At 64.2% G+C, this 57671-nt stretch carries 47 protein-coding genes (1 of these 47 only partly in view); 29 read left to right on the top strand and 18 right to left on the bottom strand.

The genetic code is table 11. From position 1 onward, the window contains the following. Positions 1-54: 54 nt before the first annotated feature. On the bottom strand, positions 55-618 hold the full coding sequence (locus tag FJ527_RS08715; protein ID WP_140822709.1) for a peroxidase-related enzyme: 564 nt from the start codon (positions 616-618) through the stop codon (positions 55-57). A 138-nt stretch (positions 619-756) separates the two neighbouring features. On the opposite strand from FJ527_RS08715, the gene FJ527_RS08710 reads away from it, so the two are divergent. Together FJ527_RS08710 and FJ527_RS08705 are read left to right on the top strand one after the other, a co-directional pair. Next, positions 757-5544, top strand: a complete 4788-nt coding sequence (locus FJ527_RS08710; protein ID WP_140822707.1) for an NAD-glutamate dehydrogenase — start codon at positions 757-759, stop codon at positions 5542-5544. Positions 5545-5629: 85 nt separating this feature from the next. Further along, positions 5630-7003, top strand: a complete 1374-nt coding sequence (locus FJ527_RS08705; protein WP_140822705.1) for an MFS transporter — start codon at positions 5630-5632, stop codon at positions 7001-7003. A 40-nt stretch (positions 7004-7043) separates the two neighbouring features. Here FJ527_RS08705 and purH read toward each other — a convergent pair whose 3' ends face one another. Both purH and FJ527_RS08695 read right to left on the bottom strand, forming a co-directional pair. After that, positions 7044-8660 carry a bifunctional phosphoribosylaminoimidazolecarboxamide formyltransferase/IMP cyclohydrolase gene (gene purH / locus FJ527_RS08700; RefSeq protein WP_140822703.1) on the bottom strand — a complete coding sequence of 539 codons (1617 nt, stop codon included), beginning with the start codon at positions 8658-8660 and terminating at the stop codon, positions 7044-7046. Between the two features lie 103 nt (positions 8661-8763). After that, positions 8764-10488: a heparinase II/III family protein gene (locus FJ527_RS08695; protein ID WP_140719860.1), complete on the bottom strand. Its 1725-nt coding sequence runs from the start codon at positions 10486-10488 to the stop codon at positions 8764-8766. Positions 10489-10912: 424 nt separating this feature from the next. Here FJ527_RS08695 and FJ527_RS08690 point away from each other — a divergent pair, with 424 nt between their 5' ends. Then, positions 10913-11845 carry a phytanoyl-CoA dioxygenase family protein gene (locus tag FJ527_RS08690; RefSeq protein WP_140823073.1) on the top strand — a complete coding sequence of 311 codons (933 nt, stop codon included), beginning with the start codon at positions 10913-10915 and terminating at the stop codon, positions 11843-11845. 96 nt (positions 11846-11941) lie between these two features. On the opposite strand, the gene FJ527_RS08685 is transcribed toward FJ527_RS08690, so the two are convergent. Further along, on the bottom strand, positions 11942-13330 hold the full coding sequence (locus tag FJ527_RS08685) for an RsmB/NOP family class I SAM-dependent RNA methyltransferase (RefSeq protein ID WP_181166308.1): 1389 nt from the start codon (positions 13328-13330) through the stop codon (positions 11942-11944). After that, entirely contained in the window at positions 13327-14349 is a 1023-nt protein-coding gene (gene htpX, locus FJ527_RS08680; RefSeq protein WP_140822699.1) for a zinc metalloprotease HtpX, read from the bottom strand. Before htpX ends, FJ527_RS08685 begins: the two co-directional genes overlap by 4 nt. Before the next feature lie 105 nt (positions 14350-14454). On the opposite strand from htpX, the gene FJ527_RS08675 reads away from it, so the two are divergent. Then, positions 14455-14676, top strand: a complete 222-nt coding sequence (locus tag FJ527_RS08675; protein WP_015315148.1) for a DUF1674 domain-containing protein — start codon at positions 14455-14457, stop codon at positions 14674-14676. 9 nt (positions 14677-14685) lie between these two features. On the opposite strand, the gene FJ527_RS08670 is transcribed toward FJ527_RS08675, so the two are convergent. After that, positions 14686-15351 carry an HAD-IA family hydrolase gene (locus tag FJ527_RS08670; protein ID WP_140790079.1) on the bottom strand — a complete coding sequence of 222 codons (666 nt, stop codon included), beginning with the start codon at positions 15349-15351 and terminating at the stop codon, positions 14686-14688. Between the two features lie 194 nt (positions 15352-15545). Between FJ527_RS08670 and FJ527_RS08665 the strand changes: the two genes are divergently transcribed. The 3 genes from FJ527_RS08665 to FJ527_RS08655 all read left to right on the top strand — a co-directional run bounded on the left by FJ527_RS08665 (position 15546) and on the right by FJ527_RS08655 (position 19880). Beyond that, positions 15546-16415, top strand: coding sequence for a transglutaminase family protein (locus FJ527_RS08665; protein WP_140822697.1), 870 nt, complete (start codon positions 15546-15548; stop codon positions 16413-16415). A 384-nt stretch (positions 16416-16799) separates the two neighbouring features. Then, positions 16800-18278, top strand: coding sequence for a TadE/TadG family type IV pilus assembly protein (locus tag FJ527_RS08660; protein WP_140822695.1), 1479 nt, complete (start codon positions 16800-16802; stop codon positions 18276-18278). A 333-nt stretch (positions 18279-18611) separates the two neighbouring features. After that, on the top strand, positions 18612-19880 hold the full coding sequence (locus FJ527_RS08655) for a cyclopropane-fatty-acyl-phospholipid synthase family protein (RefSeq protein ID WP_140822693.1): 1269 nt from the start codon (positions 18612-18614) through the stop codon (positions 19878-19880). A 15-nt stretch (positions 19881-19895) separates the two neighbouring features. On the opposite strand, the gene FJ527_RS08650 is transcribed toward FJ527_RS08655, so the two are convergent. After that, entirely contained in the window at positions 19896-20642 is a 747-nt protein-coding gene (locus tag FJ527_RS08650; protein WP_140822691.1) for an MOSC domain-containing protein, read from the bottom strand. Next, positions 20642-22597, bottom strand: coding sequence for an acetate--CoA ligase (gene acs, locus FJ527_RS08645; protein ID WP_140822689.1), 1956 nt, complete (start codon positions 22595-22597; stop codon positions 20642-20644). Before acs ends, FJ527_RS08650 begins: the two co-directional genes overlap by 1 nt. A 317-nt stretch (positions 22598-22914) precedes the next feature. Between acs and FJ527_RS08640 the strand changes: the two genes are divergently transcribed. Then, on the top strand, positions 22915-23187 hold the full coding sequence (locus tag FJ527_RS08640) for an aspartate-semialdehyde dehydrogenase (protein ID WP_140822686.1): 273 nt from the start codon (positions 22915-22917) through the stop codon (positions 23185-23187). Positions 23188-23249: 62 nt separating this feature from the next. Here FJ527_RS08640 and FJ527_RS08635 read toward each other — a convergent pair whose 3' ends face one another. Both FJ527_RS08635 and FJ527_RS08630 read right to left on the bottom strand, forming a co-directional pair. Next, complete coding sequence (locus tag FJ527_RS08635) at positions 23250-24284, bottom strand: aldo/keto reductase (protein WP_015315156.1); 1035 nt, start codon at positions 24282-24284, stop codon at positions 23250-23252. Positions 24285-24340: 56 nt separating this feature from the next. Further along, complete coding sequence (locus FJ527_RS08630) at positions 24341-25522, bottom strand: MFS transporter (protein ID WP_140822684.1); 1182 nt, start codon at positions 25520-25522, stop codon at positions 24341-24343. Between the two features lie 121 nt (positions 25523-25643). Between FJ527_RS08630 and FJ527_RS08625 the strand changes: the two genes are divergently transcribed. After that, entirely contained in the window at positions 25644-26549 is a 906-nt protein-coding gene (locus FJ527_RS08625) for a LysR family transcriptional regulator (RefSeq protein ID WP_140822682.1), read from the top strand. 60 nt (positions 26550-26609) lie between these two features. Here FJ527_RS08625 and FJ527_RS08620 read toward each other — a convergent pair whose 3' ends face one another. Both FJ527_RS08620 and FJ527_RS08615 read right to left on the bottom strand, forming a co-directional pair. Beyond that, positions 26610-27659 carry an aldo/keto reductase gene (locus FJ527_RS08620; protein ID WP_140822680.1) on the bottom strand — a complete coding sequence of 350 codons (1050 nt, stop codon included), beginning with the start codon at positions 27657-27659 and terminating at the stop codon, positions 26610-26612. Between the two features lie 128 nt (positions 27660-27787). Beyond that, positions 27788-28450 carry a YggS family pyridoxal phosphate-dependent enzyme gene (locus tag FJ527_RS08615; protein WP_140822678.1) on the bottom strand — a complete coding sequence of 221 codons (663 nt, stop codon included), beginning with the start codon at positions 28448-28450 and terminating at the stop codon, positions 27788-27790. Between the two features lie 153 nt (positions 28451-28603). Between FJ527_RS08615 and leuS the strand changes: the two genes are divergently transcribed. From leuS to FJ527_RS08600, 3 genes are all read left to right on the top strand, one after another. Next, complete coding sequence (gene leuS, locus FJ527_RS08610; protein WP_140662541.1) at positions 28604-31228, top strand: leucine--tRNA ligase; 2625 nt, start codon at positions 28604-28606, stop codon at positions 31226-31228. Beyond that, entirely contained in the window at positions 31215-31793 is a 579-nt protein-coding gene (locus FJ527_RS08605; RefSeq protein ID WP_015315162.1) for an LPS assembly lipoprotein LptE, read from the top strand. The genes leuS and FJ527_RS08605 overlap by 14 nt, the downstream gene beginning before the upstream one ends. A 276-nt stretch (positions 31794-32069) precedes the next feature. Next, the gene (locus FJ527_RS08600; RefSeq protein ID WP_140822676.1) at positions 32070-34544 is read left to right on the top strand and encodes a DNA translocase FtsK; all 2475 of its coding nucleotides are present in this window, start codon (positions 32070-32072) and stop codon (positions 34542-34544) included. 60 nt (positions 34545-34604) lie between these two features. Here the strand turns inward: FJ527_RS08600 and fsa are convergent, their stop codons facing one another. After that, on the bottom strand, positions 34605-35261 hold the full coding sequence (fsa, locus tag FJ527_RS08595) for a fructose-6-phosphate aldolase (protein ID WP_015315164.1): 657 nt from the start codon (positions 35259-35261) through the stop codon (positions 34605-34607). An 89-nt stretch (positions 35262-35350) separates the two neighbouring features. On the opposite strand from fsa, the gene FJ527_RS08590 reads away from it, so the two are divergent. Next, on the top strand, positions 35351-37534 hold the full coding sequence (locus FJ527_RS08590) for a primosomal protein N' (RefSeq protein ID WP_140822674.1): 2184 nt from the start codon (positions 35351-35353) through the stop codon (positions 37532-37534). A gap of 17 nt (positions 37535-37551) precedes the next feature. On the opposite strand, the gene FJ527_RS08585 is transcribed toward FJ527_RS08590, so the two are convergent. Next, positions 37552-38004 carry a type II toxin-antitoxin system VapC family toxin gene (locus FJ527_RS08585; RefSeq protein WP_140822672.1) on the bottom strand — a complete coding sequence of 151 codons (453 nt, stop codon included), beginning with the start codon at positions 38002-38004 and terminating at the stop codon, positions 37552-37554. Then, the gene (locus FJ527_RS08580) at positions 38001-38243 is read right to left on the bottom strand and encodes a type II toxin-antitoxin system Phd/YefM family antitoxin (RefSeq protein WP_140822670.1); all 243 of its coding nucleotides are present in this window, start codon (positions 38241-38243) and stop codon (positions 38001-38003) included. The genes FJ527_RS08585 and FJ527_RS08580 overlap by 4 nt, the downstream gene beginning before the upstream one ends. Positions 38244-38309: 66 nt before the next feature. Between FJ527_RS08580 and FJ527_RS08575 the strand changes: the two genes are divergently transcribed. From FJ527_RS08575 to FJ527_RS08545, 7 genes are all read left to right on the top strand, one after another. Then, positions 38310-39005 (top strand): aspartate/glutamate racemase family protein, encoded by a 696-nt coding sequence (locus FJ527_RS08575; RefSeq protein ID WP_140822668.1) that lies wholly within the window; start codon positions 38310-38312, stop codon positions 39003-39005. Between the two features lie 96 nt (positions 39006-39101). After that, on the top strand, positions 39102-39497 hold the full coding sequence (locus tag FJ527_RS08570) for a DUF4345 family protein (protein ID WP_140822666.1): 396 nt from the start codon (positions 39102-39104) through the stop codon (positions 39495-39497). A gap of 246 nt (positions 39498-39743) precedes the next feature. Then, positions 39744-40304 (top strand): F0F1 ATP synthase subunit delta, encoded by a 561-nt coding sequence (locus FJ527_RS08565; RefSeq protein ID WP_140712423.1) that lies wholly within the window; start codon positions 39744-39746, stop codon positions 40302-40304. Further along, positions 40304-41833: a F0F1 ATP synthase subunit alpha gene (atpA, locus tag FJ527_RS08560; protein ID WP_140822664.1), complete on the top strand. Its 1530-nt coding sequence runs from the start codon at positions 40304-40306 to the stop codon at positions 41831-41833. The genes FJ527_RS08565 and atpA overlap by 1 nt, the downstream gene beginning before the upstream one ends. 46 nt (positions 41834-41879) lie before the next feature. Then, positions 41880-42764, top strand: a complete 885-nt coding sequence (locus FJ527_RS08555; protein WP_015315172.1) for a F0F1 ATP synthase subunit gamma — start codon at positions 41880-41882, stop codon at positions 42762-42764. A 70-nt stretch (positions 42765-42834) separates the two neighbouring features. Beyond that, positions 42835-44430: a F0F1 ATP synthase subunit beta gene (gene atpD, locus FJ527_RS08550; RefSeq protein ID WP_015315173.1), complete on the top strand. Its 1596-nt coding sequence runs from the start codon at positions 42835-42837 to the stop codon at positions 44428-44430. Positions 44431-44540: 110 nt separating this feature from the next. Then, on the top strand, positions 44541-44948 hold the full coding sequence (locus FJ527_RS08545) for a F0F1 ATP synthase subunit epsilon (protein WP_015315174.1): 408 nt from the start codon (positions 44541-44543) through the stop codon (positions 44946-44948). 144 nt (positions 44949-45092) lie between these two features. On the opposite strand, the gene FJ527_RS08540 is transcribed toward FJ527_RS08545, so the two are convergent. Beyond that, a complete protein-coding gene (locus tag FJ527_RS08540) occupies positions 45093-46625 on the bottom strand; it encodes a mannitol dehydrogenase family protein (RefSeq protein ID WP_181166307.1) in 1533 nt (510 codons plus the stop codon). A gap of 151 nt (positions 46626-46776) precedes the next feature. On the opposite strand from FJ527_RS08540, the gene uxaC reads away from it, so the two are divergent. From uxaC to FJ527_RS08500, 8 genes are all read left to right on the top strand, one after another. Then, entirely contained in the window at positions 46777-48189 is a 1413-nt protein-coding gene (gene uxaC / locus FJ527_RS08535; protein ID WP_181166306.1) for a glucuronate isomerase, read from the top strand. Positions 48190-48222: 33 nt separating this feature from the next. Beyond that, positions 48223-49203 (top strand): TRAP transporter substrate-binding protein, encoded by a 981-nt coding sequence (locus FJ527_RS08530; RefSeq protein WP_140616581.1) that lies wholly within the window; start codon positions 48223-48225, stop codon positions 49201-49203. A gap of 62 nt (positions 49204-49265) precedes the next feature. Then, complete coding sequence (locus FJ527_RS08525) at positions 49266-49790, top strand: TRAP transporter small permease (RefSeq protein ID WP_041163297.1); 525 nt, start codon at positions 49266-49268, stop codon at positions 49788-49790. A 3-nt stretch (positions 49791-49793) separates the two neighbouring features. Next, the gene (locus FJ527_RS08520) at positions 49794-51074 is read left to right on the top strand and encodes a TRAP transporter large permease (RefSeq protein ID WP_140822662.1); all 1281 of its coding nucleotides are present in this window, start codon (positions 49794-49796) and stop codon (positions 51072-51074) included. 114 nt (positions 51075-51188) lie between these two features. After that, positions 51189-51962, top strand: coding sequence for a FadR/GntR family transcriptional regulator (locus tag FJ527_RS08515; RefSeq protein WP_015315180.1), 774 nt, complete (start codon positions 51189-51191; stop codon positions 51960-51962). Between the two features lie 22 nt (positions 51963-51984). Continuing rightward, the gene (kduI, locus tag FJ527_RS08510; RefSeq protein ID WP_140662554.1) at positions 51985-52836 is read left to right on the top strand and encodes a 5-dehydro-4-deoxy-D-glucuronate isomerase; all 852 of its coding nucleotides are present in this window, start codon (positions 51985-51987) and stop codon (positions 52834-52836) included. Then, positions 52833-53597 (top strand): 2-dehydro-3-deoxy-D-gluconate 5-dehydrogenase KduD, encoded by a 765-nt coding sequence (kduD, locus tag FJ527_RS08505; RefSeq protein WP_140822660.1) that lies wholly within the window; start codon positions 52833-52835, stop codon positions 53595-53597. Before kduI ends, kduD begins: the two co-directional genes overlap by 4 nt. Positions 53598-53607: 10 nt before the next feature. Then, positions 53608-53946 (top strand): cupin domain-containing protein, encoded by a 339-nt coding sequence (locus FJ527_RS08500; RefSeq protein WP_140822658.1) that lies wholly within the window; start codon positions 53608-53610, stop codon positions 53944-53946. 153 nt (positions 53947-54099) lie between these two features. On the opposite strand, the gene FJ527_RS08495 is transcribed toward FJ527_RS08500, so the two are convergent. Then, the gene (locus tag FJ527_RS08495) at positions 54100-55521 is read right to left on the bottom strand and encodes a coniferyl aldehyde dehydrogenase (RefSeq protein WP_140822656.1); all 1422 of its coding nucleotides are present in this window, start codon (positions 55519-55521) and stop codon (positions 54100-54102) included. A gap of 237 nt (positions 55522-55758) precedes the next feature. Between FJ527_RS08495 and recQ the strand changes: the two genes are divergently transcribed. Next, entirely contained in the window at positions 55759-57594 is a 1836-nt protein-coding gene (gene recQ / locus FJ527_RS08490) for a DNA helicase RecQ (RefSeq protein ID WP_140662562.1), read from the top strand. A gap of 62 nt (positions 57595-57656) precedes the next feature. Here the strand turns inward: recQ and FJ527_RS08485 are convergent, their stop codons facing one another. Continuing rightward, a protein-coding gene (locus tag FJ527_RS08485) for a phospholipase D-like domain-containing protein (protein ID WP_015315186.1) crosses the window boundary here: on the bottom strand, positions 57657-57671 show its 3' end. It continues 1329 nt past the right edge of the window; only the last 15 of its 1344 coding nucleotides appear in the window; its start codon lies off the right edge, out of view; the stop codon is at positions 57657-57659.

Here is a 57671-nt window from a genome sequence, read left to right as displayed (position 1 = left end):
TTCGCCTGTCAACGCTTGATGCGAAGTAGGACCGATGGTGGAACGCGCGTGGCCCTATCGCGCCATGGCATGGTATTCGTCGTTCGGCCGCATGTCGATCGCGGCCGCGACACGGTTCGACATGTTGAAGAAGGCCGCGGTCGAGGCGATATCCCAGATGTCGCGATCGCTGAAGCCGGCCTGGCGCAGGGCCGCGCGATCGGCCTCGACGATCCTGGCCGGCTCCTCGGTCAGCTTGACGGCGAAGTCGAGCATTGCCGTTTGCTTCGGCGAAAGATCGGCGACACGGAAATTCATCACCATCATCTCACCAAGCAAAGGATCGCCCGAGAGCTGGCGCACCGCCGCGCCATGCGCGGTCAGGCAATAGTAGCAGTGGTTGACGGAGGAGACGGCGACCGCGATCATCTCGCGTTCCAGCTTCGACAGGCCGGACTCGCCCAGCATCAAATCATTGTACATGTCGGTGAAGGCGCGCAGCTTCTTGTCGTCGAAGGCATAGGCCTTGAGCACGTTGGGGACGAGGCCGAGCTTTTCCTCGCATTTGGCGAAATAGGCTTTTGTCGGCTCGCTCAGCTCTCCGGCGGCCAGGTCTAGCGCGGTGATTTTGCCGTTCATCGTGTCATTTCTCCTCGTCATGCGAAGCCTTGCCGCCGAATTCCGAGAATTCTTGGCAAGCCGTCAAACCTTTGTCGCCAAACAGCGGTCATCTGCTACCATAGTCGCAAAAGCATGCGACGGGAGGGAAGAAGCGTCATGGCCAGCGTAAAATCCGCAGCTAAGTCGAAGAAGAAGGCACCTGCGGCAAAGGCCGATGACAGACCGGCCAGGCTCGCCGATTACCTGCTCGCCCGCGCGCCGGCGGAGGATATCGCCGCCTATGACGTGGCCGACCTCGAGCGTGCCGCCGATCTCGCCGGCCAGGCGGTCGCCGCCCACAAAAAGGGTGAGTGCGTCGTCGCCGTCGACGCCGATTCGGGCGTGGTTCGCGAAGGCCGTCCGGTGACCGTCATCACGGTGGTCAACGACAACATGCCATTCCTGTTCGATTCCATCCTCGGCGAGGTTACAGAAACCGCCGGCGAACCGACCCTGGTCACCCATCCGGTGATTACGGTCCGCCATGGCAAGACGGGTGTCGACGAAATCCTCGGCGATGGCAATTTCGCCAGGGATGACGGCAGCCACGACCGGCTCAGCGTGATCCATGTCCATATTCCCCGGCTGACGCCCGAACAAGCAAATGGCCTGGCCGAGCGGCTGCGCAAGATGCTCGGCCAGGTCCATGCCGCCGTCAACGACTGGCGGCCGATGCTGGCCCGGCTCGATCAGGCCATCTCCGAATTCCGCTATTCGGCGGTGCCGCTCGACAAGAAGAGCGTCGCCGAGGCGATCGCCTTCCTGGAGTGGCTGCGCGACGACAATTTCACTTTCCTCGGCATGCGTGAATTCAAGTACACAGGCGGCGAGGAAAGCGGCAATCTGGAGCGCGCCGAAAAACCCGGCCTCGGCATCCTGACCGACCCGGACGTGCTGGTGCTGAGACGCGGCACCGAGGCGGTGACGACGACGCCGGAAATCCGCGCTTTCCTGCACGGACCGGAGCCGCTGATCGTCACCAAGGCCAATGCCAAGTCGCTGGTGCACCGGCGCATCTATCTCGATTACATCGGCGTCAAGACCTACAGCGCCAAAGGTGCGTTGGCGGGCGAACTGCGCATCGTCGGCCTGTTCACCTCGACCGCATACACGCGCTCGGTGATGAAGATCCCGTATCTCAGGTCCAAGGCCGAAACCATTATCGCCAAGTCGGGGTTCGACCGCCACGACCACTCCGGCAAGGCGCTGATCAACGTGCTGGAAAGCTATCCGCGCGACGAGCTGTTCCAGGTTCCGGTGCCGATCCTGCGCAAGCATGCCGCTGCCATTCTGGGCCTGGTCGAGCGGCCGCGCGTGCGGGCGCTGGTGCGCGTCGACCAGTTCGACCGTTTCGTCTCGATCCTCGTCTTCGTGCCGCGCGACCGCTACGACAGCGTCGTGCGCGAGAAGATCGGCACCTATCTGAAAACCGCGTTCGAGGGCCGGCTGTCGGCCTATTACCCGGCTTTCCCGGAAGGCGGGCTGGCGCGCGTGCACTTCATCATCGGCCGCTCCGGCGGCAAGACGCCGAAGGTCGAGCAGGCAACGATAGAGGCGGCGATCCGCGACATCGTGCGCACCTGGGAAGATGCGCTTGCCGATGCGGCCGAAGCCAGCGGCAGCGACCCGGCGTTGAAAGCCATCGCCGCGCGGCTGCCAGAGAGCTACCGGGATACGTTCAGCGCTGGCGTGGCGCTGGCCGATGCCGGACGAATCGCCAAGATCAGCGCCGGCAATCCGATCGCCATCGATTATTACCGCCATGCCGAGCAGAAGCCGCACCAGGCAGCGCTGAAGATCTATCACCATGGCAGCCCGGTGGCACTGTCGCGGCGCGTTCCGGTGCTGGAGAACATCGGCTTCCGCGTCATCAGCGAGCGGACTTTCGAAGTCGGCGACGACCAGTCGGGCCTAGTCTTCATCCACGACATGGAACTGGAGAACAGCTACGGCAAGCCGATCGACCTCGCCGACGGCGGTGCGCTGTTCGAGGACGCTTTCCTGTCGGTGTGGCGGGGCGACGTCGACAATGACGGCTATAACGGCCTCGCCCAGACCGCCGGCCTGTGGTCGGGCGAGATCACCATCCTGCGTGCCTATGGCCGTTACCTTCAGCAGGTCGGCATCCCGCAGAGCCAGGATTTCATCGCCGCCGCACTCAACCGCTATCCCGAGATCGCGCGCGGCCTGCACGCGCTGTTCATCGCCCGGCTCGGCCCGACGGCCGAAACCGAAGGCGTGGTGGCGGCAAAGCACCTCAAGGCCAAGATCAAGGATGCGCTGGAGGATGTGCCTAACATTGACGACGACACCATCATCCGCCGCTACCTCAATTTGATCGAAGCCTCGCTGCGCACCAATCATTTCGTTGCCGATACGAAAGAGAAAGGCCAGTCGCTGGCGATCAAGCTCGAGTCGCAGGCGGTCGAGGGATTGCCGGCGCCGCGGCCATGGCGCGAAATTTTCGTCTACGGCTCGGAGGTCGAAGGCCTGCACCTGCGCTTCGGCCCGGTTGCGCGTGGCGGCTTGCGCTGGTCCGACCGCGCCCAGGACTATCGCACCGAGGTGCTCGGCTTGGTCAAGGCGCAACAGGTCAAGAACGCCGTCATCGTGCCGGTCGGCGCCAAGGGCGGCTTCTATCCCAAGAAACTGCCGATGAGCGCCGGACGCGACGCGATCTTCGAGGCCGGCACATCGGCTTACAAGAACTTCGTTTCCAGCCTGCTCTCGATCACGGACAATATCGGCCTGGACGGCGTCATTCCACCGGCAGGTGTCGTGCGCCGCGACCAGGACGATCCTTATTTCGTCGTCGCCGCCGACAAGGGCACGGCAACCTTCTCCGACACCGCCAACGCCATCTCCGAAAAGCACGGCTTCTGGCTCGACGATGCCTTCGCCAGCGGTGGTTCGGCCGGCTATGACCACAAGAAGATGGGCATCACCGCCAAGGGCGCCTGGGAAGCGGTCAAGCGGCACTTCCGCGAGATGAACCGAGACATCCAGACCTCGCCCTTCTCTGTCGTGGGCGTCGGCGACATGTCGGGCGACGTGTTCGGCAATGGCATGCTGTTGTCGCCGAAAACGCGGCTGATCGCCGCTTTCGACCATCGCGACATCTTCATCGATCCCGATCCCGACATGGCGGCCTCGATGGCAGAGCGCGAGCGCATGTTCGCGCTGCCGCGTTCGAGCTGGCAGGACTATGACAAGACCAAGCTGTCGGATGGCGGCGTCATCGTTTCGCGCAGCCAGAAATCGATCACCTTGCCGGCTGCCGCGGCGACGGCGATCGGACTTGCCAAGACGACCGCCACGCCGGTCGAGATCATGACCGCCATCCTCAAGGCGCCGGTCGACCTCTTGTGGTTCGGCGGCATCGGCACGTATCTCAGGGCATCGACCGAGACCAATGCCGAGGTCGGCGACCGTGCCAACGATGCCATCCGCATCACGGCGCTCGAGGTGCGCGCCAAGGTGATCGGCGAGGGCGCCAACCTGGGTGTGACGCAGCGGGCGCGCATCGAGTTCGGCATGAATGGCGGCCGCTGCAACTCCGATGCGATCGACAATTCGGGCGGCGTCAACTGCTCCGACGTCGAGGTCAACATCAAGATCGCGCTGGCGTCGGCAATGCGCAAGGGATCGCTGACGCGGCCGGCGCGCAACAAGCTGCTGGCCGAGATGACCGACGAGGTCGGCGGGCTGGTGCTGTCCAACAACTACCAGCAGACGCTGGCGCTTTCGATCGCCCGCAAGCGCGGCCTCGCCGACATCGCGCATCAGAGCCGCTTCATGACGGCGCTGGAGGCACGCGGCCTGCTCGATCGTGTCGTGGAAACACTGCCGTCGCCGGCAGCGCTTGCCGAGCGCGAGGCGCGCGGCGAGCCGTTGACCCGGGCCGAGCTCGGCGTGCTGCTCGCCTATGCCAAGATCGTGCTGTTTTCCGACATCGTCGCCAGCGACGTGCCTGACGATGCGCATTTCGACCGCGACCTGATGGGCTATTTCCCGGACCGGATGGCGAAGAAATACGCTTCCGAGATCCATGGCCACCGGCTGCGCCGCGAGATCATCGCGCGCGTCGTCGCCAACGATCTGGTCAATCGCGGTGGGCCGTCCTTCGTCAACCGGCTGCAGGAGGCGACGGGGCGCACCGCAGCCGATGTGGTGCGCACCTTCGCCGTGGTGCGCGATGGCTTTGCGCTGCCCGCGCTCTATCGCGAGATCGACGCGCTCGACAACCTGGTCGACGGCCAGGTGCAACTCGATCTCTATCAGATGGTGAGCCGGCTTATCTATATGAGCAGCGGCTGGTACCTGAAGAACGATGCCGGCACGGCACCGCTCGGCCAGCGCATCGCCGAACTGCAGGATGCGCGCAAGGCGCTGGAGCCCAAGCTCGTTTCGCTGCTGCCGGCTTTTTCGCGCGAGCGGATTGAGGAGAAGCGGCACGGGCTGTTCAAGGCGGGCGCACCGGAAAAGCTGGCCGAGCAGCTGGCGATGAGCGAGGCGGCGGAGCTCATCCCGGACGTCGCGCTGACGGCCCGCACCGCCGGTGCCGATATCGTCGCGGCGGCCAAGGCGTTCTTCGCCGTCAGCGATGCCTTCCGCATCCCGCGCGTCGAGGATGCGGCGCGCTCGATCACGCCATCGGACTATTATGACCAGCTCGCTCTGTCCCGCGCCACCGACACGATCGGCGCGGCGCGGCGCGGCATCGCTATCGCCGCGCTTACCGGCCATGCCGAGGCGGCCGATCCGGTGGCGGCCTGGCTCGAAGCCGGTGGCGAGCGGGTGGCGCGCATCCGCGAACGGCTGCAGGCGTTGACGGAGGGCGGCGACATCACCGTGTCGCGGCTGTCGGTTGCGTCGGGGCTGATGAGCGATCTGACGGGCATGTGAGCCAGCGGTTGTCCGTTTGCATGATCATTCGAAACATGCAGACATGGCGCCCGAAATGGGCGGAGCGGACGCCGGGGGAATCACTATGGCGGTAGAGACAGTGCAGCGGGCATCCGGGCGCGGCATCTGGGGGTGGATGTTCTTCGACTGGGCGGCGCAGCCGTTCTTCACGGTCGTCACCACCTTCATCTTCGGCCCCTATTTCGTTTCGCGCATGGCGGGTGATCCAACCACTGGCCAGGCCGTCTGGGGTTATGGCATCGCCGCGGCCGGGCTGGTCATCGCGGTGCTATCGCCGATCCTCGGATCGATCGCCGACCAGACCGGGCCGCGCAAGCCGTGGATCGCGTTTTTCGCGGCGATCAAGATCACCAGTCTCACCTTGCTCTGGTTCGCCGCGCCGGGTTCCAACCTGTTCCTGGTCGTGGCGCTGTTCTCGCTGGCGTCGGTGGCGGCGGAGTTCTCCACTGTCTTCAACGATTCCATGATGCCGCGGCTGGTGCCAAAGAGCGAGATCGGCCGCATCTCCAACATGGCCTGGGGCCTCGGTTATCTCGGCGGCATGATCGCACTGATCTTCGTCGTCACCTGCCTGGCCGGCTCGCCGGAGACCGGCAAGACGATCATCGGCATCACCCCGCTGTTTGGGCTCGATCCGCAGCTGGGCGAGGATGCTCGCGCCACCGGGCCGCTGTCGGCCGGCTGGTATTTCCTGTTCATCCTGCCGATGTTTTTCTTTACGCCCGACGCCATCAAGGGCATCCCGATCGGGCCGGCGGTGCGCGAGGGCCTGTCGGAGCTGAAATCGACACTGGCCGAGGTGCGCAAGCGCGGCGGCATCTTCCGCTTTCTCGTCGCCCGCATGATCTACCAGGATGGCGTCAATGCCTTGCTGGCGCTGGGCGGCACCTTCGCGGCGGGCATGTTCCACTGGTCGATCACCGAGATCGGGATGTTCGGCATCATCCTCAATATCGTCGCCATCTTCGGCTGCTGGGTCGCCGCCCGCCTGGACACCGCGCTGGGCTCCAAGGCGGTGGTGATGATTTCGCTGGTCATGCTGTCCATCGCCACTATCGGCGTGGTCTCGACCGGGCCTGGATTCACGCTGCTCGGCCTGATCCAGCTTTCGACCTCCGATTCAGGCGGCCTGTTCGGTACGGCGGCCGAAAAGGCCTACATCATGTACGGCCTGCTGATCGGCCTGGCCTTCGGGCCGGTGCAGGCCTCGTCGCGCTCCTACATGGCGCGCAGCGTGACCGCAGCCGAATCCGGTCGCTATTTCGGCATCTATGCGCTGGCCGGTCGGGCGACCAGTTTCCTGGCGCCGTTCATGGTGGCGACGATTACCGCAACCAGCGGCTCGGCCCGGCTTGGCATGGCGGCGATTATTTTGTTCCTGGCCATCGGCATGGCGATCCTGGTTCGCACACCGTATCCGGCGGATCGGCCGGAGTAGATGCTTCGATAATTCACCCCACTGGCCGCCGAGCGGCAGGTTAGTGCCTGAAATGCCTAATGCCTGTGAACACCATGGCAATGCCATGTTCGTCGGCGGCGGCGATGACATCGTCGTCGCGCATCGAACCGCCCGGCTGGATCACGGCGGTGGCACCGGCTTCGATGGCCGACAGCAGGCCGTCGGCGAAGGGGAAGAAGGCATCCGAAGCGACCACCGAGCCCTTGGTCAACGGCTCGGCCATGCCTGCCGTCTCCGCTGCGTCGATCGCCTTGCGCGCGGCGATGCGCGAAGAATCGACCCGGCTCATCTGACCGGCGCCGATGCCGACCGTGGCGCCGTCCTTGGCGTAGACTACGGCGTTCGACTTGACGTGCTTGGCGACGCGGAAGGCGAATTTGAGATCGGCCATTTCAGCCGGCGTCGGCGCGCGCTTCGTTACCACCTTCAGGTCGAGGTCGTCGACCACGGCATTGTCGCGGCCTTGGACCAGCAGGCCGCCTGAAACCGACTTGACCGTCGTGCCGGCCGTGCGCGGGTCCGGCAGGCCGCTGGTGACCAGCAGGCGCAAATTCTTCTTGGCAGCTATGATTGCAGCAGCCTCGTCGGTCGCGTCGGGCGCGATGATCACCTCGGTGAAGGTTTTCACGATTTCCTCGGCCGCCTCGGCGTCAAGGGTGCGGTTCAAGGCGACGATGCCGCCGAAGGCCGAGACCGGGTCGCAGGCGAGCGCCTTTGCGTAGGCCGCTTTCAGCGATGTGCCTTCGGCCACGCCGCACGGATTGGCGTGCTTGATGATGGCGACGGCGGCCGAGCGATTGGGATCGAATTCGCCGGCCAATTCGAAAGCGGCGTCGGTATCGTTGATGTTGTTGTAGGATAGCTGCTTGCCCTGCAGCTGCCGCGCCGTGGCGACGCCCGGCCGTTTGTCGCCATTGACGTAGAAGCCGGCGCCCTGGTGCGGGTTCTCGCCGTAGCGCATCACCTCGGCCAGCCTGCCGCCAAAAGCGCGCCAGGTTGGATGCTCGATCTCCAGCGCCTCGGCGAACCAGCCCGAGATCGCCGCATCGTAGGTGGCGGTGCGGGCGAAGGCCTTCGCCGCCAGCTTCTTGCGGAAATCCAACGACAGAGTGCCGATGTTCATCTCCAGCGCGTTGAGCACAGCGGCGTAATCGCCGGGGTCGGTGACGATGGCGACATAGGCGTGGTTCTTGGCCGACGCGCGGATCATCGCCGGGCCGCCAATGTCGATGTTCTCGACGATCGCCGCGTAGTCGGCGCCGGAGCGGCGAACTTCCTCGAACGGGTAAAGATTGGAGACGACGAGATCGATCGGCTCGATGCCGTATTTGCGCATCGCCAATGCGTGCTCGGGGTCGTCGCGCACACCAAGCAGCGCGCCATGCACGGACGGGTGCAGCGTCTTGACGCGGCCATCCATGATCTCGGGGAAGCCGGTGAGCTCGGAGACGTCGCGCACCGCCATGCCGGCCTCGGCGATCGCTTTTGCCGTGCCGCCGGTGGAGACCAGCTCGACGCCGGCCGCGGCCAGTGCCCTGGCAAAGTCGATCAAGCCCGTCTTGTCGAAGACGGAGAGCAGCGCACGGCGGACCGGAACGAGGTCCGGGGCAGGAATGTTCTTGGCAGGAACGGCCATGGCTGGCGGCCTTTCTTGTCTGGAGGAGCGTGCCCGCGCCGTAGCACATGAGGCTCGGAAATCAAGCGTTGGCTTTTCGCGGCATGCCATTGCCGCCGCAAGCTCAATTGTTTTCGGAATAACCGGCGATCTTTGTGCGGGTCAGCTGCCAGTGGACGTCGGCAATTTCGGACGCCTTGAAGGCGAGCACGATCTGGCGGCTGCGGCGCGGACCGCCAAGACCGGCGAAATAGATCGATTCCTCAACTTCGGGCACCACTTCGCTGGAGGTGAACACCCAGGTATCGGCCTGATCGCCGGTCAGGACCAGCCGCTCCTGCTCGTCCTGCAGCAGATTGATGTCGGGGTGGATGTGAAAGCGCACGGTGATGAAATCGCGGCCATTGTTGCGGATCGCTGTGCTGCCCGGCCGCTGGAACCGGTCCCGGCCCGCCAGCACATTGCCGTCCGAGGAGAGTTTCAACTCGCGCTCATGCAGGAAGCCGAAACGCTGGAGATAGCCGTCATGGCGGGCAACGAAGCCGTGGACGCCTTTCTGGTCGATGCGCTTGCACTGCACTTGCTGCGGGCCGCCGATCAACGGTGAACCCAACTGATCGTTTACCCGCAGCGCGTGGGTGAAACGCGCCGAAGACGTGTCGTTGATGGTGGCCGTCGAATGCGCGGCGGTGGCGCGGGCCAGCGGCCGGAACTCGGCGGCGCCGTAGGTGTCGATGCCGGCATTGACGATGTAGTGCTGGCGGCCCGACGACAGTTCAAAGGCAAGGCAGCCGGCATGCGCTGCATTGGACACGTCGACCGGTGGCGGCAGGCCGGTATCGGCTATGACGGTGGTGCCGCCCATCGCCAGCCGCTCATAGCCCGAATGCGGCGCATGCAGCAGCGGTGCGCCGGCGGTGTCGTCATGGCGCAGGATGGTGGCGATGCGGTCATGGATGGTGGCGCCCATGCCGTTGAACCGGGCGAGGCTGCCGTCCTGGTGGCGGAAGAAACGCAATGCCGGCAGCATGCGGTCGATGGCACCGATCAGCGCCTGCGGCGGCGCTTCGGCCTGGTTGGCATAGGTCTGGCGCAGCGGCAGGAGGTCGGCGAGGATTTCCAGCACCGCCATTGGATTGCGCGAGATGTGACCGCCGTCGGCAAGGATCTGGCGATTGAGTTCCCCCGCGAGGTTGCGGGTGGCGCCGCGCAGCGCCGAAGCCGGCGCCGGCAGGGACAGCGCCGCGAAGGCCAGCGCGATGCGGGCGCGCAGCCGGTCCTTGCCGTCGGGCATTTCGCGCGCCATCGACCTGAGATAGCGGATTTGCATGGCCAGCGATTTCAGGAAAGCGCGGTAGAAGGGGAACTCGGCACCCTGCAGCACGATGGAGGAGTGCTGCAGCCAGGCAATGATGCGTTTGGCGGTCGTGCCTGGCTCCCAGGCAACGCCCGAAATATGATTGCCATGCATGGCGATCCAGTCCGAAACCAGGGCACGGGCGTTGGCGGCGGCAAGCTCGGTGCCGGCGGCGCGCATATGGCGCAGCCAGCGGAAGCCATGCAGCGTTTTCTGCCAACCGTGATTGGGGACATTGATCTGGAAAGGGGATTTGCCGCCGGTCTCGACCAGGTGGCCGGACAGGGGATAACGGCCGTAGTAGATCTCGAGCGCGATCTGCGGATCGGCGAGGCGCAGGTCCGGCGGTGCGATCAGGACACGTTCGGGCGTGCGGCCCGAATAGCGCCAGCGATAGATCGGCCCGGCGCGCAGGCGCCGGCGCGTCTTGCGCCAGAACTCCTTCGCGACCAGCGTCCACAGACGCGTCGTGTTGCCGGCAGCAAGTGCCAAAACCCCTCCTGGTCGTCCTCTATCCCAAGCACAAGCTTATATGATTCAAGAACTTATGCGAAGGCGGATTTCGCCTCGGTAAGGCGCGCAACGGGGCCGTGGCCGGGTCGCCCCTAAAAAAGTCACGTCTTTTCCGGGCCATACAGCCGGTTTTCCTGCGACTTATGTCTTCTTGCGGCGGCGGCCAAACGCGCTGGGCCAACAGTTTTCGCGGTCCCGAAAGGGCCGCGGAACGCGGAAGGCATCGCCGATATAGACCCTCGTCGCGACCGTTCGATCGAATCGGTAGCCGCCGCAATTGCCTCGCGAACAGGATGCGCGGCTGAAACGGCGTGAGCAAATGGAGGTCGGTTTCCTATCCATAGGAAGGGGCCGAATGATAAGGTATTCTCCGGCCAAGGTCGAAACGATCCAGGTGATTGAAATGTCGGTATCAACGGATGAGCAGGCATTTCCGGACACCCCGCCGGTTGCCCTCACAGCTGACGGCAAGCTGCTGTCGACAATGCCGAACAGGCTCGGATACCTTTCCGCGACCGACCCGTCCGTCGGCATTGAAGCCATCCGGCATCTTTATGCGACCCAAGGCTATGTGTGGCTGAAGGGCCTTTTGCCCCGCAGGGAAGTGATCGATTTTCGTGGCTGGGTGCTTTCCCATCTTGCCGAGAGCGGGCTTTTGGAACCCGGGACGGATCCCTCGCTCGGCATCGCTTCGGATCGTGCCATCGACCGTCAGCTCGCCGAGCGCCGGCTGATGTCGGTGGTCCGGTCAACCGGCTATGAAGGCTTTTGCGCGCAGCCGCGCCTGTCGCGCTTGATGGATGGTTTCGTGGGCGGCCTATCCTATCTGCACAGGCGCAAGATCATGCGCTTCACCTTGCCTGGAACGGCCACCGCGACGCCGGCGCATTACGATCTCGTCTATCTGCGCGGAGGAACCAACCGGGTGGTGACGACCTGGATACCGATCGGCGACACGACCATCGACATGGGAGGCCTGGTCTACCTGGAGGGATCACACGCCGTCGGCGCCGCCCTGGAGAGACAGTTCAACAAGGACAATTCCGCTCTCAGTCCGCAGGAGCGCATCAGTGCCTATAATCGCAACATGAGTGAGGGCGGCTGGGTGTCGAAGGACCTGCCCGATATGGCGGAGCGGTTCGACACGCGCTGGCTGATGGCGGATTTCGAAGCGGGCGACATCGTCCTTCACTCGCCCTACATGATCCATGCCTCGACGACCAACCAGAGCCTCGATGGGCTGATCCGGCTGTCGACGGATATCCGCTACCAGAATGTCGACGACGAAATCGATGCCCGCTGGGGCAATCATTGGAGCCTTGATGACATGCTTTAGAGCGTTCAGCGTTCGATGGAATCGCCGCCCGCTCTAACTCTTTGTCTTCACGCAATTCCGGACGGAAAACCGTTACACGCTTTTCCTGGGATTGCTTTACCCGGCACGCCGCATGCGGGCTGCGTAGAAGCCGTCGAGGCCGGAAATCGCGGGTGCGCCCAGCACCATGTCGGCGGGCGTGGTGCGCAGCGCGCCACCGGATGTGAGGAACGGGTCGAGACAGGCAAATTCACCCGGCCGGATCGGATCGGTGGTCACCCCCGGATTGTCGACCAGGAAGGCGCGGTAGAGTTCCTCGCCTTCCCGCGGATCGAGCGAACAATTGGAAAAGACGATCCGGCCGCCGAGCCTGACCAGCATCACGGCGCGGGCGAGCAGCCTGCGTTGCAGGTCGGCGAGTTTTTCGACGTCCGCCGCCGTCTTGGTCCACGGCACGTCGGGATGTCGCCGAACGGTGCCGGTCGAGGAACATGGCGCGTCAAGAAGCACGGCGTCGAACAACTCCGCCGGCTCGTATTTGAGCAGATCGGCCTGGACGATTTCGGCGGAGAGGCCGAGGCGGGCAAGGTTCTGCGTCAACCGCGCCAGCCGGTTCTTCGAAGTGTCGACGGCGGTGACCTTGGCACCGGCGAGAATGAGCTGCGCGGTCTTGCCGCCGGGCGCGGCGCAGAGATCGGCGACGCGCAATCCGCTGACATCGCCGAACAGTCTTGCCGGCAAGCTGGCGGCCGCGTCCTGGACCCACCATGCACCCTCCGCGAAGCCAGGCAATTCGGTGACGGCGCCGGCAAGCTTCTCCACCCGAACCGTGCCCGTCGGCAGGACAATGCCGCCAAGCTTTTCGGCCCAGAGTTCGGGATCGGCCTTGACCGAGAAATCGACCGGCGCCTCGTGGCGGTGGGCAGCCAGGATCCGCCGGGCCTTCTCGGCGCCGTAAGCGGCCTTCAACCGGTCGGAAAACCATTTCGGCGCTTCGTTGGTGGCGGCAAGCGCGGCCGGAAGCTCGGATTCCTTGGCCCGCGCGAGCGTGCGCAGCACACCGTTGACCAGGCCGGAAAAGCGCTGCGTGCGCGGATCGGACTTGGCGTGCGTCACCGCGAGGTCGACGGCGGCGCTGTCGGGGATATCGAGGAACAGGATCTGCGCCGCCGCCACATGCAGGATATGCGACAAGGCGGTCGCGTTGGGCGGCAGCGGCTTTTCCAGGCGCCGCGCCAGGAGCCCCGCTATGGTCATGCGGTAGCGCAGCGCGGTGACCAGTATGGCGCGTACCAGGCCACGGTCGCGCAGATCGAGCGCCTTGTATTGCGGATGGCCGTTCTCGTGATCGGTCAGGCCGTCGAGCGGCGTGCGGGCGTCGATGACGGCGGCCAGCAGTCGCGCCGCCGCCTTGCGCGCGGCAAGGCCGGCAACGAATTCGCTGCCGGCATTGTGATCCTGATCGCCTGGAACCGTGCGTCGAGGTGCCCTGCCCGCGACGCTCACGACCACCGGCCCTTGGGCCCGGTCGGATTGCGACCCCACGGATTGGATTTTGGGCTGGCCGGCTCGGCCGCCCGTTCTGGCGCGGTTGGCTTGCCCCACGGTCCGGTCATCTCCGGCTCGTCAGCCTGCGTTGACATCGGCGCTTGGCGCTGCGTGGCTGGCGGAGCGCCTTCGCCCATCCGCTGTGCCATCGCCTGCAGCGCGGCGATGCGGTTGTCGGTGCTCGGATGGGTGGAGAACAGACTGTCCATGCGCTCGCCATGCAGGGGGTTGATGATGAAGAGATGCGCCATCGCCGGATTGCGCTCGGCATCGGGATTGGGAATGCGTTCGGCCCCGCGGGCGATCTTGTCAAGCGCGGAGGCCAGCCACAGCGGGTGTCCACAGATTTCGGCGCCGCGCCGGTCGGCCTCGTACTCGCGGGTACGGCTGACCGCCATCTGCACGATCATGGCGGCGAAGGGCGCCACGATCATCGCCGCCAGCACGCCGACAAAGCCGAACGGATTGTTGTTTTCGCGGCTGCCGCCGAGGAAAAAGGCGAAATTGCCGAGCATCGAGATGGCGCCGGCAAAGGTGGCGACGATGGTCATGGTCAGCGTGTCGCGGTGCTGGACGTGGGCGAGCTCATGCGCCATCACGGCGGCGACCTCCTCATGGGTCAGCCGCTGCAGCAGGCCGGTGGAGGCGGCGACCGCCGCGTTCTGCGGATTGCGGCCGGTGGCAAAGGCATTCGGTTGCGGATTGTCGATCAGATAGGTCCTGGGCATCGGCAGGCCGGCCTGTTTGGCCAGCGCCTGGACGATGGCGTAATATTCCGGCGCGTTTTTCTCGTCGACCTCGACGGCGCGATTCATCGACAGCACCATCTTGTCGGCGTTCCAGTAGCTGAACAAATTGGTGCCGGCGGCAATGACCAACGCGATCATCATGCCGCCCGAACCGCCGATCAAAAAACCGACGCCCATGAACAGCGCCGTCATGGCGGCGAGAAGCATGGCGGTGCGAATGGTGTTCATCGTCTGCTCCTGTCCGGATGGTGGTGAAAAAGGCTCGATCCTCGTGAGGTCATCGCTATATGATGGGAAACGCCCGTTCCCGTTTCAATCCACTGGAAATATCGCATGAACGACGAAACCAGTAAAACGCCGCCCGGCCCGGACGATGGCACGCCGCCACGGGAGCTGACGCCCGCCGCCCGCCGCGCGCTGCAGGAAGCCGAGGCAAGGCGGCAGGACTACCGCCGCAAGGAAGCAGCACTTCCGCGGGAGATCGGCGGCCGTGGCGGCAAGGAGCCCGGCCGCTATGGTGACTGGGAGGTCAAAGGCCTGACCAGTGATTTCTAGCGACTGATCTCAAGCAGCGTTGCGCTGCGGCTCGAGCGCAACCCAGCCTCGCTCGTCGACGGTGATGCCGATTGCGTCATAACCTGATATCGCGGCGTGCTGTGTTGCCAGGGGGTGCTGGTGCGTGGCGTTGATCACCATGACCGAAGCGCCCGCCGCCTCCGCCGCCGCGATGCCGGCCGGGGCGTCCTCGAACACCAGGCAATCGCGCGCGTCGAAGCCAAGGCGTCTTGCGCCGAGCTGGAAGCAATCTGGCGCCGGCTTGCCGCGGGAAACGTCCTCCGCCGCGACGAGGACCGCGGGGACGGGAATGCCGGCGACCTTCATGCGTGCAAGCGCCAACGAGCGTGGCGCCGAGGTTACGATCGCCCAGCGCTCCGGCGGCAGGGAATTGAGGAATGCCACGGCGCCGGCGATCTGGACGATGCCGTCGAGATCGTCGGCCTCGGCCTTCAGCAGCAGATCCGCTTCGTGTCCCGGGTCGACGCCCGGAAGCGCCAGGGCGGTGATGGTCTCGATCGCCCGTACGCCGTGGATCGTCGGCAGGAAGGCCGCGACATCGAGGTCGTGGCGCCGCGCCCAATCGCCCCAGACCCGCTCCGCCGAGGCGATGGAATTGATGAGCGTGCCGTCCATATCGAAGAGGAAGGCGGCGAATTTTCTGCCAGCAAACATGATTTTCCTTGAAGTGTGGGGGAGGGGTCGAGGGAGGACGCAACCGTAACGCCAAGGCGCTGACATGGAAAGGCGCGCGAGCGCATTTTGGGGAAAGGCGCGGGAGCGCATTTGGGACGCGATCCAGGGAACCACCGTCACCTTGCAACGTTTCAAACGTACAATTCCCACCCCGCGAACCAGGGACGATGCCCATGCTGATACGCCTCGGCTATGAGATTGCCATCGAATGCGCCGAGGCCACTCCGGTGATTTCGCTGCTCGAGATTCACAAGGACAGGCAGGCCGACATCAAGCGGCAGACGCGTGTCCTGACCTCGCCTTCGGTGCCGACCAGACTCTATCATGACCTGCACGGCAATGCCTGCCGACGCTTCACGGCGCCGGCCGGCGGCTTTCGCATCCTTTATGACGCGGTCGTGGAGGACAGCGGCGAGACGGATGAGGTCAATACGCTGGCCCGGGAAATGCCCGTCGCCGAGCTGCCCGACGAGGTGCTGTTCTATCTCCTGGGCAGCCGCTATTGCGAGACGGATCATCTGAGTAACCTTGCCTGGCAGCTCTTCGGCCATCTTCCTTCCGGCTGGGCGCGGGTGCAGGCGATCGTCGACTATGTCCATAACCGCCTGTCCTTCGGCTACGGCTATGCCCGTTCGACCCGCACCGCCGCGCAAGCGCACGAGGAACGTGTCGGGGTGTGCCGAGACTTTGCCCATCTGGCGATCACGCTCTGCCGCTGCATGAACATTCCGGCGCGCTACGTGAACGGCTACCTCGGCGATATCGGCGTGCCGGCGGATCCCGCGCCGATGGATTTCTCGGCCTGGATGGAAGCCTTCCTGGACGGCAAGTGGTATACGTTCGACCCGCGCCACAACCGGCCGAGGACCGGTCGCGTCGTCATTGCGCGCGGCCGCGACGCCACCGACGTTCCCTTGCTGCACAGTTTCGGCCCGCACCGGCTGAGCTTGTTCAAGATATGGACCTACGAACAGGAAGGCAGGCTGTTCAATCCACCCTATCACGGCATCGACAGGACGGTCAGCGCGCGGATGCTGGCCTAGCTGCGTTGATATTCAGGTGAGGCCGGGCTGCAAATGGCTTGGCCTGACCTGAATCTCAACACACCTGGCCGGGTTTGTGCCTCGACATGCTTCGCAATCCTGGGACAGTTGGCCCGCTTCGGGACAGAGATGCTGTGCCGCAACAAGACGTCGCCGGACACCGGACCAGCACTTCGCTATGGGCATGGTAAGCGTCCGGTAAAGGTGCGCGCGGATACACGCTGACGTTTACCGACCGTTCACCTTCTTACCCCGTGAAAATCCAATAAAAGCAATGTTCTGCTGGTGAATTCCCGATCGCGGATCGGGTCGCCTCCCGTTCCGGCTGGAATCCTGCATTGCCCCCGATGCGGCGACGAGGCCGAGGCAAGTGGAGGCTGTTGGATGCGGAATTACGGGGGTCTTGTTCACGCGGTCGGCGGCTTCGCCAGAGACCGCAGTGGAAATTTCGCGGTCCTGTTCGGCTTTGCTGCCTCGGTCTTGGCGCTGGCCGCAGGCTTCTCGGTCAATATCACGCAGCTCTACAACGCCAGATCGAGCCTGCAGGGCGTGATCGACGCGGCAGTGACATCGACGGCACGTGACCTGACCACCGGCGCCATCAAGGAGGCCGACGCAAACAAATCCGTGCAGGCCTTTCTCGACGCCAACGGCACGGGGGGCATTCTGCACGCTGGCCAGATCGTGCTCGACAAGCTGATCGTCGACAGGACCGCCAACACGGTCCAGGCGGATGCCCACGTCGATGTCGGCCTCTATTTCCCGTTGTTCAGCACCGGTGACATGCAGCGCGTCGGCGCTTCCACCACAGCGCTCTATTCCGACAAGCAGATAGAGGTAGCCATGATGCTCGACATAACGGGATCGATGGCCAGGCGGGGCAACGTCAACAAGATCGGCGATCTGAAAGTCGCCGCGACGAACGCCGTCAAGACGATGCTCGAGAACCAAGACCCGAAGAACCCCCGCGTCCGTGTCGCGATTGTGCCCTATGCATCTGGCGTGAACGCCGGAAAACTGGCCGAAAACGTCTATGCCGAGAAGCAAGGGAGTTCCGAACTACCACCCGTCGCCGGCAGTTCGCTTCTCGTTGCCAAGACGGGCAAAAATCTGCTGCCGTCCTTCAGCGACTACGTCTCCATTGTTGGGGCGGCCATGCCACACCCGGATAGTTGCGCTACCGAGCGCAAGAATAAGAACGGCGATGCCGACTTGAGCGCCGATGGCCCTGACACGGTTCGCATAGACAGGAACGGCAAGAAATATTATGCCCTGGTAAATCGGGACGATCATCTCAGCGACCAGGGAATGAACAAGTGTCCTGACGCGCAAGTGATCCCGCTGACCGCGGATTCGGAGGCATTGCTTGATTCGATCGACGACTTCCAGGCCGATGGTTATACGGCCGGCGCGATCGCCATTCAGTGGACCTATTACATGCTGTCGCCGCAATGGCGCGCTGCGATCGAGAATGCCGGTCTCGGCAACGGCGCTTCGAACGCCGATGCGAAGAAGGTCGCCAAGGTTGCGATCCTGATGACCGATGGCCAGTTCAATACCGCCTTCGCGGGTGTTGCTGGGAGATACAACAGCCAGGGCAATCTTGCGCGCGGCAATGCTGAAACGCTGTGCGACAATATGAAAAATGACGACATCGAGATTTTCACCATCGGCTTCGACCTCAACGATAAGGATATGTCGGCAACCGAGAGGGATCAGGCAAAGGCGGTGCTAAAGGATTGTTCTTCGAAAGACGCCTCCGCCGCCGAGAGACATTATTTCGAGGTGTCCACCGGGCTGGAATCGGATAATGCCTTTCAGGAAATCATCCGCAACACCGAAAAGGTCGTACTGACCCAATAGACCGTAAAAAGGAAAAGGCCGCCGCTTCTTTCGAAGCCGGCGGCCTTCCGTGTTTCCGTCCATGGCGCGGCTCAATGGTGGTGACGCTTACGTCACCGACCGCGCATCTCGCGCCTTAACGGGAAGACTGCTTCCCGAAAGTGCAATCCGCTGAGCCCACGTTCTGGAAAACGAAATCACTCGACATCGGATCACCTCCTTTCGATTTGTTGAACACACACTCATGATGGGGTGCGTTGCAGCAAATGACAAGATGCCGGGTGGAAAAAGCGTGACGTGCTTGCGATCCGCGGCCCAAAAGGACAACATCGCATCATCGACCGCGGGGAGAGCATGGACGCCACCGAAAGAGCTGCGCGCATCGTTCGAACGGTAGTCGAGGCGGTCAAGCCCGGCTTCGCGGTCAGGCTGTGGACCGGCGAGCGGATCGGCCGCGCCACCGGCCCCGTGCTGGTCATCAACGACCACGACATTGTCTGGCAGATCGTTCGCCGACCGTCCCTGTCGACCCTTATCGAGATGTGGATATCCAAGGCCGTCGACATCGAGGACGGATCGCTGTTCGATTTCTATGCCCTGCCTTCGACGGGCAAGCTGCGGTCGAAGCTGAAGGCGTTGCCCAAACGGGCGCTCCTGCGTGACTTGCCGGCGGTGCTGTTTTCGAGAAAGCAGATGGCGTCGCGGGTCGATCTCGCGGGGCGCAACCCGTTCGTCAGCGGCTCCAGCAAGGAGGCGATCCAGCATCACTATGACATCTCGAATGCCTTTTACGGGCTCTTTCTCGACGAGCGCATGGTCTATAGCTGCGGGTATTTCCAGGATTTCGCAAACGGCATCGACGAGGCGCAGGTCGACAAGCTCGACCATATCTGCCGCAAGCTTCGGCTGAAGCCCGGCGAAAGATTGCTCGACATCGGCTGCGGCTGGGGCGCGATGCTGATCCACGCCGCGAAAAACTATGGTGTCGTCGGACACGGCGTCTCGCTGTCGCAAGCCCAGACCTCACTAGCGCGCGAGCGCATTCGCGCCGAGGGTCTGGAGGACAAGATCACCATCGAGATAAAGTCCTATGCGGAGCTCACCGGCACCTTCGACAAGATATCGTCCATCGGCATGTTCGAGCATCTGGGCCTGGCAAACCATGCCGCTTATTTCTCCGCTGTCCACCGGCTGCTGAAACCGGGCGGCATCTATCTGCATCACGCCATCACCAGGCGCAGCAAGGGCGACGTCAAGAAGACCCTGCGCAAGGGGCCGGAATACAAGGCGCTGATCAAATACATTTTCCCGGGTGGCGAACTCGACACGATCGGCATGACATCAAGCAATCTCGAAGCACACGGCTTCCTCGTCTATGATGTCGAGAATTTGCGCGAGCACTATGCCCGCACCTGCAGGCTGTGGGCCGAGCGTCTGCAGGCGCGGTTCGACGAGGCGATCGCCGAGGTCGGCGAAGCCAAGGCGCGGCTGTGGCTGCTTTACCTGAGCGGCTGCTCCATCACCTTCGAACGCGCCTCGGCGCAGATATTCCAGACTGTCGCCACCAAACGCGCGCGAGGCCCGAGCGGCCTGCCACCGACGCGGGCGGATCTTTATCGATAGGCTTGGGCCGGAAGGTCAGACGAACCGCATCGGCGCGCCGGTCTCGACACGACCGGGCCGGTCGACGGTGCAGTAGACGCCGAGGTTGTGGGCGTTGTGGCGGACCAGATTGCGCAGGATGGCGGGGTCATGGTCGAAACCATCCTGGGCGATGATGGTGAAGCCGCAGCGGCGGCACGGCTCCGAGATGGTCAGGACGAGGTCGCCGATGGCGAGCTTCTTGCCGATCCATTCGGTTTCAGGAAACGAGCCGTCGACCGAGGCCATGTCGACGACGATGTTGGGACGGAAGCGGCGCGGATCGGCGACCCCCTCCGGATGGAGCGCCTCCAGCCGTGCCAGCGAGGCGGTGGTCAGGAGATGGATCGGCGCCTTGCGGTAGCGCTCCGCGGTCAGCGGCCCGGCATAGCCGGCCGCGTTCTCCCCGCGGAACGGCCGGATCGAGGCGCGGAAGCCGAGATAGGCCGACACGACGCGGTCGCATTCGGCGCCGGGGGCGGCGAGCCAGTCGCCATCGGGGACGGCGATTTCCAGTTCGCTGTCGCGGCTCAGCCGGGTGCGGATGCGCGGCACCTTGTTCCACTTGGCGTCACGATCGGGCCGGGCGATCTCATTGTCCGAAGCATCGACAAGGCCGAACAGGCGGTCGCCCTCGATCCCAGCCGGTCCAACCAGGATGGTGTCCCGGCGCTCGCCGGCGAGCGAACTTGCCGGATAGCGCCACAACTGAGTGACGGTGCCCAATACCGCGTCTTCCCGCATCAGCCCTTCTTGTTCTGCCTGTTGGCAACGAGGTCGTCGACCACGGCCGGATCGGCAAGCGTCGAGGTGTCGCCGAGCGCGGAAAAATCATCCTCGGCGATCTTGCGCAGGATGCGCCGCATGATCTTGCCCGAACGCGTCTTGGGCAGGCCGGGCGCGAACTGGATCTTGTCCGGCGTGGCGATGGCGCCAATCTCCTTGCGGACATGGGCGACAAGCTCCTTGCGCAGATCCTCGCTCGGCTGCCCGCCGGCCATCAGGGTGACGTAGCAATAGATGCCTTGGCCCTTGATATCATGGGGATAGCCGACGACGGCGGCCTCGGAAACCTTGTCATGGCTGACCAGGGCCGATTCGACCTCGGCCGTGCCCATGCGGTGGCCGGAGACGTTGATGACGTCGTCGACGCGGCCGGTGATCCAGTAGTAGCCATCGGCGTCGCGGCGGCAGCCGTCACCGGTGAAGTATTTTCCTTTGTAGGCGGAGAAATAGGTCTGCACGAAACGGTCGTGATCGCCATAGACGGTGCGCATCTGGCCGGGCCAGGAATCGGTGATGCAGAGGTTGCCGTCGGCCGCACCGTCCACCACCTTGCCCTCGCTATCGACCAGCTGCGGCTTGATGCCGAAGAAGGGCCGTGTCGCCGAACCCGCCTTGAGGTCGGTGGCGCCCGGCAGCGGCGTGATCAGGATGCCGCCGGTCTCGGTCTGCCACCATGTATCGACGATCGGGACCCTGCCGTCGCCGACGACGTTGAAATACCACTCCCAGGCTTCCGGGTTGATCGGCTCGCCGACCGAGCCCAGCACGCGCAGCGACTTGCGAGAGGTCTTCTTCACATGCGCGTCGCCGGCACCCATTAGCGCGCGCAGCGCCGTCGGCGCGGTGTAGAAGATGTTGACCTTGTGCTTGTCAATGACTTCCCAGAAGCGCGACTGAGAGGGGTAGTTCGGCACGCCCTCGAACATCAGCGTGGTGGCGCCGTTGGCGAGCGGCCCGTAGACGATGTAGCTGTGGCCGGTCACCCAGCCGACATCTGCGGTGCACCAATAGATGTCGCCGTCATGATAGTCGAAGACATATTGGTGCGTCATCGACACATAGACGAGGTAGCCGGCGGTGGTGTGCAGCACGCCTTTCGGCTTGCCGGTCGAGCCCGACGTGTAGAGGATGAACAGCGGATCCTCCGCCTTCATCTTCTCCGGCTTGCAATCAACCTTCACCGTCGCGACTTCGTCGTGATACCAGACATCGCGTCCCGGCGCCCAGCCGATCTTGCCGCCGGTGCGGCGCACGACCACGACGGTCTTGACCTTGACATGGTGCTTGGCGGCGATGTCGATCGCCTTGTCGGTGTTTTCCTTGAGCGGAATAGGTTTGCCGCCGCGCAGACCCTCATCGGCGGTGATGACGAAGGTCGATTCGCAATCGACGATGCGACCGGCCAAGGCGTCCGGCGAAAAGCCGCCGAAGACGACCGAATGGATAGCGCCGATACGCGTGCAGGCCAGCATCGCGTAGGCCGCCTCCGGGATCATCGGCATGTAGATGGTGACGCGGTCGCCTTTCTTGACGCCGTGCTTCTTCATCACATTGGCGAGCCGGCAGACGTGCCCGTAGAGTTCGTTGTAGGTGATTTTCTTGTCGTCGTAGGGGTTGTCGCCTTCCCAGATGATGGCGGTCTGGTCGCCGCGCTTCTTGAGGTGGCGGTCGATGCAATTGTAGGAGACATTGGTCTGGCCATCCTCGAACCACTTGATCGAGACCTTGCCGTCGAAGGAGGTGTTCTTGACCTTGGAGAAGGGCTTGAACCAGTCGATGCGCTTGCCGTGCTTGCCCCAGAACTTGTCCGGGTTCTTCACGCTGTCGGCATACCATTTGAGGTAGGTGTCATTGTCGATCAGGGCGTTCTTCTTCCACGCCGGCTGGACGCGATGGACATGAACCTCGGACATTTCTTGGCTTTCCTCCCGAACCAGTCCGCCGGCTTGAAACGCCCGCGGAACCGCGGCGACGCAGCCGCGAATTCGGCGGCATTATTACCAGTTCCGTCGCGACGGCAACATTAGACGTTGGATTCGCGCGGCGGGATGCCGCAGGGGCGCTTTCCGGAACTGTCAGCACTCGACGCGGTTCGCTGCTAACCGCATGTTTTTACGCGAAAACTTCCCTTGAGATCAACAAAAATCAATAGACAGTTAAGTAACGGCGCGCACAATTGGCAGCTGGGAGGAAAGGAGAATCAACCAGGGGACCGCCCAAGGGGACCATAATGCACGACCATCTTGAAATGGACCTGATGCTCAAAGGCTACGGCCTGACCACGGCCAAGATTCTTTATCATTTCCCCGACCACCCGCATCTCCTGCAGAGCTTCGTCTGGCAGGACTACGACATCGCTCCGAGGTTTCCGGTGCTGATCCGGTTCGTCGAATTCTGGAAAGCCAAGCTCGACGGGCCACTGCATTCGGTGGTCTACACGCACCAGAAGCTGATCGCGCCGAATGAATGGCGCAAGGTGGATGGGGAGTTCGTGCTGCATTGAGCGGTGATACAGCTGATCTCCCCGCAAGGGGGGGAGATTGGCAGCTTCAACGCCAGCGCGGCTCAAACCGCCGGCGGGTTCAGCCGGGCGAAGCCCTCCTGGCGGCGATAGGGGAAGTACGGGTAGGGCGCGGTGACTTCGCTTGCGGCGTCGAGCTTCTTCACTTGCTCCGGTGTCAGCGCCCAGCCGACGGCGCCAAGGTTTTGGCGCAGCTGCTCCTCGTTGCGAGCGCCGATGATAACGGAGGAAACGGTCGGGCGCCGCAGCAGCCAGTTGATGGCGATCTGCGGCACGGTCTTGCCGGTTTCCTGCGCCACCGCGTCGAGCTCATCCATGACCCGATAGAGATGCTCGTCCCCGACCGGCGGCCCGAAATCAGCCGTCTCGTGCAGCCGGCTCTTTTCCGGCAGAGGCTGGCCACGGCGGATCTTGCCGGTCAGGCGGCCCCAGCCGAGCGGGCTCCAGACCAGCGCGCCGACGCCCTGGTCGAGGCCGAGCGGCATCAGCTCCCATTCGTAGTCGCGGCCGAGCAGCGAATAGTAGACCTGATGCGCGGCGTAGCGGGGATAGCCGTGCTTCTCCGCCAAGCCGAGCGACTTCATCACCTGCCAGCCGGAGAAGTTGGAGGCGCCGACATAGCGCAGCTTGCCGGAGCGAACGAGGTCATCCAGCGTCGACAGCACTTCCTCGATCGGCGTGCCCGCATCGAAGGCGTGCAGTTGCAGCAGGTCGATATAATCGGTGCCGAGGCGCTTCAGCGCGGCGTCGACCGACTTGATCAGCCGCGAGCGCGAGGAGCCGTAGTCGCCCGGCCCTTCGCCCATCGGCAGCGCCGTCTTGGTCGAGATCAGCACCGCGTCGCGACGGCCCTTGATCGCTTCGCCGAGCACCTCCTCCGAGGCGCCGTTCGAATAGACGTCCGCCGTGTCGAACAGGTTGACGCCGGCCTCGAGACAGATGTCGATCAGCCGCCGCGCTTCCTGCGCGTCGCTGTTGCCCCAGGCGCCGAACAGCGGGCCGGAGCCGCCGAAGGTGCCCGCGCCGAATGAAAGCGCCGGGACTTTCAGGCCCGATGCGCCGAGACGTCGATAGTCCATTTTCTTGCTCCTGGTGGTTTGTGAAGAGGTCGAGAGGATTCGGGTGTCGGCTGGCGTCACGACCTGACGGAGACAGGCGCACCTGATGTGGTGCCACCATCGAGGTGCAGCGCCAGTCCAGCCACGGTGAGCGCCGCGAGCGGCAGCAGGGCGGCGACCCAGGTGAGCGAACCCAGTCCAAGGCCATGGGCGATGACCGCGCCGCCAAGCCAGGCGCCGGCCGCATTGCCGAGATTGAAGGCGGCGATGTTGAACGATGAGGCCAGGCTCTGGCCGGCGCCTTGCGCCTTTTCCAGCATCCACATCTGCAGCGGCGCCACTGTGGCGAAGGCGGCGGCGCCGAGCAGGCCGACATAGATCACGGCCATGACCTGGCTGTGAATGGCGAAGCTCATCGTGGCAAGCACCAGCGCCAGCACCACGAGGCTGCCGAGCACCGCCGGCACCAGCCAGCGATCGGCGATCTTGCCGCCGGCGAGATTGCCGGCGATGAGGCCGCCGCCAAAGACGAGCAGGATCGGCGATACAGCGGCTTCGCTGAAGCCGCTGATCTCGGTGAGCAACGGGGCGATGTAGGTGAAGACGGCGAAGACGCCGGCATAGCCGAGCACCGTGGTGGCGAGGCCGAGCAGGACGGGCGTGCGGCGCAGAACGGCGAGATCGGCGCGCAGATCGCTCTTCTCGGGCGCTGCCTGGCCGCGCGGCACCAGGGCGAGGATGACGGCGAAGGCCGCCAGGCCGACGGCGGTCACCGCCCAGAAGGTCGCACGCCAGCCAAAGGCTTGGCCGAGCCAGGTGCCGAAGGGCACGCCTAGGATGTTGGCGATGGTCAGGCCGGTGAACATCAGCGCGATCGCCGAAGCCTTCCTGTTGGGCGCGACCAGACCAGTGGCGACGACCGAGCCGACGCCAAAGAAGGTGCCGTGGGCGAAGGCGGTGATGATGCGGGCACCCATCAGCGTCCAGTAATCGGGCGCCAGCGCACAAGCGAGGTTGCCAATCGTGAAGATCGCCATCAGCGCCAGCAGCACGGTTTTGCGCGGCCAGTTGCCCGTGGCAATGGTCAACAAGGGTGCACCGATGACGACACCGAGCGCATAGGCAGAGATCAATTGGCCGGCGGCGGAGATCGACACGCCGAGGTCTTTGCTGACATCGATAAGCAGGCCCATGATGACGAATTCGGTAACACCGATGCCAAAAGCACCGGCGGCGAGGGCATAAAGAGCAAGAGGCATGGCGATGGTCCCATCTGTCGGCGAAGGACGCTCAGTCCGCGCCCCGGCCCTGAAGATCATGATCCGCGATGTTGTGAACCAGACTTGCCCAAGGCACACTTCTTGTGAAATAGATTCACAGATGGCCAGGCCCGACATCAACCGTTCCGGCGAGATCGAAGTCTTCGTGCGCGTCGTCGAGGCGGGTAGTTTTTCGGCCGCGGCGCGGCAGCTGCGGATGACGCCATCGGCGGTGAGCAAGCTGATAGCACGGCTCGAAACCCGGCTTGGGGCGCGGCTTGTCAGCCGCTCGACGCGCAAGCTCCAGCTCACGCCGGAAGGGACGGCGTTCTACGACAGCGGCGTGCGCGTGCTCGCCGACATGGACAAGGCCGAGCGTGAAGCCGCGGCGGGAGCCGCGCCGCGCGGCAGGCTGAGAGTTAACAGCTACGTGCCGTTCGGCCAACACCGGCTGATGGAACTGCTGCCGCGCTTTCTGGAGCGCTATCCCGAAATTTTCGTCGAGGCTGTGCTGACCGACAGCGTGATCGACCTGCTGGAAGAGCGGGCCGATGTCGCGATCCGCGCCGGGCCGCTGCGCGAATCGAGGCTGGTGGCGCGCAAGCTCGGTCAAAGCCGAATGGTGCTGGTCGCGGCACCTTCCTATCTCGAAGCACATGGCACGCCGCGCACGCTGTCCGATCTCGGGCGTCACAACATGCTCGCCTTCAGTTTCGCGCGGCATATCGACGGCTGGCCTTTTATCGATACGGCAGGCGCGCCGGTGATCACCCCGGTTGTCGGAAACCTGGCATTGACCGATGGCGAGGCGATGCGCCAAACGACCGTCGCCGGGGCCGGCATCGCCCGACTGGCGCGCTGGCATGTCGAACCCGACATCGCCGCCGGCCGGCTGGTGCCGCTGCTGGAAGATTTCAACCCCGGCGACGAAGAGCCGACGCATGCCGTCTATGTCGGCCAGGGCAAACACCTGCCGGCACGTGTGCGGGCCTTTCTCGACTTTCTTGCCGAGACCGTTCGGCTGTAATCGAAGCCGCGCGTCGACGAGACGCGCGGCGTTGAAGGACCGACTTGCCAGCGGTACGCGCTATGCCTTCGGCACGAAAGGCCCCGGACGACGGCCGGCGCCCTGGCGTTCGACCATCCAGCCGGGATATTCGGCGGGTAGTGCGCTCACTTCGTCAAGCCTGGCGAGATCGTCGGCATCGAGCTTGAGGCTGGTGGCGGCAAGGTTCTGCTCGAGCTGGTCCATGCGGCTGGCGCCGATGATCACGCTCATCACGAAAGGCTTTGCCAGGACATAGCCGAGCGCCACGGTCGCGACGCCGACATCATGCTTCTCGGCGACCTCCCGCATGACGGCGACCGCCGCCCAGGCGCGGTCCTCGTTGACCGGCGGGAAGTTGAAGGACGCGCGGCGGCCCTCGCCATTGCCCGGCGCGCCGGGCCCATATTTGCCGGACAGCAGCCCGCCAGCCATCGGCGACCACACCATCAGGCCGAGCTTCTCCTCGTTGATCAGCGGCACGATCTCGCGTTCGAGGTCGCGGCCGGCGATCGAATAATAGGACTGGACGGTCTCGAAGCGGGCAAAGCCCTTGCGGTCGGCGATGCCGAGCGCCTTGGCGATGCGCCAGGCCTGCCAGTTGGAGACGCCGACATAGCGGACCTTGCCGCTGGAGACGAGATCATCAAGTGCCCGCAGCGTCTCGTCGATCGGCGTCACCGCATCGGTGCCGTGCAACTGATAGAGATCGATATGGTCGAGCTGCAGCCGCTCCAAGCTGGCGTCGACCGAATCCATGATATGGCCGCGCGAGGAGCCGCGCTGGTTTGGTCCCTCACCCATGGCGCCGTGGACCTTGGTGGCGATGACCACGTTTGACCGGGTAACACCGAGATCCCTAAGCGACTGACCAAGCAGGCGTTCGGACTCGCCGACGGAATAGACGTCGGCCGTGTCGAAGAAGTTGACGCCGGCGGCGATCGAGCGGCCGACGATCTCGTTGACGCCCTTCTGGTCGAGGCTGGCGATCAGGCCCCATTGGGCGTTCTGGCCGGCGGCGCCGAAGGTCATGGTGCCGAGGCAAAGTTCGGAGACGAATAGCCCCGTGTTTCCAAGCTGATTGTAACGCATCGTGAGACTCCAGGAGGATGTGCGGTGACATCAAGGCAAATAGGAACGGCACGTTTCGTTTCAAGCACTGGTATAATGGTGCTTGTGGATCAGGCCCAGCGATATGCACGGCAAGCTGGAAATTCGGACTACCGGCTTCCAAAAATCGCCGAACCGACCCTGACGCTGGTGGCGCCAAAGGCGATCGCGGTCTCGAAGTCGCCGGACATGCCCATCGACAGTTTGGCGACCCCGGCTTCCTTGCCGAGTTTCTCCAACAAGGCGAAGTGGGGGCCGGGGTTCTCGTCCGCCGGCGGGATGCACATCAGGCCTTCGATGCCGAGGCCGTGCACTTCCCGGCAGCGTCTGACGAAGGCGACCGCCTCGCTCGGTTCGATCCCGGCTTTCTGCGGTTCGGAACCGGTGTTCACCTGGACATAGAGTTTTGGCGCACGGCCTTGCCGGACAATTTCCTTGGCGAGCTCCGCGGCGATCTTGTCGCGGTCGACCGTCTCGATGACCTCGAACAGAGCCACCGCTTCCCTCGCCTTGTTCGACTGCAGCGGACCGATCAAATGCAGTTCGATGTCGGGGAAAGCTTCCTTCAGGTCAGGCCATTTGCCTTGCGCTTCCTGCACGCGGTTTTCGCCGAAGACGCGCTGGCCGGCCTCGATGACCGAGCCTATGTCGGCGGCGTCGAAGGTCTTGGAGACCGCCACCAGCGTCACCGCGCCGGCTTCACGGCCGGCCTCCCGCTCGGCGGCGGCGATCTTCGCCTTGACCGCGAAAAACTGCTGAACGGTGTCGTCCATATGCAAATCCCGCTGTTTTGACCCGCGTTTTTGTCAGCCGCGATGCCCATATGGTTGACGGGTTTGCCAAACCATGGTGAACACCCGGACCACATTTCATGAACTGCCGGGCTCTTGCCCGCAGTCCGTATGCTTTTAAGTGAAAAACGTCCCATGGCAACCGAACGATACAACCCGCGCGCGTCAGAACCCAAATGGCAGAAGGCCTGGGCCGAGAAGAAGCTTTTCGAAGCGCACAATGACGATCCGCGTCCGAAATACTATGTGCTGGAGATGTTCCCGTATCCATCGGGACGCATCCATATCGGGCATACGCGCAACTACACGATGGGCGACGTGGTGGCGCGCTACAAGCGGGCCAAGGGTTTCAACGTGCTGCATCCGATGGGCTGGGATGCCTTCGGCATGCCGGCTGAGAACGCCGCGATGCAGAACAAGGTGCATCCCAAGGAATGGACCTACCAGAACATCGCCGCCATGCGCGAGCAGCTCAAGGTAATGGGCCTGTCGCTGGACTGGGCGCGCGAATTCGCCACCTGCGACGTCGATTACTACCACCGCCAGCAGATGCTGTTCCTCGACTTCGTCGAGAAGGGGCTGGTGACGCGCAAATCCTCCAAGGTCAACTGGGATCCGGAGGACATGACGGTGCTCGCCAACGAGCAGGTCATCGACGGGCGCGGCTGGCGCTCCGGTGCGCTGGTTGAACAGCGCGAGCTGACGCAATGGTTCTTCAAGATCACCGACTTTGCCCAGGATTTGCTGGATTCATTGGACGGTCTCGACGAGTGGCCCGAAAAAGTGAAGCTGATGCAGCAGAACTGGATCGGCCGTTCGGAAGGCCTGCTGATCCGCTGGCCGCTGGCCTCGGAAATCGCCGGCGAGCATGAGCTGGAAGTCTACACGACAAGGCCGGACACCATTTTCGGCGCCTCGTTCATGGCAATCGCCGCCGATCATCCGCTGGCCAAGAAGGCCGCGGCGACCAATCCGGCCTTGGCGAAGTTCATCGACGAAGTGCGCCATATGGGCACTTCGGTGGCGGCGCTCGAGACGGCCGAGAAGAAGGGCTTCGACACCGGCATCCGCGTCGTCCATCCCTTCGACGACAGCTGGACGCTGCCTGTCTACGTCGCCAATTTCGTGCTGATGGAGTACGGCACCGGCGCCATCTTCGGCTGTCCGGCGCATGACCAGCGCGACCTCGACTTCGCCAACAAATACGGCCTGCCGGTGGTGCCGGTGGTGATGCCTGACGGCGCCGATCCCAAGACGTTCCAGATCGTCGACGAGGCCTATGTCGACGATGGCGCGATGATCAATTCGCGGTTCCTCGACGGCATGACGCCGGACAGCGCTTTCGATGAAGTCGCCAGGCTGCTGGAGCAAAAGACCATCGGCAACCGGCCAATGGCCGAGCGCAAGGTGAATTTCCGCCTGCGCGACTGGGGCATTTCGCGCCAGCGCTACTGGGGCTGCCCGATCCCGATGATTCATTGCGAGGATTGCGGTGTGGTGCCGGTGCCGAAGGCCGATCTGCCGGTCAAGCTGCCCGACGATGTCGATTTCGACCGGCCAGGCAATCCGCTCGACCGTCACCCGACCTGGCGGCATGTGAAGTGTCCGCAATGCGGCAAGGACGCGCGGCGCGAAACCGACACGATGGACACGTTCGTCGATTCGTCCTGGTATTTCGCCCGCTTCACCGCGCCGTGGGCGCATGAGCCGACCGATCCCAAGGCAGCGAACGAGTGGCTGGCGGTCGACCAATATATCGGCGGCATCGAGCATGCGATCCTGCATCTGCTCTATTCGCGCTTCTTCACCCGCGCCATGCGCGAGACCGGCCATGTTGCCCTGGCCGAGCCGTTCAAAGGCCTGTTCACGCAAGGCATGGTGGTTCACGAAACCTACCGTGTCGGCTCGGCGTCAAATGGGCGCTGGCTGGCGCCGACCGAGGTTCGTCTGGATGACGTCGACGGCAAGCGCCGCGCCATCGACGTCGCCACCGGCGAGGCGGTCACCATCGGCCCGCTCGAGAAGATGTCGAAGTCGAAGAAGAACACGGTGAGCCCGGAAGACATCACCGATGGCTACGGCGCCGACACGGCGCGCTGGTTCATGCTGTCGGATTCGCCGCCCGAGCGCGATGTCGAGTGGACCGACGACGGTGCCGCCGGCGCGCATCGCTTCATGCAGCGCATCTGGCGGTTGGTGTCGACGGCGGCCGAGACGCTGGCAGGGGTTGCGCCCGAGGCGGCCAATGATGGCGAGGCCGGGGCGGTTTCCAAGGCCGCGCACAAGATCCTGAAGGCGGTTGGCGAAGACATCGAGAAGCTCGCCTTCAACCGCGCCATTGCTCGCATCTATGAACTTGCCAACGTGCTGACGGCCCCGCTTAACGAAGTGGCGGAAGGCAAGGCCGTTCCGGCGCTGAAAAGCGCCTGCCGCGAGGCGATTGATATCATGGTGCATCTGATCGCGCCCGTGATGCCGCACTTGGCCGAAGAGTGCTGGGAGACGCTGGGCGGCGTCGATCTGGTGGCCGAACGGCCGTGGCCGGTCTTCGATCCGGCACTGGTCGTCGACAACGAAGTCACCTATCCGGTGCAGGTCAACGGCAAGAAGCGGGGGGATTTGACAATTGCCCGCGACGCGGACCAAGGTGCGGTCGAAAAAGCGGTCTTGGCTCTCGACTTCGTGCAGAAAGCACTTGAAGGTAAGGCTCCGCGCAAGGTGATCATCGTGCCGCAGAGGATCGTCAATGTCGTTGCCTGATCGGGAAAAGACAGAGCTGGGCCGTCTGCTGCGCCGCATCGCGCTTGCCGGCCTCGTCGGTTCGCTGGCGCTCATTTCGGCCTGTCAGGTGCGGCCGCTCTATTCGAGCGCGCCGTTGTCGACGGGCTCGACCGCCAATGCCGAGATGGCATCGATCGCCGTCAAGCCGGTCCGGACGCGCTATGCCCAGCAGGTGCGTAACAATCTGATCTTCGGGTTCGGGCGCGGCGCAGGCGAGCCCGCCTCGCCGCTTTATTCCCTCGACCTCGGCGTGAGCGAAGGCGTTGAATCCTCGGCGCTGGTACAGAATGGAACCGATCAGGACGAGCCGACCGCCGGTTCGGTGACGTTGACCGCGGGCTACACGCTGACCGATGTGAAAACCGGCGCGGTGATCGCCGTCGGCAAGCGGGCGATCACCTCGTCCTTCGACAGGCCGCGTCAGGAGTTTGCCTCCTACCGGGCGCAGATCGACGCCGAGAACCGCGCCGCGCGCGAACTGGCTGAAGCCCTGCAGCTGTCGATCGCCCAGGATCTGGCCCGGCACGGCAAGGCGGCCAGCTAGCGCGTTCGCCGTCTCAAAGAGGGCCGAACGCCCTCTTTCATTCTCTCGATGTCCCGATCCTGTGTCCGGGCGACGGAAACGCGCCGGCAGCTGGGCTTTTGGCGCCATGTGAATGCTGTCCGCGGGTTTTTCCCGTGACCAAGGTTCGCCCCGCTTTCCAGCCCAGCGCTTCGCCGCGAAAGGTGCGTCTCGATCGCTCCAGCGACGCTGACGGGAAGCAACTGTTAACCACTCGCTCCCTATTGCTCGGCAGTCGTTTCACAGTGAGTCTTGAGCATGGAAGCCAGGCGTTTTTCTCGGATCAATTCGTTGCACACAGCTGCGCCCGATGACCCCCAAGGAGAGCGTTCCGGCGGCCCGCGCGGCAAGGTCGATGTCCGCCAGTCCGGCGCTTCTTTCCCGCATGGTGGCGACACCGAAAGCCCGGCCTGGCAAGAGTATTTTTTCCTTGCACCCAATGTGCGTTTTACACGCACGCCGGACTATGAGCCAAAGCACCGCCAACCGCAGGACGACGTTGCCGAGCAGGACGCACGGCAGGCGCTCCGGACGCAGGAGGTCGGTCCTGGGGCCGTCATGCATCGCGGACCGGCACCGGCCGGGCCCGCTCAGCCGGCGCGTAGCGGGGAGATGGCGCAAGGCGTTGCGCCGGCGGCTCTAAAGGTGCCAGCAACGGCACGGGCGGCCACGCGCCCGGCGCCCGTTGGCGGGAATGGCGCGCCGGTCAAAGCAGCCCCCGCTGAAAAAGCCCGGCGGCCCTATCTTTCGGATCACGCCTTCTTCGAGGGCTTGGCGCCGCTTCTGGTCGACGTGACGCCCGCCCGCCAAGTCAGCCCGGTCCCGCGTGCACCGGTCCCGGCTCCGCCGGTTGCCACCGCGCGGGCCGATGTCTCCGGACCGGCGGTGGCCGATGTCACCGCCTTGTTCCGTGTCATCGAATGCCTTCCTGGCCAGGTTCCACTTGCCCTGCCGGACGTCTTTCCGGCCAACTCCAACAAGGTGGTGGTCGAGCCGGCCGTCCCGGCGGGCAGAGCCGCCCGGCTGGGTCGGACAACGGCCGCGACGGCGCCTGCCGCAGCCAGCGCCGCCCCGGCGCCACTTTTGCAACGCGTGGAGGAAACCGTTCCCGCCGTGCGTTCGCCGTCGCTGCCCATGGCCGGAAAGGTTGTGCAGCCGGTGACGGGCGAAGGCTACGCGCTTCCCTCGGAGGAGCTGCTGCAGCAGCCGCCGGAAGGGCAGGGCTTCTACATGTCGCAGGAGCGGCTTGAGCAGAATGCCGATCTCCTGGAAAGCGTGCTGGAGGATTTCGGCGTGCGCGGCGAAATCATCCATGTTCGCCCCGGCCCGGTCGTTACCCTCTATGAGTTCGAGCCGGCCCCGGGCGTCAAATCCTCCCGCGTGATTGGTCTTGCCGACGATATCGCCCGCTCCATGTCGGCGGTCTCGGCGCGCGTCGCCGTGGTGCCCGGCCGCAACGTCATCGGCATCGAGCTGCCGAACGAGACACGCGAGACCGTCTATTTCCGTGAACTGATCGAATCGCAGGGCTTCCGCAAGACCAGCTGCAAGCTGGCGCTTTGCCTTGGCAAGACGATCGGCGGCGAACCTGTCATCGCCGAGCTGGCGAAAATGCCGCATCTGCTCGTCGCCGGCACCACCGGATCCGGCAAGTCGGTCGCCATCAACACCATGATCCTGTCGCTGCTCTACCGGCTGAAGCCGGAAGAATGCCGGCTGATCATGGTCGACCCGAAGATGCTCGAGCTGTCAGTTTACGACGGTATCCCGCACCTTCTGACGCCCGTCGTCACCGATCCCAAGAAGGCGGTTACCGCGCTCAAATGGGCGGTGCGCGAAATGGAAGACCGCTATCGCAAGATGGCGCGGCTCGGCGTGCGCAACATCGACGGCTACAATGAGCGCGCCGCCACTGCCCGCGACAAGGGCGAGACGGTCGTCATGACCGTGCAGGCCGGCTTCGAGAAGGGCACCGGCGAGCCGCTGTTCGAACAGCAGGAGATCGACCTCGCGCCGATGCCCTACATCGTCGTCATCGTCGACGAGATGGCCGACCTGATGATGGTCGCCGGCAAGGAGATCGAAGGCGCAATCCAGCGCCTGGCGCAGATGGCGCGCGCCGCCGGGATCCACCTGATCATGGCAACGCAGCGGCCTTCCGTCGACGTCATCACCGGCACGATCAAGGCCAACTTCCCGACCCGCATCTCCTTCCAGGTCACCTCCAAGATCGACAGCCGCACCATTTTGGGCGAGCAGGGTGCCGAGCAGCTGCTCGGCCAGGGCGACATGCTGCACATGATGGGCGGCGGGCGCATCGCCCGCGTGCACGGCCCCTTTGTGTCCGACGCCGAGGTCGAGCATGTCGTGGCGCATCTGAAGGCGCAGGGCCGCCCCGAATATCTGGAGACCGTGACGGCCGACGAGGATGAAGAGGAAGAGGAAGACGACCAGGGAGCGGTCTTCGACAAGGGAGCCGTTGCCGCCGAGGACGGCGATTCCAGCTATGACGAGGCGGTCAAGGTGGTGTTGCGCGACAAGAAATGTTCGACGTCCTACATCCAGCGCCGCCTTGGCATCGGCTACAACCGCGCCGCTTCACTGGTCGAGCGGATGGAGAAGGAGGGTCTGGTCGGCGCACCGAACCATGTCGGCAAGCGCGAGATCATGGCGGGCAAGCGCCCACCGGTAACCATCCCTGGGGATGACGGCACGGATCGATCGGCCCCTTGATCCGCAACGCATAAAAAAGGCCGGTTGCCCGGCCTTTTTTCGTATCGGGCATAAGCTCGCTCAGCCGATTTTCTGGCCGGTCTTTGCCCAGTCGGCGAGGAAGGCGGCAAGGCCCTTGTCGGTCAGCGGGTGATTGACCAGCGCCTTCAGGGTCGCGGGTGGCGCGGTGACGATATCGGCGCCGATGAGCGCCGCCTGCTTCACGTGGTTCACTGTGCGCACGGAAGCGGTCAGGATCTCGGTCTGGAAATCGTAATTGTCGTAGATCTGACGGATCTCCTGGATCACTTCCATGCCGTCAGAACCGGTATCGTCGATGCGGCCGACGAAGGGCGAGATGAAGGAGGCGCCTGCCTTGGCGGCGAGCAGCGCCTGGTTGGCCGAGAAGCACAAGGTGACGTTGACCATGCGGTTCATCTCGGTGCGGATCGTCTTGCAGGCCTTCAATCCGTCCAGCGTCAACGGCACCTTGATGGCGACATTCGGCGCGATCTTGGCCAACACCTCGGCCTCGGCCATCATCTGCTTGTATTCGGTCGCCACGACTTCCGCGGAAACCGGGCCTTCGACGATGTCGCAGATCTGCTTGGTGACCTCGGCGATTTTGCCGCCCGATTTCAGGATCAGCGACGGGTTGGTGGTGACGCCGTCGAGCAACCCCAGATCGATCAGTTCACGGATTTCCTTGATATCGGCTGTGTCGGCAAAAAATTTCATGGCGGTCTCCTGACGATTCGTGGTGCTTGCGAAGGCACGTTCAGCGTTGCCCTTTGATCTAGAGCAAAGTCGGGGCAAGGTCACGCCTCATGATCGAAGATTCGCCCTTTGTCGCAGCCGCACCGGTGCTGGTGCCGATGCCGGCCGAACGCCCCTACACCTATGCCGTGCCGGCCGGCATGCGGGTGGTGCCGGGCTCGATCGTGCGCGTGCCGCTCGGGCCGCGGCAGGTCGCCGGCATCGTCTGGGACGGCGTGGTCGAGCAGGTCGATGCCAGGAAATTGCGCCCGATCGAACAGGTTTTCGACTGTCCGCCGATCGATCGCGCCATGCGCCGCTTCGTCGACTGGGTGGCGCAATACACGCTGTCGGCTCCGGGCATGGTGGCGCGCATGCTGCTGCGTGCGCCGGAAGCTTTCGATCCCGAACCCTGGATCGAAGGACTGCAGCGGACGCTCGTCATGCCCGATCGGATGACGGATGCGAGGACGCGGGTGCTGGAGACGGCCGAAGGAGGGCTGGCCTGGACGCGCTCGGGGCTGGCGCATGCCGCCGGCGTGTCGTCGACGGTGATCGAGGGACTGAAAGCGCAAGGCGTGTTCGAAACGGTGATGATCCCGCCGCGTCCGGTGGTGGCCGCACCCGACCCAAGCTATGCCGTGCCGGACCTGATGCCGGACCAGAACGACGCCGCGTCGATGCTGCGCGCCAATGTCGCGGCCGGTGCGTTCAATGTCGCGCTGCTGGACGGCGTCACCGGTTCGGGCAAGACGGAGGTCTATTTCGAGGCGGTGGCGGCCGCGCTCGATCAGGGAAAACAGGTGCTGATCCTGCTGCCGGAAATCGCGCTGACCCATGCTTTCCTCGAACGCTTCCAGCAGCGCTTCGGTGCCAAGCCGGGGGAATGGCATTCCGATCTGCCGCCCAGGATGCGCGAAAAAGTCTGGCGGCAAGTGGCGGAAGGGGGCGTGCGTGTCGTCGCCGGCGCACGCTCGGCGCTGTTCCTGCCGTTCAAGGAACTTGGCCTGATCGTGGTCGACGAGGAGCACGACCCGGCCTACAAGCAGGAAGACCGTGTCTTCTACAATGCGCGCGACATGGCTGTCGTGCGCGGGCATATTGGCGGCTTTCCGGTGGTGCTGGCGTCGGCGACGCCGTCGGTCGAGAGCCGGGTCAACGCAAGCCAGGGCCGCTATGCCAGGGCTGTTCTTTCCGCCCGCTTCGCTGAGGCGGCACTTCCCGATCTCAAGTCGATCGACATGCGCCGCGCGCCGCCGGCCCGTGGCGGCTTCCTGTCGCCGGTGCTGATCGACCATATGCGCAAGACGCTGGAGAAGCAGGAACAGTCGCTGCTGTTCCTCAACCGGCGCGGCTATGCGCCGCTGACGCTGTGCCGGGTCTGCGGCCATCGCTTCGGTTGCCCGGTGTGCTCGGCCTGGCTGGTCGAGCACCGCTTTCGCGGCCAGTTGGTGTGTCATCACTGCGGTCACAATGAGCGCCGTCCGGAAGCCTGCCCCGAATGCGGCACGCTCGACCATCTGGTCGCTTGCGGGCCGGGGGTCGAGCGCATCGCCGAAGAGGTCGTCACGCATTTCCCGGACGCGCGTACCATCGTGCTGTCGTCGGATATAATGGGGGGTGTACGACGGTTGCGGCTGGAACTGGAGGCTATCGCCAACGGCGAGGCCGATATCGTCATCGGCACGCAACTGGTCGCCAAGGGTCATAATTTCCCGAACATGACGCTGGTCGGCGTCGTCGATGCCGATCTGGGCCTTGCCAATGGCGATCCGCGCGCCGCCGAGCGCACCTTCCAGCTGCTCAGCCAGGTGACCGGCCGTGCCGGCCGCACCGGCAAGAAGAGCCTTGGCCTGCTGCAGACCTTCCAGCCCGACCATCCGGTGATGCGGGCGATCGTCTCCGGCGATGCCGAGTCTTTCTACCAGCGCGAGATTTCAGAGCGCGAACGCGCTGCCTTGCCGCCCTTCGGCCGGCTGGCAGGCGTCATCGTCAGCGCGGTGACGCGGGCGGAAGCGGAAGGCCATGCACGCGGCCTGCGCCGCTCCGCACCGGAGGCGCCGGATCTGTTCGTGCTCGGGCCGGCGGAAGCGCCATTATCGTTGCTCGGCGGTCGCCACCGCTTCCGCCTGCTGATCCAGGGCGAACGGCGCGCCGACATGCAGGGGTTCATCCGCACCATGCTGGCCAACGGGCCGAAACAGCGCGGCTCGGTTCGGGTGCAGGTGGACATCGACCCGCAGAGCTTTTTGTAAGCTCGCTGAACATCTCGTTAGGCGCCGAGTTCGGCCTCAAACGGATTCAGACTTGCGACCTTCAGAGCGTCGAAATGGCGGTTGTTCGCGGTAAGGATCGTCAAATCGTGCACAAGCGCGGTAGCAGCGATCAGGATATCGGGAAGACCTGGGTTGCGCCCAAGAGCAATCGCCATATTTTCCATTTCTCCCGCCCGTCTGGCGATGGCGGAGCCTACCGGCAGGAGCCGTTCATCAAATTCATCCAGCAGACTGTCCAGCCAGCGCTCCAGTCGTTCCGCTCGCTGAGTGCCCCCGGCACGCCTCAACTTGGCAACGCCCTTCTGGACTTCAGCCGCTGCTATAGCCGGAATATACCAAGTGTGGCGCCGCCCCGTATGCGACAGCCAAGTCTGGAAAGCGGGCGGAAGTGCAGCACGATCGGGAGCGAACACCGACAACACCGACGTGTCGAGAAGATATCCGTTCAAAAATCAAAATCCCTGAGGATCGATTGATCTCTTTCAAGCACGATGCCGCCCGGATATTTGAGAAGGAAGTCGATGAAGGCGTCGTTACGATCCGGGTAGAGCTTGCGGGCCTCTTCGATCGGTACAACCGCCGCGGCAGGTTTGCCATGCTTTGTGATGATTGTAGGCTCGCCGTTTTCGGCAGCTTCCACGAGCGCGGAGAAACTTGCTTTGGCCTCTCGTACCTGCATTGTCTTCATGGCCGAGCTCCTTGTGGTCTCATGGGGTCATAATATAGAAATCGTACGGGAAAGGAACAGCCCGTCATGAAAACCCTCGGCCTGCTCGGCGGTATGAGCTGGGAATCGACCGCCATCTACTACCGCCTGCTCAACGAGATCGTGCGCGAGCGGCTGGGCGGTCTGCATTCGGCGAGGCTGCTGCTCTGGTCGTTCGATTTCGCCGAGATCGCCGAACGGCAGCATGATGGCGACTGGGACGGTGCCGGTGCACTGCTGATCGATGCCGCACACAAACTTGAGGCCGGCGGTGCGGAGGGCCTGCTTCTGTGCACCAACACCATGCACAGACTGGCCGACCAGGTGCAGGCGGCTGTGTCGATCCCGCTGATCCATATCGCCGACGCCACCGCGGCCACGGTCAGGCAGGCCGGCCTGCGGCGGCCGGCGCTGCTGGCAACGCGGTTCACCATGGAGCAGGACTTCTACAAGGGCCGGCTTGCCGACAAATATGGCCTGTCGCCAGTGGTGCCGGATTCGGCCGGGCGCGACATGGTGCATCGCGTCGTCTACGAGGAACTCTGTCAGGGCATCGTCACCGAAGCCTCGAAGGCGGCCTATGTCGCCGAGGCAAACCGCTTGCGCCGCGACGAAGCCGCCGACAGCCTGATCATGGGCTGCACCGAGATCACCATGCTCATCGGCCAGGATGATTTCGACATTCCGGTTTTCGACACGACGCGCATCCATGCCGAGGCGGCGGTGGAATTCGCACTCGGTTGATGCGCGTCTCCTAAAGTGGCTGAAGCCATCTGGCGCCGGTTCTTTCCTTCGCTAGAATGTCGGCGATTTTCAATACAGGCATTTCGAGGGGACACGATGGATTTTGCGCTTCCATGGCCGACGAGCCAGGGCGAATGGCTGGCCTGGTCGAGCGCGATCTTCACCGTGCTGCTCGGCCTTCTGTTTTTCCTGGCGCCGGGGCTGGCGTTCCGTATCCTGCGCTTGCAGGCGAAACCCGAGAAGGCGGCGGCGATCGCCGAGGGGCGCGGCCGCATGTCGGGCTTCTATCTCGGAGTCGGCCTGTGCTGCATCCTGCTCGCGCAGCCCCTGGTCTACATGGCGCTCGGGTTTTCCTGGCTGTTCACCGCATTCGGCCGGCTGCTGTCGATGATGTCGGACGGCGCCAATACACCTTTCAATTGGGTTTCCATTGTGGTGGAATTGGCGCTCGCGGCCTTGCCGCTCGCCTTTGCCTTCGGCTTTGTGCCCTGAATCCTGGGGTATTCAGGCGCGCAGGACGCTGATCTTTCGCCGGATGCGACAATAGTGCCTGAAAACCATGCGGAACGACGCATTGCGGTCTTAAAATGCCTGTGCTAGACGGCAATCGACTTTCGGCCGGGGATAGCGGAAGCCGCGCCTCCGTGCTTGGAAAAATGCAGTAAGGTCAAAGATTTAGCCAGAGTTTTTGCTCGCGCCAACAATCTGCGGCCTGTCAGACAAGAGAAAAGACGGTCCGTGGCTCAATCGTCATCGCCAATCTCAGGTGTCGCAGAACGCTATGCCGGTTCGCTGTTCGAACTGGCATCGCAGGCAAATTCCGTGGCCAAGGTCGAGGCCGACCTCACCAGTTTCGAGGCCATGCTCGCGGGCAGTGCCGACCTGACCCGGCTGATCAACAGCCCGGTATTCTCCAGCGAGGACCAGGCCAAGGCCATCGGGGCGATCGCCGACAAGGCCGGCATCACCGGCCTGACCGGCAATTTCCTGCGCGTCGTCGCCAAGAACCGCCGCCTGTTCGCGGTGCCCGGCATGATCAAGGCATTCCGCCAGATCGCCGCTGAACACCGTGGCGAGGCCGCCGCCGAGGTGACGTCGGCTCATGAGCTGACCGCGGCCCAGCAGACCGAACTCAAGGCGGCGCTGAAGGGCGTTGCCGGCAAGGACGTGACCATTTCCGTCACCGTCGATCCGTCGCTGCTCGGCGGGCTGGTGGTCAAGATGGGCTCGCGCCAGATCGATACGTCGCTCAAAACCAAACTCAATTCGCTCAAGCTTGCACTGAAAGAGGTCGGCTGATGGACATCCGCGCCGCGGAAATTTCCGCAATTCTGAAAGACCAGATCAAGAATTTCGGCAAGGAGGCCGAGGTCTCCGAAGTCGGACAGGTGCTGTCCGTCGGTGACGGTATCGCCCGCGTCTATGGCCTCGACAATGTCCAGGCCGGCGAAATGGTCGAGTTCCCCGGCGGCATCCGCGGCATGGCGCTCAACCTCGAAGCCGACAATGTCGGCGTCGTCATCTTCGGCGCCGACCGCGACATCAAGGAAGGCGACATCGTCAAGCGCACCGGCGCCATCGTCGACGTTCCCGTCGGCCCCGGCCTGCTCGGCCGCGTCGTCGACGCGCTCGGCAACCCGATCGACGGCAAGGGCCCGATCAAGGCGGCCGAACGCAAGCGTGTCGACGTCAAGGCGCCGGGCATCATTCCGCGTAAATCGGTCAACGAGCCGATGTCGACCGGCCTCAAGGCCATCGACGCGCTGATCCCGGTCGGACGCGGCCAGCGCGAGCTGGTCATCGGTGACCGCCAGACCGGCAAGACCGCCATCATTCTCGACACGATGCTCAACCAGAAGTCGGTGCACGACAACGGCCCGGAAAAGGAAAAGCTCTACTGCGTCTACGTCGCCGTCGGCCAGAAGCGTTCGACCGTCGCGCAGTTCGTCAAGGTTCTGGAAGAGCGCGGCGCGCTCGAATACTCGATCATCATCGCCGCCACCGCTTCCGACCCGGCGCCGATGCAGTTCCTGGCGCCGTTCGCCGGCTGCACCATGGGCGAATATTTCCGCGACAACGGCATGCATGCGCTGATCAGCTATGACGATCTGTCGAAGCAGGCTGTCGCCTATCGCCAGATGTCGCTGTTGCTGCGCCGCCCGCCGGGCCGCGAAGCCTATCCCGGCGACGTCTTCTACCTGCACTCGCGCCTGCTCGAGCGCGCCGCCAAGCTCAACGACGATCTGGGTGGCGGATCGCTGACCGCCCTGCCGATCATCGAGACGCAGGCCAACGACGTGTCGGCCTATATCCCGACCAACGTGATCTCGATCACCGACGGCCAGATATTCCTCGAAACCAACCTGTTCTTCCAGGGCATCCGTCCGGCCGTCAACGTCGGCCTGTCGGTCAGCCGCGTCGGCTCGGCCGCGCAGATCAAGGCGATGAAGCAGGTCGCCGGCTCGATCAAGGGCGAGCTCGCGCAGTACCGCGAAATGGCTGCCTTCGCGCAGTTCGGCTCGGATCTCGACGCCGCCACGCAGCGCCTGCTCAACCGCGGATCGCGCCTGACCGAACTCCTGAAGCAGCCGCAGTTCTCGCCGCTGAAGACGGAAGAGCAGGTCGCGGTGATTTTCGCCGGCGTCAACGGCTATCTCGACAAGCTGCCGGTCAACCAGGTCGGCAAGTTCGAGCACGGCCTGCTCAGCCACATGCGTGCGGCGGGCAAGGACGTTCTCGACGCCATCCGCAAGGAAAAGGCGCTTTCGGACGATCTGCGCGCCAAGCTCAAGGCCGAGATCGACGCCTTCGCCAAGACCTTCGCCTGAGCGAAGCGCCAGTCCGGATGAGACAAGACGGGATCAGGTTTGAAGCATGCCTTCATTAAAAGACCTTCGTAACCGTATCGCCTCGGTCAAGGCGACGCAGAAGATCACCAAGGCGATGCAGATGGTCGCCGCGGCGAAGCTGCGCCGTGCGCAAGAGGCGGCGGAAGCGGCGCGCCCCTATTCGGAGCGCATGGGTTCCGTGCTGGCCAACATCACCCAGGCGATCGGCGGTGGCGGCGATGCCCCGGCGCTGATGACGGGCACCGGCAAGGACGCCGTGCATCTGCTCGTGGTCTGCACCGCCGAGCGCGGCCTGTGCGGCGGCTTCAATTCGCAGATCGCCCGTCTTGCCCGCGATCACATCCGCCGGCTTCTGACCGACGGCAAGCAGGTCAAGATCATCTGCGTCGGCAAGAAGGGCTTCGACATCCTGCGCCGCGACTATGCATCGATGATCATCGACCGTGTCGATCTGCGCGAGGTCAAGACGCTCGGCTTCGTCAATGCCGATGCGATCGCCAAGAAGGTCATCCATCTCTTCAACGAGGGCGCCTTCGACATCTGCACGCTGTTCTACTCGCAGTTCAGGTCGGTGATCAGCCAGATCCCGACCGCGCAGCAGATCATCCCGGCCAGCACCGCTTCGGCTCCGGCCGCGGCGGTGGATGGCGGCAGCGCCGTCTATGAATATGAGCCGGAGCCGGGCGAAATCCTCTCCGACCTCATCCCGCGCAACATCTCCGTGCAGGTTTTCCGGGCGCTGCTCGAAAACGCCGCCGGCGAAATGGGCGCCAAGATGAGCGCCATGGACAATGCGACGCGCAACGCCGGCGAGATGATCAACAAGCTATCGATCACCTACAACCGCCAGCGGCAGGCGCAGATCACCAAGGAACTGATCGAAATCATTTCGGGCGCCGAGGCGCTCTAGGCGCGGTCCGCGGGTGACTGTCCCGCGAACCGGACCGCGTGAGAAACAAAGGACGAAAAGGGTAAAGACGATGGCGAAAGCAGCGACCCCCCAGAAGGCAACTCCGAAGGCGGCAGCCCCCAAGGCAGCAGCCCCAGTGAAAGCGGCCAGGGCTCCGGCAGCGGCGGCAAAGGCTGCTCCGGCCAAGGCAGCAGCGGCGCCGGCCAAGGCCGTGGCCGCCAAGACGCAGGCCATGGCCACGAAAGCCACCGGCGTTGTCGGCAAGGTTCGCCAGGTCATCGGCGCCGTTGTCGACGTGCAGTTCGGCGATCACCTGCCGGCGATCCTGAACGCGCTCGAGACGACCAATGTCGGCAACCGCCTGGTGCTCGAAGTTGCCCAGCATCTGGGTGAAAACACCGTGCGCTGCATTGCCATGGACTCCACCGAAGGCCTGGTGCGCGGCCAGGAAGTGCGCGACACCGGCGCTCCGATCACCGTGCCGGTCGGCCCAGGCATGCTCGGCCGCATCATCAACGTCATCGGCGAGCCGGTCGACGAAGAAGGCCCGGTCGACGCAATCGAAATGCGCTCGATCCATCAGCCGGCTCCGACCTATGTCGAGCAGTCGACGGAAGCCCAGATCCTGATCACCGGCATCAAGGTGCTCGACCTCTTGGCGCCTTACGCCAAGGGCGGCAAGATCGGCCTGTTCGGCGGCGCCGGCGTCGGCAAGACCGTGCTGATCCAGGAACTGATCAACAACATCGCCAAGGCACATGGCGGCTATTCGGTGTTCGCCGGCGTCGGCGAGCGCACCCGCGAAGGCAACGATCTCTATCACGAGTTCATCGAATCCGGCGTCAACAAGAAGGGCGGCGGTGAAGGCTCCAAGGCAGCGCTGGTGTACGGCCAGATGAACGAGCCGCCGGGCGCGCGCGCCCGTGTCGGCCTGACCGGCCTGACGGTCGCCGAATATTTCCGCGACCAGGGCCAGGACGTGCTGTTCTTCGTCGACAACATCTTCCGCTTCACGCAGGCGGGTTCCGAAGTGTCGGCTCTGCTCGGCCGCATCCCGTCGGCCGTGGGCTACCAGCCGACGCTCGCCACCGACATGGGCGCGCTGCAGGAACGCATCACCACCACCACCAAGGGCTCGATCACCTCGGTGCAGGCGATCTACGTGCCGGCCGACGACTTGACCGATCCGGCGCCGGCGACCTCGTTCGCTCACCTTGACGCGACGACGACGCTCAACCGTTCGATCGCAGAGAAGGGCATCTATCCGGCCGTCGATCCGCTGGACTCGACCTCGCGCATGCTCGACCCGCTGGTCGTCGGCGACGAGCATTATGGCGTCGCCCGCCAGGTGCAGTCGATCCTCCAGCGCTACAAGTCGCTGCAGGACATCATCGCCATCCTGGGCATGGACGAGCTCTCGGAAGAGGACAAGCAGACCGTGGCCCGCGCCCGCAAGATCGAGCGCTTCCTGTCGCAGCCGTTCTTCGTCGCCGAAGTGTTCACCGGTGCGCCGGGCAAGCTGGTCGACCTCGCCGACACCATCAAGGGCTTCAAGGGCCTTTGCAACGGCGATTACGATCACCTGCCGGAAGCCGCCTTCTACATGGTCGGCGGCATCGAGGAAGCGGTCGAGAAGGCACAGCGCCTCGCGGCAGAAGCGGCGTAAATCAACCGAATAGGGAGTAGTCAGTAGTCGGTAGTGAATAGCAGTTGGGCGAGTCGGATAATTTCTCTCGCCCTACTCCCTAGTCACTATTCCCTACTCGCTAAATTGACATGGCTGAAGCTTTCAAGTTCGAACTGGTTTCCCCGGAACGCCTGCTGGTTTCCGCCGAGGTCGAATCCGTCGTCATTCCAGGCGCCGAAGGCGAGATGACCGTCATGGCTCATCACGCACCGGTCATGACCACGATCAAGCCGGGTGTCGTCACGGTGAAGAGCGCCTCGGGCAGCGAAGAACGCTATGTCGTGTTCGGCGGCTTCGCCGACATCGTCCCGGCCGGCTGCACGCTGCTGGCGGAATCGGCTGTCGCGGTGAAGGATGTCGACCGCGCCGATCTCGCCCGCCGCATCCAGGAAGCCAGGGAAGATGCTGCCGACGCCAAGGACGACCAGGCGCGCAGCAAGGCCGAACAATTCCTTAGCCAGCTCACCACGCTGGAAGGCGCGATCCTGCCGGCCTGAAACGCGTCGCGGGACAACGGATTGAAAGCGGGGCATTGCCCCGCTTTTTTGTTTGTCGGGACATTATGGCGTGAGAGTTGATGTGGCGGCGGTGCCGGAGTTGCGCGACGTCGGCAGGACAGAGGGGGCGCTGCGCCGCCGACATCAAGGTTCTGTACCGCTCGCGCCTTGCTGTCCTTCGGCTTCTATGCCGAGCGCGGCGAAGGCCAAAGTCGGGCCGTCTCGTCGCAGGTGGACGAGATGGACGGCCACGAGCTCGATCAGCGTCTGGCGCTCGGCGTGATCCCGGGCGAAGCCGGCCATGTCAAACACCGCTGTCGCGGTTTCGTTCGCCGGCAGCTGCTGGTCCAAAAGCGCGGTCATCGGCGCATCGAGCGGATCGGTGAAATGGCCTTCCGGCAACGTCTTTCCGCGCGCCGCGCAGGCGGCGATCCAGGCAGCCACCACCAGCGTGAGATGGACCAGCTCGGTGCCGGCTTCGAGGCACTCGACAGCCGAGGCGATAATGCGCTGCGGCAGTTTCTGGCTGCCGTCATTGGCGATCTGCGCCGTGCGGTGGGCAAGTGCCGTGTTCGAAAAACGCTCGGCAAGCTCGGCGGTATAGGCTGATGGGTCGAGGCCGGCATCGTCCGGCAATGTTGTTATGGCCTCTTGCCATAGCGCGTCGACGAACCGCCGGATCGCCGGATCGGCGAAGGCACTGTCGACCGTCGCGTGGCCGCTGAGCAGGCCGAGATAGGCGATGCCCGAATGCGCGCCGTTGAGCAGCCTCAGCTTCATGTCCTCGAAGGGAGCGACATCCCCAACCATGGTGACGCCGAATTTTTCCCAGGTGGGACGGCCCATGGGGAAATCGTCCTCGATCACCCACTGGCGGAAGGGTTCCGTCATCACGGGCCAGGCGTCCTCAATACCAAGTTCGCCCGCTATCCGTGCCCTGTCGGCGTCGATCGTGGCTGGCACAATGCGGTCGACCATGCTTGAGGGAAATGCGACGTGACTGGCGATGTGGTCGGCCATTCCGGCATTGCCCGCCGAACTGGCACTTGCATCGCGCAGCGTGGCGAATTCGATCAGCAGCCGGTGCAAGGTGGCGCCGTTGGCCGGCAGGTTATCGCAACAAAGCACGGTAAAGGGCGGGGTGCCAGCGCCCCGCCTCCGGGCGAGCGCTTCGGTCAGAAAACCATGCGCCGTCTTCGGTGTTCGCGGATTGGCCAGGTCGTGGACGATGTCGGCATGCGCTGCGTCCAATCCGCCGCCGGCCGCCCGCAAATAGGCTTTCTCGGTGATCGTCAGCGTCACGATGCGGGTACGCGGATCGGCCAGCACCGCCAGCACCGCTTCCGGGTCTTCCGGCGCCACCAGCAGCGAGCCGATCGAGCCGATGACATGCAGCTTCTCGCCGCCGCTGCCGCGCACAGCCAAGGTGTAGAGCCCGTCCTGCGGCGCCAGCGCGTCGCGCGTTTCCGCGCTGCGCAGCGACACGCCTGATATGCCCCAGTCCGTTTCTCCGGCCGCCAGGCATTCATCGATATAAGCGGCCTGGTGGGCGCGGTGAAAGGCGCCGACGCCCAGATGCACGATGCCCGGCGTGATTGCGCCACGATCATATCGAGGCGCGGCGACCTTGGCCGGCAATGCCTGCGCCGTGCGGTTGGAAAGGCGGTGGTCTGTCATCGGTTCGGCACTCATCTCGTGGAACGATTTGCGGGGTAACACTGACGGCGTCCGCCGACAATGCTCAGCTTTGCGTAGCAGTCATCATACAACAATCCGATTTTTGTATGTTGACATTATTTCTGACCGATCCTACCCATGGAGCCGGAGGATGGCCGTGGCACTGACCAATGCGGATTTGCTGTTTTCAGCCGAGGCGCGTCCGCTGTCGATCGCCCGCGCTCTCTATGCCGGCATCAAGGACCTGCCCATCATCAGCCCGCACGGCCATACCGACCCGCGCTGGTATGCGCTGAACGAGCCGTTCCCCGATCCCGCGCAACTGCTCATCGTGCCGGACCACTATATTTTTCGCATGCTGTTCAGTCAGGGCGTGCGGCTGGAGGCTCTCGGCGTGCCGACCCTCGATGGTGAGCCCGTCGAGACCGACGGCAGGGCGATCTGGCGGTTGTTCGCCGAACACTATTACCTCTTTCGTGGCACGCCGACCCGATTGTGGTTCGACCATGTCCTTGCGCATCTGTTCGGCATCGAAGAGCCGTTGAGCGCCGCGACCGCCGACCGCCATTACGACACGATCGCAACGCTGCTGCAGTGGGAGAATTTCCGCCCTCGCGCGCTGTTCGAGCGCTTCAACATCGAGGTCATCGCGACGACCGAAGGCGCGCTCGACGATCTCAAATGGCACCAGATGATCCGCGACAGTGGCTGGGAGGGCCGTGTCGTCACCGCCTATCGGCCAGACGCCGTCGTCGATCCCGATTTTGAAGGCTTTTCGGCCAATCTCGATCGGCTCGGCGAGATCACCGGCTGCGACACCGGGACCTGGGCCGGTTATCTCGACGCACATCGCCAGCGGCGCGCCTTCTTCAAGAGCTTCGGCGCGACTTCGTCGGATCACGGTCATCCAACGGCGGAGACCGCCAATCTTTCCGACGCGGCGGCGCAGGAGCTGTTCAACCGGGTCCGCGCCGGCTCGCAGGATGAGCGCGAGCGAAAATTGTTTCGCGCGCAGATGCTGACCGAGATGGCCAAGATGAGCCGGGACGACGGGCTGGTCATGCAGATCCATCCCGGCTCCATGCGCAATCATTCAGCTTCCGCTTTCCAGAAATTCGGCAGGGACAAGGGTTTCGATATCCCGACCCGGACCGACTATGTCACGGCATTGAAGCCATTACTGGACTGCGTCGGGCTGGAGCGCGACCTGACCGTCATCCTGTTCACGCTGGATGAAACCAGCTACGCGCGCGAACTGGCGCCGCTGGCCGGCGTCTATCCGGCGCTGAAGCTCGGGCCGGCCTGGTGGTTCCACGACAGCCCGGAAGGCATGCGCCGGTTCCGCGAGATGACCACCGAGACCGCCGGCTTCTACAACACGGTCGGCTTCAACGACGACACGCGCGCCTTTCCGTCGATACCGGCCCGCCACGACGTGGCGCGGCGGGTCGACTGTGCGTTCCTGGCGCGTCTCGTCGCCGAGCACAGGCTGCGTGAGGACGAGGCGCATGAACTCGCGAAGGAGCTTGCCTACACGCTTGCCAAGAATGCGTACCGGCTCTGAGCCGGGCGTTTCGATTTTCAAAGGGAGGAAGTCATGTTGCATTTTTCGAAATTGACGGCGGCGGCGACATTCGCCATCGGTTCGCTGCTGATCGGCGCTGCCAACGCCGAAACCGTGCTGCGATCCTCGGATACCCATCCGGACGGCTACCCGACCGTCGAGGCGGTCAAGTACATGGGCGACCTGATCAAGCAGCGCACCGCCGGCCGTTATTCGATCGAGGTCTATCACTCGGCGCAGCTCGGCGAGGAGAAGGACACGATCGAGCAGACCCAGGCCGGCGTCATCGACCTCGACCGTGTCTCGATGGGACCGTTCAACGGCATCGTGCCGGAGACCGCCGTGCCGTCGCTGCCCTACATGTTCCGCTCCGTCGAGCACATGCGCCACGTCATGGACGGCGCTGTCGGCGACCAGATCCTGAAGGCGTTCGAGGCGCATGATCTCGTCGGCCTCGCCTTCTACGATTCCGGTGCTCGGTCCTTCTACAACACCAAGAAGGACATTACCTCGATGGCGGACATGAAAGGGATGAAGTTCCGCGTCATCCAGTCCGATGTGTTCGTCGACATGGTCAACGCGCTTGGCGCCAACGCCACGCCGATGGCCTATGGCGAAGTCTATTCGGCGCTGCAGACCGGCGTCATCGACGGCGCCGAAAACAACTGGCCGAGCTTCGAATCCGCCAAGCACTACGAAGTGGCCAAGCATTACACGATGGACGAACACCAGATCGTGCCGGAAGTGCTGGTCATGTCGAAGGCAAGCTGGGACAAGCTCTCGCCGGAAGACCAGGCGATCGTGCGCCAGGCAGCCAAGGACAGCGTCGTCAAGATGCGCGAACTATGGGACGCGCAGGAGAAGAAGTCGCGCGGCATCGTCGAGGCCGCGGGCGTCAAGGTCAGCGAGATCGACAAACAGCCGCTGATCGACGCGATGAAGCCCGTCTACGACAAGTACTTGTCGACGCCCGAATTGAAGGATCTGGCCGCCCGCATACAGGCCGAGAAATGAACGGCAGGGGCAATGGATCGAGCAGCGCGGAGGCCCCCGCGCTGCCTTCGGACGTGTCGGCCATGCGAGGATTCTGGCTGGGTGCGGAGCGGGTCCTGTCAGGGCTTGCCAGGCTGGCGCTTTGGATCAGCGGCGCCGGCCTGACGCTGATGACGATCATCATCTTCTGGCAGGTCTTCTCGCGTTATGTGCTGAACCGTTCGCCGAGCTGGACGGAATCCTTCTCGGTTCTGCTGATGGGCTGGTTCATTTTTCTCGGCGCCGCCGTCGGCGTGCGCGAACGCACCCATCTCGGCTTCGACGTGCTGCTCTATGTCCTGCCTGTTTCGGCCAAGGCGGTACTGCGCAGCATTTCCGACCTTGTCGTGCTGGCCTTCGGCGCCGGCATGATCGTCTATGGCGTGCAATTGGCCAGGCTGACCTGGAACACGGTCATGCCGTCACTTGCCCTGCCGGGCGGCGTCAGCTTCCTGCCGGTCATCCTGGGTGGGGCGCTGGTCTGTCTGTTTTCGCTGGAACGGCTGGCCGGGCGCTTTGCCGGCCTGCCCGTCGACGCCGACATTCATGCAACCGGCGAGGAGCCCTGAACCATGGCCCTGATCGTCCTCTTCGGCACCTTCGTGTTCCTACTGGTCATCGGCACGCCGATCGCCTTCTGCCTCGGCGTTGCCAGCTTTGCCACGATCCTCACGCTTGGCTTGCCGCCGGTCGTGGTGTTCCAGCGGCTGAATTCCGGGGTCAGCGTCTTTTCGCTGATGGCCATCCCGTTCTTCATCTTCGCCGGAGACCTGATGGTGCGCGGTGGTATCGCCGCGCGGCTGGTCGCGCTGGCAGGCTCCCTGGTCGGTCATTTGCGCGGCGGCCTGGGGCAGGTCAACATCGCGGCGTCGACCATGTTCGGTGGCATCTCCGGCTCGGCGGTGGCGGATGCGTCGGCGGTCGGCGGGCTGATGATTCCGCAGATGAAGGCGCGCGGCTACGGCGTCGACTATGCCGTCAACATCACCTCGGTCGGGGCCATCATCGCGCTTCTCATTCCACCGTCCCACAACATGATCATCTATTCGATCTCCGCCGGCGGCCGTATCTCGATCGCCGACCTGTTCACGGCTGGCGTGCTGCCGGGTCTGCTGCTGGCGCTGTCGCTGATGACAACGGCCTATTGGGTCGCCAGCCGCCGGGGATATCCGACGGAGCCTTTCGCCGGCTTCGGCCGGGCCCTGCAACTGCTTGTCGCCGCCATTCCCGGGCTCATCCTGATCGCCATCATCTTCGGTGGCGTCAGGTCCGGTGTCTTCACCGCGACCGAGAGTTCCTGCATCGCCATCGTCTACGCCTTCCTGGTGACGCTGATCATCTACCGCTCGATGAGCTGGGGCGACTTCGTCGCGGCGACGACGGCGTCGGTGCGCACCACGGCCATGGTGCTGATGATCATCGGCTGCGCGGCGGCCTTCGGCTGGTTGCTCGCCTATCTCAGGGTACCGGCGGCACTGGTCGCCTTTCTGCAGTCGGTGTCCGACAACAAGCTGGTGATCCTGCTGCTGATCAACGTCGTCCTGCTCATTCTCGGCACCTTCATGGACATGTCGCCGCTGATCATCATCACGACGCCGATCTTCCTGCCTGTCGTCATGGCCTATGGGGTCGATCCCGTGCATTTCGGCGTGATCCTCATCCTCAATCTCGGCATCGGGCTTTGCACGCCACCGGTCGGCGCTGTTCTGTTCGTCAGCTGCGCCATCGGGCGCATTCCGATCTGGACCGCGATGCGCTCGATCTGGCCATTCTACGGCGCTGCCTTCGCCGTGCTGATGCTTGTCACCTACGTGCCGGAAATTTCATTGTGGCTGCCGGGCCTGTTCCATTAGAGCGGTTCGGCGATCGTTAGAATCGTTGAACCGCTCTAACTCTTTGTGTTTACGCAATTCCAGGCGGAAAGACGCTACGCACTTTTCGTGGAATTGCACTAGGAGGTCACCGAGGTGTCCGATACCGCAAACGACCTCAGGGTCGAGAGAAAACCCAAGCTGTCGGAAACCGTCGTGGGGGCGATCCGCAAGCAGTTGCAGGCGGGCGAGATCCCGCCGGGCCACAAGCTGCCGACCGAGGGCCAGCTGACCGAAACCTTCGGCGTCAGCCGAACCGTCATCCGCGAGGCGCTGGCCAAGCTTGCCGCCGACGGTCTGGTCGAGCCGCGGCAGGGCGCCGGGGTGTTCGTCACAGAGCATATTTCGACCATGTTCGGGGCGCTCGCCGCCGACATGGGAGCCAAGGATTCGGTCGCGCTCAACGTGCTCGAGGTGCGGCTGGCGATCGAGATCGAATCGGCTGGGCTCGCTGCCATCCGTCGCAACGCCGCGCAGGAGGCGGCGATCCAGGAAGCCTTCTTCGAGTTCGAGCGGCTGCTGCTCGACAGCCAGCCGACCGGTCCGGCCGACCTCGCCTTCCATCGCGCCATCGCCAGCGCCACCAATAACCCCTTCTATGTCGAGATGCTCGACGTGCTCGGCCGGCGCGCCATTCCGTGCGACGTGACCTCGCCCTGGTCGACCGAACTGGCGCAGTCCGACAGCTACCAGCGCGGGCTGCAGCGCGAGCATCTGGTGATCCTGAACGCGATCACGGCGGGCGATGCCGAAGCCGCGCGCGAGGCGATGCGCACCCATCTCGGCGCCAGCCAGCAGCGTTACCGCGAGCGGCTGCAGGCGCGGCAGGCCTACTACGCCAGCTCGGTCAAGGCGGCCGCAGGCGAATGATCCACCGAAAGCCAGGACAGAAATGAGCCAGAACCACACCGACTACACATCGCGCTTCGCCATCGACCCGGCGGCGGCGGCCGCCATGGGAACGGATGAGCTGCGCCATAATTTCCATATCGAGGATCTCTTCCAGCCCGGGCGCATCAGCCTGACCTACACGCACTACGACCGCATGATCGTCGGCGGCGCCGTGCCTGCGGCAACGGCATTGCCACTGGAAGCGATCAAGCCGACCGGCACCAAGGGGTTTCTCGACCGGCGCGAATTGATCGCCGTCAACATCGGCGGCGCCGGCACGATCGAAGCCGGCGGCCAGTCCTTCGACCTGCGGGCGCGCGACATGCTCTATCTCGGCATGGGCACCGACACGGTTTCCTTCGCTTCTGCTGATAGGAACGACCCCGCCAAGTTCTATCTGCTCAGCGCCCCGGCGCATCAGGCTCATCCCAGCCGGCTGATCCGCCTCGATGACGCCAAGCGCCTCGATCTCGGCAGCAAGGAGGCCTGCAACGAGCGCTCGATCTTCCAGTTCATTCATGCCGGGGGAACAAAAACCTGCCAGCTCGTCGTCGGCATGACGCAGCTGGCGCCGGGCTCGATCTGGAACACCATGCCATGCCATGTGCATGACCGGCGCATGGAGGCCTACCTCTATTTCGACCTGCCCGAGGCGGCCCGCGTCTTCCACTTCATGGGCGAGCCGGACGAGACACGCCACATCGTCATGCGCAACGAGGAGGCGGTGCTGTCGCCGGGCTGGTCGATCCACTCAGGCGCCGGCACGTCCAACTATGCCTTCATCTGGGCGATGGCCGGCGACAATGTCGACTACACCGATGTCGATCCGGTGGCGATGGACATGCTGCGGTGAGCGACCTCTCCGCCTTCAGCCTGGCCGGCAAGCGCATCCTGGTGACCGGCGCCAACACCGGCATCGGCCAAGGCATTGCCATCTCGGTCGCGCGCGCCGGTGGCGCCGTGATCGGCGTCGGCCGCTCATCGATGGACGACACCGCGAGCAAGGTCGGCGCGGTGGGCGGCCAATTCGAGGCGGTGAGCATCGATCTTGCCGACACGGCAGCAGTCGGACCGATGCTGGACCGCGTCTGGGATCAAAACGGTCCGATCGACGGGCTGGTCAACAATGCCGGCATCATCCGGCGCGCCGATGCCGTCGATCTCGGCGAAGCCGATTGGGACGACGTGATCGACGTCAATTTGAAGTCCGTCTTCCTGCTGTGTCAGTCCTTTGCGCGGCGCCTCCTTGCCGGTGGACGCCAGGGCAAGATCGTCAACATCGCCTCGGTGCTGAGTTTCCAGGGCGGCATCCGCGTCGCGTCCTACACGGCGTCCAAGCATGGCGTGCTCGGCATCACCAGACTGCTCGCCTGCGAGTGGGGGGCGAAGGGCATCAACGTCAATGGCATAGCGCCGGGCTATATCGACACCAACAACACGCAGGCGCTGCGCGCCGATCCCGACCGCAGCGCGGCCATCCTCGGGCGCATTCCCGCCGGCCGCTGGGGCGAGCCCGGAGACATTGGCGATGCTGCCGTCTTCCTGCTGGCGCCGGCCTCGAACTATATGCATGGCGCGGTGGTGCCGGTGGATGGGGGATGGCTGGCGCGATGAGGAGAAGACGATGACCGAGCCGAAGATTTTCGCGCATGCCGGCCAGGGTGCCTGGACGCCGACCCCGGATGGCAATCGCCGGCGGGTTCTCCTCACCACCGACGAACTGATGATGGTCGAATTCGGTTTCGACAAGGGTGGTGTCGGCGCCTTGCACTCGCACCCGCATGTGCAGGCGAGCTATGTCGCCGAAGGCCGTTTTGAGGTGACCATCGGCGGCCGGACCGAAATCGTCGAGACCGGCGGCAGCTTCATCGTGCCGTCCGGCCTGGTGCACGGCGTCAAGGCGCTCGAAGCGGGGCGGCTGGTCGACAGTTTTACGCCGCACCGCGCCGATTTCCTCGCCTGACCGGGTCGCCGACGATTTCTCGGCCAACGAAAAAACCCGCGCCTCCAGGGAAGCGCGGGTTGTTGCCTGGGCGCCAATGGCGCCGCGGTACTCAAAACATCACCGCAGAGTGCGAAAGCTGCCGCATCATGGTGAAGATAGACTTAATGCGCGTCAGGTGATGCGCCTGAGCAGGCCGAAAAGCCGTTCGAACGTCTTGCCGTAGGGCGGCCGCAGAAGGCTCCCTGCGCTCAACCGCGACTGCAGGAAGACCGGTTTCTCCTTGCTGAAGGTGCGGAAACCCCATTCGCCATGATAGGCGCCCATGCCGCTGGCGCCGACGCCGCCGAAGGGCTGGTTCTCCTGCACCAGATGCAGCATGCAGTCGTTGATGGTGACGCCGCCGGCGACCGTCTCGCGCAGGATGCGCTGGCGGTTGCCGCTGTCATCGCCGAACCAGTAGAGCGCCAGCGGCCGGTCGGCCTGGTTCACATAAGCGATCGCGTCGTCGAGCGTGGCGTATTCGACGATAGGCAGCACCGGGCCGAAAATCTCCTCGCGCATCAGCTTCAGGTCCGAGCCTGCGTTGCTGACCAGGGTCGGCGGAAGCTTCCGGCCCGCATTGCCGAGGTCTTCGCCGACCGGGTTGATCTCGGTGACATCGGCACCCGTGTCGCGCGCTTCCGCGATCATGGCGCGCAGACGCTGGTAATGCCGATCGCTGATGATGGCGGTATAGTCGGGGTTGTCGCTCAGCGAGGGGTAGAGCCGCGCCATGGCGATTGCGAGCTTCGCGGCGACCGTACCTGCTTGTCCCTTCGGCACCAGCAAATAGTCCGGCGCGATGCAGGTCTGCCCGGCATTCAACAGCTTGCCATAGGCGACGCTGGCGACCGCGGTGTCAAGATCGCAGGAGGGGTCGAGGATCGCCGGCGACTTCCCGCCGAGTTCGAGCGTGACCGGGGTCAGGTTGGCGGCGGCGGCGATCGCAACCTGGCGTCCGACCGCCGTCGAACCGGTGAACAGCAGATGATCGAACGGCATCGAGACGAAGGCTTTCCCCGTATCGGCATCGCCGGCGATGACGCTGAGTTCATCCGGGGCGAAATGTTCGCCAGCCAGCCTGGTCAGCAGCCCGGAAAAAGCCGGCGTCAGTTCGGAAGGCTTGACCAGCACGCGGTTGCCGGCGGCAAGCGCGGCCGTAACCGGCGCGACGGCGAGCTGAAAAGGATAGTTCCAGGGAGACACGATACCGACGACGCCGAGCGGCTGCGGCACGAGGCGGTTCCTGCCTGGCAGAAACGGCAAGGTGGTGGCAACGCGGCGCTCCCGCATCCAGCCGCCGACATGGGCGAGCGCATGGCGAATGCCGGCGCGCACGACGAACAGTTCGGCCAGGCGGGTCTCATGCGCCGAGCGACCGCCGAAGTCGGCATCGATCGCAGCGCAGATTTCAGTCTCGTGCCGCTCGGTCAGCGCCAGCAGGCGCCTCAGCCGGTCCTTGCGGACGCCAAGGTCGGGAAAGGGTTGTGCCTTGAAGGCGGCGCGCTGCAGCCGGAACCGCTCGCCCAGCAAATCCTGTCTCACCTGCAGCATCGCGCCCTCCGTGGCGTATCGGCGAGGGCAAGCTTACATCGCAACGCGGCGGAATCCATCAGGGGTGCGTGTGCCGCTGGGGAAGGCGTCGCCGGCGGTGTTGCCGAGGGCATTGACAGGGCGGTTGTGATGGGATGAGCGGTGGGCTACTCCAAGGCCTCACAAGGAGTCGCCCTTGACCATCTTGCCCGATCTCTCCCGTACGCGAAACATCGCTTGCCGCCAGGCGGCTGTCTGATGCCGGCGCAGGCGGCGGGTATCAGGGCCGGGGATCCCAAGCGGCGCGTCCTGAAGGAGGTGTTCGGCTTCGACGATTTTCGCCCCGGCCAGGCCGACGTGATGGATACACTGCTTAGCGGGCGCCATGTGCTGGCCGTCATGCCGACGGGCGCGGGCAAATCGCTCTGCTACCAGGTTCCGGCGCTGGTTCTGGGCGGGCTCACCCTCGTCGTCTCGCCGCTGGTGGCTCTGATGCAGGACCAGGTCGCGGCGCTGCGGCTTGCCGGCGTGGCGGCCGATACGATCAATTCCTCGCTCGACCGCGAGGCCAATGTCGCGGCCTGGCGCCGTGTGGCATCTGGCCAGACGCGGCTGCTCTATCTGGCGCCGGAGCGGCTGATGACCGAGCGCATGCTGGACGCCCTTTCCAGGCTCCACGTCAGCCTGATCGCCATCGACGAGGCGCATTGCATCTCGCAATGGGGTCCGGCGTTCCGGCCCGAATATGAGGATCTGTCCCGGTTGCGCGGTATCTTTGCCAATGTGCCGATCATCGCGGTGACGGCGACTGCCGATGAGAGCACGCGTACCGACATCGCCGCCCGCCTGTTCGCTGAGCAGGTCGAAACGCTGGTGCTCGGTTTCGACCGGCCCAACATCAAGCTGGCCATCGCGCCCAAGCAGGACAGCAAGCGCCAGCTGCTCGGCTTCATCGAGCGCCATGCGGGCAAGAGCGGCATCATCTATTGCTTGTCGCGCAAGAAAACGGAAGAGATCGCGGCCTTTCTGAAGCGCAACGGCGTCACCGCGCTCGCTTACCACGCCGGCATGAGCAAGGAGGCGCGTGAAGCCAATCAAAACGCCTTCATGACCTTGTCCGGCGTCGTCATGGTGGCAACCATCGCGTTCGGCATGGGCATCGACAAGCCTGATGTCGCCTTTGTCTTCCACACCGATATGCCGGGCAGCCTGGAAGCCTATTATCAGGAAATCGGCCGTGCCGGCCGCGACGGACGCGAGGCCGAGGCGCATATGCTTTACGGCCTTGGCGACATCCGCATGCGCCGGCTGTTCATCGACGACGAGGATGCCTCGTCAGAGCACAAGAGGCGGTCACACCGCCGGCTCGACACGCTGATCGGCTATTGCGAGACGGCGCAATGCCGCCGCCAGGTGCTGCTCGGCTATTTCGGCGAAGAGGCCCAGGCCTGCGGCAATTGCGACAACTGCCTCGACCAGGCGCCGCGCGCCGATGGCAGTGCCGAAGCGCGGAAGATCCTGGCGGCGGTCGCAGAGAGCGGCGAGCGCTTCGGCGCGGCCCATGTCATCGATATCCTGCTTGGCCACGAGACCGAGAAGGTGCTGGCGAGAGCTCATCAAACACTCAGCAGTTTCGGCACCGGCGCCGCGCACAGAAAGACAGTGTGGCTGTCGCTGGTCCGGCAACTGGTGGCCGGCGGGTTCCTGATGCCGGATCCCGAGGGCCATGGCGGTCTCGCCATCTCCGAAAGCGGCCGCGCGCTCGGCCGTGGCGAGATTGCATTCCAGTATCGCGTCGAGACGCGGGACCCTCTGGCGCGCGGCAGGAAGCGTTCCGGGGAAGGCGCCGCCGCCGGAGCCGAGGGCGTCGATGCTTCGCTGCTGGCGGCGCTCAAGTCGCTGCGGCTACGGCTCGCCAAGGAGCGACAGGTCCCGGCCTATGTGGTGTTTTCCGACCGCACGCTCATCGACATGGCCGACCGCCGCCCGCGCGACCTCGACGCCTTTGCCGAAGTGAATGGCGTGGGAGGGGCCAAGCTCAAGGAGTTCGGCGCGGTTTTCCTGGCCGCGATCGCCGCGCAACAGCCTGATTGAAAGCTTGATGGCGAGCGGTAGGGCTGATCAGGCTGGTCGAATGAGCAGTAAAAGCCAGGTCATCAAAGTTGGGAGCG

This window comes from Mesorhizobium sp. B2-4-18, from assembly GCF_006441385.1.
Classification (GTDB): Bacteria; Pseudomonadota; Alphaproteobacteria; order Rhizobiales; family Rhizobiaceae; genus Mesorhizobium; species Mesorhizobium australicum.
This window is presented reverse-complemented; position numbering and strand designations above follow the sequence as displayed.

Coding starts and splice junctions, on each gene's coding strand:
- FJ527_RS08715 (WP_140822709.1), bottom strand. CDS start 618: ATGAACGGCAAAATCACCGCGCTAGACCTGGCCGCCGGAGAGCTGAGC.
- FJ527_RS08710 (WP_140822707.1), top strand. CDS start 757: ATGGCCAGCGTAAAATCCGCAGCTAAGTCGAAGAAGAAGGCACCTGCG.
- FJ527_RS08705 (WP_140822705.1), top strand. CDS start 5,630: ATGGCGGTAGAGACAGTGCAGCGGGCATCCGGGCGCGGCATCTGGGGG.
- purH (WP_140822703.1), bottom strand. CDS start 8,660: ATGGCCGTTCCTGCCAAGAACATTCCTGCCCCGGACCTCGTTCCGGTC.
- FJ527_RS08690 (WP_140823073.1), top strand. CDS start 10,913: ATGTCGGTATCAACGGATGAGCAGGCATTTCCGGACACCCCGCCGGTT.
- htpX (WP_140822699.1), bottom strand. CDS start 14,349: ATGAACACCATTCGCACCGCCATGCTTCTCGCCGCCATGACGGCGCTG.
- FJ527_RS08675 (WP_015315148.1), top strand. CDS start 14,455: ATGAACGACGAAACCAGTAAAACGCCGCCCGGCCCGGACGATGGCACG.
- FJ527_RS08670 (WP_140790079.1), bottom strand. CDS start 15,351: ATGTTTGCTGGCAGAAAATTCGCCGCCTTCCTCTTCGATATGGACGGC.
- FJ527_RS08665 (WP_140822697.1), top strand. CDS start 15,546: ATGCTGATACGCCTCGGCTATGAGATTGCCATCGAATGCGCCGAGGCC.
- FJ527_RS08660 (WP_140822695.1), top strand. CDS start 16,800: ATGCGGAATTACGGGGGTCTTGTTCACGCGGTCGGCGGCTTCGCCAGA.
- FJ527_RS08655 (WP_140822693.1), top strand. CDS start 18,612: ATGGACGCCACCGAAAGAGCTGCGCGCATCGTTCGAACGGTAGTCGAG.
- FJ527_RS08650 (WP_140822691.1), bottom strand. CDS start 20,642: ATGCGGGAAGACGCGGTATTGGGCACCGTCACTCAGTTGTGGCGCTAT.
- acs (WP_140822689.1), bottom strand. CDS start 22,597: ATGTCCGAGGTTCATGTCCATCGCGTCCAGCCGGCGTGGAAGAAGAAC.
- FJ527_RS08640 (WP_140822686.1), top strand. CDS start 22,915: ATGCACGACCATCTTGAAATGGACCTGATGCTCAAAGGCTACGGCCTG.
- FJ527_RS08635 (WP_015315156.1), bottom strand. CDS start 24,284: ATGGACTATCGACGTCTCGGCGCATCGGGCCTGAAAGTCCCGGCGCTT.
- FJ527_RS08630 (WP_140822684.1), bottom strand. CDS start 25,522: ATGCCTCTTGCTCTTTATGCCCTCGCCGCCGGTGCTTTTGGCATCGGT.
- FJ527_RS08625 (WP_140822682.1), top strand. CDS start 25,644: ATGGCCAGGCCCGACATCAACCGTTCCGGCGAGATCGAAGTCTTCGTG.
- FJ527_RS08620 (WP_140822680.1), bottom strand. CDS start 27,659: ATGCGTTACAATCAGCTTGGAAACACGGGGCTATTCGTCTCCGAACTT.
- FJ527_RS08615 (WP_140822678.1), bottom strand. CDS start 28,450: ATGGACGACACCGTTCAGCAGTTTTTCGCGGTCAAGGCGAAGATCGCC.
- leuS (WP_140662541.1), top strand. CDS start 28,604: ATGGCAACCGAACGATACAACCCGCGCGCGTCAGAACCCAAATGGCAG.
- FJ527_RS08605 (WP_015315162.1), top strand. CDS start 31,215: ATGTCGTTGCCTGATCGGGAAAAGACAGAGCTGGGCCGTCTGCTGCGC.
- FJ527_RS08600 (WP_140822676.1), top strand. CDS start 32,070: ATGGAAGCCAGGCGTTTTTCTCGGATCAATTCGTTGCACACAGCTGCG.
- fsa (WP_015315164.1), bottom strand. CDS start 35,261: ATGAAATTTTTTGCCGACACAGCCGATATCAAGGAAATCCGTGAACTG.
- FJ527_RS08590 (WP_140822674.1), top strand. CDS start 35,351: ATGATCGAAGATTCGCCCTTTGTCGCAGCCGCACCGGTGCTGGTGCCG.
- FJ527_RS08580 (WP_140822670.1), bottom strand. CDS start 38,243: ATGAAGACAATGCAGGTACGAGAGGCCAAAGCAAGTTTCTCCGCGCTC.
- FJ527_RS08575 (WP_140822668.1), top strand. CDS start 38,310: ATGAAAACCCTCGGCCTGCTCGGCGGTATGAGCTGGGAATCGACCGCC.
- FJ527_RS08570 (WP_140822666.1), top strand. CDS start 39,102: ATGGATTTTGCGCTTCCATGGCCGACGAGCCAGGGCGAATGGCTGGCC.
- atpA (WP_140822664.1), top strand. CDS start 40,304: ATGGACATCCGCGCCGCGGAAATTTCCGCAATTCTGAAAGACCAGATC.
- FJ527_RS08555 (WP_015315172.1), top strand. CDS start 41,880: ATGCCTTCATTAAAAGACCTTCGTAACCGTATCGCCTCGGTCAAGGCG.
- atpD (WP_015315173.1), top strand. CDS start 42,835: ATGGCGAAAGCAGCGACCCCCCAGAAGGCAACTCCGAAGGCGGCAGCC.
- FJ527_RS08545 (WP_015315174.1), top strand. CDS start 44,541: ATGGCTGAAGCTTTCAAGTTCGAACTGGTTTCCCCGGAACGCCTGCTG.
- FJ527_RS08540 (WP_181166307.1), bottom strand. CDS start 46,625: ATGACAGACCACCGCCTTTCCAACCGCACGGCGCAGGCATTGCCGGCC.
- uxaC (WP_181166306.1), top strand. CDS start 46,777: ATGGCCGTGGCACTGACCAATGCGGATTTGCTGTTTTCAGCCGAGGCG.
- FJ527_RS08530 (WP_140616581.1), top strand. CDS start 48,223: ATGTTGCATTTTTCGAAATTGACGGCGGCGGCGACATTCGCCATCGGT.
- FJ527_RS08525 (WP_041163297.1), top strand. CDS start 49,266: ATGCGAGGATTCTGGCTGGGTGCGGAGCGGGTCCTGTCAGGGCTTGCC.
- FJ527_RS08520 (WP_140822662.1), top strand. CDS start 49,794: ATGGCCCTGATCGTCCTCTTCGGCACCTTCGTGTTCCTACTGGTCATC.
- kduI (WP_140662554.1), top strand. CDS start 51,985: ATGAGCCAGAACCACACCGACTACACATCGCGCTTCGCCATCGACCCG.
- FJ527_RS08500 (WP_140822658.1), top strand. CDS start 53,608: ATGACCGAGCCGAAGATTTTCGCGCATGCCGGCCAGGGTGCCTGGACG.
- FJ527_RS08495 (WP_140822656.1), bottom strand. CDS start 55,521: ATGCTGCAGGTGAGACAGGATTTGCTGGGCGAGCGGTTCCGGCTGCAG.
- recQ (WP_140662562.1), top strand. CDS start 55,759: ATGCCGGCGCAGGCGGCGGGTATCAGGGCCGGGGATCCCAAGCGGCGC.